At 71.5% G+C, this 56,384-nt stretch carries 56 protein-coding genes and 1 tRNA gene (2 of these 57 only partly in view); 36 read left to right on the top strand and 21 right to left on the bottom strand.

Annotation, left to right across the window (positions count from 1 at the left end; translation table 11 throughout):
- The 10 genes from F6W97_RS05075 to F6W97_RS05030 all read left to right on the top strand — a co-directional run.
- Positions 1-2,640 carry the 3' portion of a S8 family serine peptidase gene (locus tag F6W97_RS05075; RefSeq protein WP_155368969.1) on the top strand. It extends 1,125 nt beyond the left edge of the window, so only the last 2,640 of its 3,765 coding nucleotides appear in the window; its start codon lies off the left edge, out of view; its stop codon occupies positions 2,638-2,640.
- A 116-nt stretch (positions 2,641-2,756) separates the two neighbouring features.
- Positions 2,757-3,773, top strand: coding sequence for a helix-turn-helix domain-containing protein (locus F6W97_RS05070; protein ID WP_230686429.1), 1,017 nt, complete (start codon positions 2,757-2,759; stop codon positions 3,771-3,773).
- A gap of 1 nt (position 3,774) precedes the next feature.
- Positions 3,775-4,266, top strand: coding sequence for a hypothetical protein (locus tag F6W97_RS05065; protein ID WP_155368968.1), 492 nt, complete (start codon positions 3,775-3,777; stop codon positions 4,264-4,266).
- Positions 4,267-4,545: 279 nt separating this feature from the next.
- Positions 4,546-7,401, top strand: coding sequence for a type I DNA topoisomerase (topA, locus tag F6W97_RS05060; protein ID WP_155368967.1), 2,856 nt, complete (start codon positions 4,546-4,548; stop codon positions 7,399-7,401).
- A 106-nt stretch (positions 7,402-7,507) separates the two neighbouring features.
- Positions 7,508-8,137 (top strand): TetR/AcrR family transcriptional regulator, encoded by a 630-nt coding sequence (locus tag F6W97_RS05055; protein WP_196278984.1) that lies wholly within the window; start codon positions 7,508-7,510, stop codon positions 8,135-8,137.
- 372 nt (positions 8,138-8,509) lie between these two features.
- A complete protein-coding gene (gene tmk, locus F6W97_RS05050) occupies positions 8,510-10,597 on the top strand; it encodes a dTMP kinase (protein WP_230686428.1) in 2,088 nt (695 codons plus the stop codon).
- 88 nt (positions 10,598-10,685) lie between these two features.
- Positions 10,686-11,885 (top strand): DNA polymerase III subunit delta', encoded by a 1,200-nt coding sequence (locus tag F6W97_RS05045; protein ID WP_155368965.1) that lies wholly within the window; start codon positions 10,686-10,688, stop codon positions 11,883-11,885.
- Between the two features lie 194 nt (positions 11,886-12,079).
- A complete protein-coding gene (locus F6W97_RS05040; RefSeq protein ID WP_144123072.1) occupies positions 12,080-12,409 on the top strand; it encodes a YbaB/EbfC family nucleoid-associated protein in 330 nt (109 codons plus the stop codon).
- Positions 12,409-12,696, top strand: coding sequence for a hypothetical protein (locus F6W97_RS05035; protein WP_155368964.1), 288 nt, complete (start codon positions 12,409-12,411; stop codon positions 12,694-12,696). The genes F6W97_RS05040 and F6W97_RS05035 overlap by 1 nt, the downstream gene beginning before the upstream one ends.
- Positions 12,684-13,379 carry a hypothetical protein gene (locus tag F6W97_RS05030; RefSeq protein ID WP_155368963.1) on the top strand — a complete coding sequence of 232 codons (696 nt, stop codon included), beginning with the start codon at positions 12,684-12,686 and terminating at the stop codon, positions 13,377-13,379. Before F6W97_RS05035 ends, F6W97_RS05030 begins: the two co-directional genes overlap by 13 nt.
- Before the next feature lie 8 nt (positions 13,380-13,387).
- On the opposite strand, the gene F6W97_RS05025 is transcribed toward F6W97_RS05030, so the two are convergent.
- Entirely contained in the window at positions 13,388-14,935 is a 1,548-nt protein-coding gene (locus F6W97_RS05025; protein ID WP_155368962.1) for a hypothetical protein, read from the bottom strand.
- Positions 14,936-15,157: 222 nt separating this feature from the next.
- On the opposite strand from F6W97_RS05025, the gene F6W97_RS05020 reads away from it, so the two are divergent.
- A complete protein-coding gene (locus F6W97_RS05020; protein WP_155368961.1) occupies positions 15,158-16,012 on the top strand; it encodes a PSP1 domain-containing protein in 855 nt (284 codons plus the stop codon).
- Positions 16,013-16,028: 16 nt separating this feature from the next.
- Here the strand turns inward: F6W97_RS05020 and F6W97_RS05015 are convergent, their stop codons facing one another.
- Positions 16,029-16,841, bottom strand: coding sequence for a CPBP family intramembrane glutamic endopeptidase (locus F6W97_RS05015; protein WP_155368960.1), 813 nt, complete (start codon positions 16,839-16,841; stop codon positions 16,029-16,031).
- A gap of 125 nt (positions 16,842-16,966) precedes the next feature.
- Positions 16,967-17,569 (bottom strand): VOC family protein, encoded by a 603-nt coding sequence (locus F6W97_RS05010; RefSeq protein ID WP_155368959.1) that lies wholly within the window; start codon positions 17,567-17,569, stop codon positions 16,967-16,969.
- A 172-nt stretch (positions 17,570-17,741) separates the two neighbouring features.
- Here F6W97_RS05010 and F6W97_RS05005 point away from each other — a divergent pair, with 172 nt between their 5' ends.
- Positions 17,742-17,912 (top strand): hypothetical protein, encoded by a 171-nt coding sequence (locus F6W97_RS05005; RefSeq protein WP_155368958.1) that lies wholly within the window; start codon positions 17,742-17,744, stop codon positions 17,910-17,912.
- 38 nt (positions 17,913-17,950) lie between these two features.
- Positions 17,951-18,259 carry a hypothetical protein gene (locus tag F6W97_RS05000; RefSeq protein ID WP_230686427.1) on the top strand — a complete coding sequence of 103 codons (309 nt, stop codon included), beginning with the start codon at positions 17,951-17,953 and terminating at the stop codon, positions 18,257-18,259.
- Positions 18,260-18,336: 77 nt separating this feature from the next.
- Here the strand turns inward: F6W97_RS05000 and F6W97_RS04995 are convergent, their stop codons facing one another.
- Positions 18,337-20,103, bottom strand: a complete 1,767-nt coding sequence (locus F6W97_RS04995; protein WP_155368956.1) for a metallophosphoesterase — start codon at positions 20,101-20,103, stop codon at positions 18,337-18,339.
- 133 nt (positions 20,104-20,236) lie between these two features.
- Here F6W97_RS04995 and F6W97_RS04990 point away from each other — a divergent pair, with 133 nt between their 5' ends.
- Both F6W97_RS04990 and F6W97_RS04985 read left to right on the top strand, forming a co-directional pair.
- Entirely contained in the window at positions 20,237-20,530 is a 294-nt protein-coding gene (locus F6W97_RS04990) for a DUF2218 domain-containing protein (protein WP_155368955.1), read from the top strand.
- A 65-nt stretch (positions 20,531-20,595) separates the two neighbouring features.
- A tRNA-Thr gene (locus F6W97_RS04985) sits at positions 20,596-20,668 on the top strand.
- 62 nt (positions 20,669-20,730) lie between these two features.
- Here F6W97_RS04985 and F6W97_RS04980 read toward each other — a convergent pair.
- Positions 20,731-21,255 (bottom strand): DUF2510 domain-containing protein, encoded by a 525-nt coding sequence (locus tag F6W97_RS04980; RefSeq protein WP_155368954.1) that lies wholly within the window; start codon positions 21,253-21,255, stop codon positions 20,731-20,733.
- Positions 21,256-21,394: 139 nt separating this feature from the next.
- On the opposite strand from F6W97_RS04980, the gene F6W97_RS04975 reads away from it, so the two are divergent.
- Positions 21,395-21,688, top strand: a complete 294-nt coding sequence (locus F6W97_RS04975; RefSeq protein ID WP_230686426.1) for a CPCC family cysteine-rich protein — start codon at positions 21,395-21,397, stop codon at positions 21,686-21,688.
- A 62-nt stretch (positions 21,689-21,750) separates the two neighbouring features.
- Here the strand turns inward: F6W97_RS04975 and F6W97_RS41185 are convergent, their stop codons facing one another.
- The 5 genes from F6W97_RS41185 to F6W97_RS04950 all read right to left on the bottom strand — a co-directional run bounded on the left by F6W97_RS41185 (position 21,751) and on the right by F6W97_RS04950 (position 26,951).
- Entirely contained in the window at positions 21,751-22,578 is an 828-nt protein-coding gene (locus F6W97_RS41185) for an ALF repeat-containing protein (protein WP_155368953.1), read from the bottom strand.
- Between the two features lie 96 nt (positions 22,579-22,674).
- Entirely contained in the window at positions 22,675-23,913 is a 1,239-nt protein-coding gene (locus tag F6W97_RS04965) for a serine hydrolase domain-containing protein (protein ID WP_155368952.1), read from the bottom strand.
- A 115-nt stretch (positions 23,914-24,028) separates the two neighbouring features.
- Complete coding sequence (locus F6W97_RS04960; RefSeq protein WP_155368951.1) at positions 24,029-24,991, bottom strand: class I SAM-dependent methyltransferase; 963 nt, start codon at positions 24,989-24,991, stop codon at positions 24,029-24,031.
- 105 nt (positions 24,992-25,096) lie between these two features.
- On the bottom strand, positions 25,097-26,404 hold the full coding sequence (locus F6W97_RS04955; RefSeq protein ID WP_230686425.1) for an MFS transporter: 1,308 nt from the start codon (positions 26,402-26,404) through the stop codon (positions 25,097-25,099).
- Between the two features lie 49 nt (positions 26,405-26,453).
- Positions 26,454-26,951, bottom strand: coding sequence for an NUDIX domain-containing protein (locus F6W97_RS04950; protein WP_230686424.1), 498 nt, complete (start codon positions 26,949-26,951; stop codon positions 26,454-26,456).
- 64 nt (positions 26,952-27,015) lie between these two features.
- Here F6W97_RS04950 and ku point away from each other — a divergent pair, with 64 nt between their 5' ends.
- From ku to F6W97_RS04930, 4 genes are all read left to right on the top strand, one after another.
- Positions 27,016-28,047, top strand: coding sequence for a non-homologous end joining protein Ku (gene ku, locus F6W97_RS04945; RefSeq protein WP_155368950.1), 1,032 nt, complete (start codon positions 27,016-27,018; stop codon positions 28,045-28,047).
- Between the two features lie 47 nt (positions 28,048-28,094).
- The gene (locus F6W97_RS04940) at positions 28,095-28,913 is read left to right on the top strand and encodes an ATP dependent DNA ligase (RefSeq protein ID WP_155369528.1); all 819 of its coding nucleotides are present in this window, start codon (positions 28,095-28,097) and stop codon (positions 28,911-28,913) included.
- Positions 28,910-29,731 (top strand): non-homologous end-joining DNA ligase, encoded by an 822-nt coding sequence (ligD, locus tag F6W97_RS04935; protein ID WP_155368949.1) that lies wholly within the window; start codon positions 28,910-28,912, stop codon positions 29,729-29,731. Before F6W97_RS04940 ends, ligD begins: the two co-directional genes overlap by 4 nt.
- A gap of 155 nt (positions 29,732-29,886) precedes the next feature.
- Positions 29,887-30,600 carry a helix-turn-helix domain-containing protein gene (locus F6W97_RS04930; RefSeq protein WP_196278983.1) on the top strand — a complete coding sequence of 238 codons (714 nt, stop codon included), beginning with the start codon at positions 29,887-29,889 and terminating at the stop codon, positions 30,598-30,600.
- Here the strand turns inward: F6W97_RS04930 and F6W97_RS04925 are convergent.
- Entirely contained in the window at positions 30,578-32,248 is a 1,671-nt protein-coding gene (locus F6W97_RS04925; protein WP_155368947.1) for a DNA repair helicase XPB, read from the bottom strand. The genes F6W97_RS04930 and F6W97_RS04925 overlap by 23 nt on opposite strands.
- Positions 32,249-32,480: 232 nt before the next feature.
- On the opposite strand from F6W97_RS04925, the gene F6W97_RS04920 reads away from it, so the two are divergent.
- Positions 32,481-33,197: a L,D-transpeptidase family protein gene (locus F6W97_RS04920; RefSeq protein ID WP_230686423.1), complete on the top strand. Its 717-nt coding sequence runs from the start codon at positions 32,481-32,483 to the stop codon at positions 33,195-33,197.
- Between the two features lie 191 nt (positions 33,198-33,388).
- Here the strand turns inward: F6W97_RS04920 and F6W97_RS04915 are convergent, their stop codons facing one another.
- Both F6W97_RS04915 and F6W97_RS04910 read right to left on the bottom strand, forming a co-directional pair.
- Positions 33,389-33,634 (bottom strand): hypothetical protein, encoded by a 246-nt coding sequence (locus tag F6W97_RS04915; RefSeq protein WP_155368946.1) that lies wholly within the window; start codon positions 33,632-33,634, stop codon positions 33,389-33,391.
- A 114-nt stretch (positions 33,635-33,748) separates the two neighbouring features.
- A complete protein-coding gene (locus F6W97_RS04910) occupies positions 33,749-36,148 on the bottom strand; it encodes a helicase-associated domain-containing protein (RefSeq protein WP_155368945.1) in 2,400 nt (799 codons plus the stop codon).
- 191 nt (positions 36,149-36,339) lie between these two features.
- On the opposite strand from F6W97_RS04910, the gene F6W97_RS41180 reads away from it, so the two are divergent.
- Complete coding sequence (locus F6W97_RS41180) at positions 36,340-36,726, top strand: cold-shock protein (RefSeq protein WP_155368944.1); 387 nt, start codon at positions 36,340-36,342, stop codon at positions 36,724-36,726.
- A gap of 112 nt (positions 36,727-36,838) precedes the next feature.
- On the opposite strand, the gene F6W97_RS04900 is transcribed toward F6W97_RS41180, so the two are convergent.
- Together F6W97_RS04900 and F6W97_RS04895 are read right to left on the bottom strand one after the other, a co-directional pair.
- Entirely contained in the window at positions 36,839-37,642 is an 804-nt protein-coding gene (locus tag F6W97_RS04900; RefSeq protein WP_155368943.1) for a 1,4-dihydroxy-6-naphthoate synthase, read from the bottom strand.
- On the bottom strand, positions 37,639-37,869 hold the full coding sequence (locus F6W97_RS04895; protein ID WP_155368942.1) for a DUF2530 domain-containing protein: 231 nt from the start codon (positions 37,867-37,869) through the stop codon (positions 37,639-37,641). The genes F6W97_RS04900 and F6W97_RS04895 overlap by 4 nt, the downstream gene beginning before the upstream one ends.
- Positions 37,870-37,902: 33 nt before the next feature.
- Here F6W97_RS04895 and F6W97_RS04890 point away from each other — a divergent pair, with 33 nt between their 5' ends.
- Positions 37,903-38,721: a hypothetical protein gene (locus tag F6W97_RS04890; RefSeq protein WP_155368941.1), complete on the top strand. Its 819-nt coding sequence runs from the start codon at positions 37,903-37,905 to the stop codon at positions 38,719-38,721.
- On the top strand, positions 38,718-39,347 hold the full coding sequence (locus F6W97_RS04885; protein WP_155368940.1) for a futalosine hydrolase: 630 nt from the start codon (positions 38,718-38,720) through the stop codon (positions 39,345-39,347). Before F6W97_RS04890 ends, F6W97_RS04885 begins: the two co-directional genes overlap by 4 nt.
- A 197-nt stretch (positions 39,348-39,544) precedes the next feature.
- Here the strand turns inward: F6W97_RS04885 and F6W97_RS04880 are convergent, their stop codons facing one another.
- Positions 39,545-40,303 (bottom strand): DUF3027 domain-containing protein, encoded by a 759-nt coding sequence (locus F6W97_RS04880; RefSeq protein ID WP_155368939.1) that lies wholly within the window; start codon positions 40,301-40,303, stop codon positions 39,545-39,547.
- A 130-nt stretch (positions 40,304-40,433) separates the two neighbouring features.
- Here F6W97_RS04880 and F6W97_RS04875 point away from each other — a divergent pair, with 130 nt between their 5' ends.
- The 7 genes from F6W97_RS04875 (at position 40,434) to thpR (ending at position 46,207) form a co-directional block, all read left to right on the top strand.
- Positions 40,434-41,873 (top strand): NCS2 family permease, encoded by a 1,440-nt coding sequence (locus tag F6W97_RS04875; RefSeq protein ID WP_230686422.1) that lies wholly within the window; start codon positions 40,434-40,436, stop codon positions 41,871-41,873.
- Between the two features lie 67 nt (positions 41,874-41,940).
- Entirely contained in the window at positions 41,941-42,390 is a 450-nt protein-coding gene (locus F6W97_RS04870) for a MarR family winged helix-turn-helix transcriptional regulator (RefSeq protein WP_407924539.1), read from the top strand.
- Between the two features lie 109 nt (positions 42,391-42,499).
- Positions 42,500-43,795: an MFS transporter gene (locus F6W97_RS04865; protein WP_155368937.1), complete on the top strand. Its 1,296-nt coding sequence runs from the start codon at positions 42,500-42,502 to the stop codon at positions 43,793-43,795.
- Between the two features lie 13 nt (positions 43,796-43,808).
- Complete coding sequence (locus tag F6W97_RS04860; RefSeq protein ID WP_196278982.1) at positions 43,809-44,549, top strand: maleylpyruvate isomerase family mycothiol-dependent enzyme; 741 nt, start codon at positions 43,809-43,811, stop codon at positions 44,547-44,549.
- A gap of 42 nt (positions 44,550-44,591) precedes the next feature.
- Positions 44,592-45,044 carry an RDD family protein gene (locus F6W97_RS04855; RefSeq protein WP_155368935.1) on the top strand — a complete coding sequence of 151 codons (453 nt, stop codon included), beginning with the start codon at positions 44,592-44,594 and terminating at the stop codon, positions 45,042-45,044.
- A 111-nt stretch (positions 45,045-45,155) separates the two neighbouring features.
- Positions 45,156-45,665, top strand: a complete 510-nt coding sequence (locus F6W97_RS04850; RefSeq protein ID WP_155368934.1) for a hypothetical protein — start codon at positions 45,156-45,158, stop codon at positions 45,663-45,665.
- The gene (gene thpR, locus F6W97_RS04845) at positions 45,665-46,207 is read left to right on the top strand and encodes an RNA 2',3'-cyclic phosphodiesterase (protein WP_155368933.1); all 543 of its coding nucleotides are present in this window, start codon (positions 45,665-45,667) and stop codon (positions 46,205-46,207) included. The genes F6W97_RS04850 and thpR overlap by 1 nt, the downstream gene beginning before the upstream one ends.
- 155 nt (positions 46,208-46,362) lie before the next feature.
- On the opposite strand, the gene F6W97_RS04840 is transcribed toward thpR, so the two are convergent.
- The 5 genes from F6W97_RS04840 to F6W97_RS04820 all read right to left on the bottom strand — a co-directional run bounded on the left by F6W97_RS04840 (position 46,363) and on the right by F6W97_RS04820 (position 52,525).
- On the bottom strand, positions 46,363-47,349 hold the full coding sequence (locus F6W97_RS04840) for an aldo/keto reductase (protein WP_155368932.1): 987 nt from the start codon (positions 47,347-47,349) through the stop codon (positions 46,363-46,365).
- A gap of 52 nt (positions 47,350-47,401) precedes the next feature.
- Positions 47,402-48,421 (bottom strand): septation protein SepH, encoded by a 1,020-nt coding sequence (gene sepH, locus F6W97_RS04835; RefSeq protein ID WP_155368931.1) that lies wholly within the window; start codon positions 48,419-48,421, stop codon positions 47,402-47,404.
- 192 nt (positions 48,422-48,613) lie between these two features.
- The gene (locus tag F6W97_RS04830) at positions 48,614-49,837 is read right to left on the bottom strand and encodes an acyltransferase family protein (protein WP_196278981.1); all 1,224 of its coding nucleotides are present in this window, start codon (positions 49,835-49,837) and stop codon (positions 48,614-48,616) included.
- Between the two features lie 280 nt (positions 49,838-50,117).
- Entirely contained in the window at positions 50,118-51,242 is a 1,125-nt protein-coding gene (gene serC, locus F6W97_RS04825; RefSeq protein WP_155368929.1) for a phosphoserine transaminase, read from the bottom strand.
- A gap of 179 nt (positions 51,243-51,421) precedes the next feature.
- Positions 51,422-52,525, bottom strand: a complete 1,104-nt coding sequence (locus F6W97_RS04820) for a citrate synthase 2 (protein ID WP_155368928.1) — start codon at positions 52,523-52,525, stop codon at positions 51,422-51,424.
- A gap of 262 nt (positions 52,526-52,787) precedes the next feature.
- Here F6W97_RS04820 and pdxH point away from each other — a divergent pair, with 262 nt between their 5' ends.
- The 5 genes in view from pdxH to F6W97_RS04795 are tightly spaced (at most 54 nt apart) and all read left to right on the top strand, a layout consistent with a single transcriptional unit that may run on beyond the window.
- The gene (gene pdxH, locus F6W97_RS04815; protein ID WP_155369525.1) at positions 52,788-53,453 is read left to right on the top strand and encodes a pyridoxamine 5'-phosphate oxidase; all 666 of its coding nucleotides are present in this window, start codon (positions 52,788-52,790) and stop codon (positions 53,451-53,453) included.
- A 23-nt stretch (positions 53,454-53,476) separates the two neighbouring features.
- Entirely contained in the window at positions 53,477-54,400 is a 924-nt protein-coding gene (locus tag F6W97_RS04810) for an aldose 1-epimerase family protein (RefSeq protein WP_230686421.1), read from the top strand.
- 2 nt (positions 54,401-54,402) lie between these two features.
- Positions 54,403-55,062 carry a nitroreductase family protein gene (locus F6W97_RS04805; RefSeq protein ID WP_155368927.1) on the top strand — a complete coding sequence of 220 codons (660 nt, stop codon included), beginning with the start codon at positions 54,403-54,405 and terminating at the stop codon, positions 55,060-55,062.
- Positions 55,063-55,101: 39 nt separating this feature from the next.
- Positions 55,102-55,395, top strand: coding sequence for a type II toxin-antitoxin system VapB family antitoxin (locus F6W97_RS04800; RefSeq protein ID WP_144123035.1), 294 nt, complete (start codon positions 55,102-55,104; stop codon positions 55,393-55,395).
- Positions 55,396-55,449: 54 nt separating this feature from the next.
- Positions 55,450-56,384, top strand: partial view of an acyl-CoA dehydrogenase family protein gene (locus F6W97_RS04795; protein ID WP_155369523.1) — the 5' portion only. It continues 226 nt past the right edge of the window; the window shows 935 of its 1,161 coding nt (coding positions 1-935); it begins with the start codon at positions 55,450-55,452; its stop codon lies off the right edge, out of view.

Genomic DNA, 56,384 nt, shown 5'->3' with positions numbered 1-56,384 from the left:
GCCGCCGGCAACGCGGGCCCGGAGAGCATCTCCACCCCCGGCGCGGCCGCCTCGGCGCTGACCGTGGCCGCGACCGACAAGCAGGACAACCTCGCGTACTTCTCCAGCACCGGCCCGCTGGCGTACTCCGGCGGCATGAAGCCGGACATCGCGGCGCCCGGTGTGGACATCACCGCGGCCCGCTCGCAGCAGATGACCGACGGCGGCGAAGGCCTCTACCGCACCATCAGCGGCACCTCGATGGCCACCCCGCACGTCGCGGGTGCGGCGGCGATCCTGGCCCAGCAGCACCCCGACTGGACCGGCGCGATGCTCAAGGAACACCTGATGAGCAGCGCGAAGGGCCTGGCCGACAACTACTCGCCGTACGAGGTCGGCACCGGCCGCCTCGACGTGGCCACCGCTGTGAAGACCTCGGTCCGCGGCACCGGCTCGCTGTTCTTCGGCAACTACACCTGGCCGCACGACGCCAGTGATGTCGCGGTCACCAAGGACCTGGTCATCACCAACACCGGCGCCACGGACGTCACGCTGAACCTGGCGCTGACCAACGCGGGCGGCCCGTTCACCCTGGGCGCCACCTCGGTGACCGTCCCGGCGGGCGCGAAGGCGACCGTCCCGGTGACCGGTGACCCGCAGGCCGCGGCCGCGGGCCAGCGGCACGTGGGCTACGTGATCGGCACCGACGCGGCCACCGGCCAGCCGGTGACCCGCACCTCGGTCGCCCTGCTCAAGGAGGACGAGCGCTACGACCTCAACATCAAGCTGATCGGCCGTGACGGCAAGCCGGCCGCCGGCTACGTCGGCATCAACATGGCCGGCGACCAGTGGCCGTGGACGGTGTGGGTCGAGGGCTCGACCACCATGCGCATGCCGAAGGGCATCTACACCGTCACGGCGTACCTGGACGTCGCCGGCGAGAAGCCGGACCGCAACGGCCTGGCCACGCTGGTCGACCCGGAGACGGTGCTCGGCGACGGCCCCGCCGACGTCGTGCTGGACGCGAGCAAGGCGCGCCTGCTGCAGACCGAGGCCCCGCAGCGCACCGAGGACCGCCAGCGCAAGGTGGACTTCAACGTCCACTTCGCGGGCATGGACTCCTGGTACGACGTGCGCAGCGCATTCCAGATCCCGCCGATGTACGACGACCTCTACGTCTCGCCGACCGAGCCGATGACCAAGGGCGAGTTCATCCTGACCACCCGCTGGCGCAAGGGCGAGCCGACGTTCAGCCTGAGCGCTTTCGGCGGTCTGATCGACCTGCCCGCCGTCACGCAGGCGGGCTCGGTGCTCGACAGCGGCATCGACCGGCTGAAGGCCGTCTACGCCGGCAAGGGCTCCGCGGCCGACTTCAAGAAGGTCAACGCCAAGGGCAAGATCGCCGTGGTGCAGCGCAGCGACGAGGTCACCGCGGACGAGCGCGTCGCCAACGCGATCGCGGACGGCGCCAAGGCGGTGATCGTGGTCAACGACCGCCCCGGCACCCTGCTGGAGTACGTCGGCGAGGCCACGGTTCCGGTCGCCTCCGTGCACCGGGACATGGGCAAGTTGCTGGTCAGCATGGCGAAGCTGGGCTGGATCACCTTCACCGCCAAGCGGGTGGAGTTCACCCCGTTCGTCTACGACCTGACCCGCGACTACCCCGGCCAGGTGCCGAACAAGCCGCTGGTCTACAAGCCCGGTAAGGCCGACCTGGCGCGGATCGACGCCCGCTGGTACAACTCGGGCGAGCCGTCGCTGGGCTCCGGCTACCGGGGCGACCTGACCCTCAGCCCGACCCTCGGTTACCACGAGCGCGAGTGGCACCCGGGCACCCGGGTCGAGTGGGTCACGCCTGGCCAGGTCTGGGTCGAGTCGCACGCGCAGCACCGCGAGAGCGCCTACCCGTGGGAGCTGGTCTCCGGCGTCAACACCTACGCCAAGGGCACCACGACCCGCCTGGACTGGTTCGCCCCGGCGGTCCGTCCCGGCATGAGCGACTCCTTCGGCGTGCAGAACTCCCGCGCGCAGAACTACATGACCTGGAACGTGCAGGCATGGGCCTCGGCCAGCGACGTCCTGCGGCTGGGCGGCTACGTCGGGCAGTGGGGCGAGTTGCCGATGCACCTGCAGGTGTTCCAGGGCGACACGCTGATCCACGACAACCCGTACAGCGGGGACATGCAGTGGAAGGAGGTGCCGGCCGGCAACCTGCCGTACCGCGCCGTCCTCGACGCGGAGCGGCCGGGCGACCTGTTCCGGCTGTCGACCCGCACCCACAGCGAGTGGACGTTCATGTCGGACTACGTCGACTCGGACTACTTCGAGCCGTTCTCCGTGCTGAACCTGGACTACAAGCTGGAGACCGACCTGCACGGCGACGTGAAGGCCGGCGCCGTCCAGCAGATCGCGCTGTCGCCGGAGTCGATGGACCTCGGCACCGTGCCCGGCAAGGTCGTCAAGGCGACGCTCGACGTCTCCTACGACGACGGCAAGACCTGGCACAAGGTGTCCCTGAGCAAGGGTTCCGACGGCCTCTGGAAGGGCTCGTTCAAGGCCGCGAGCAAGGCCGGCGGGTTCATCTCGCTGCGGGCCAGCGCCGAGACCGACAGCGGTTTCAGCGTGAAGCACGAGATCATCCGGGCTTACGGCCTGCGATGAGCCACAGTGTCGGGCCCCGGGGAGGCTACTCCCCGGGGCCCTTCCCGTCACCGGGCCCGCCAACAGGGGCTATTCAAGATCTGCCGGTATGGCGCATACTCTCCCCGCCGCTGCTGATGGAGAGGGGCAGGTCGCCGATGCTGGGTGCGCTGGGACTCGAACCCGACGAGGAGTTCGTCTACCGCGCGCTGCTCGGCCGGCCCAGTGCCACCGCCATGCTGCTGGCCGACCTGCTGGACCGCCCCGAGCCCGAGGTGGACAAGATCCTTTCGCGCCTGGTGGAGTGCGGCCTGGCGATCCGCTTCGGCGGCGAGGCGTTCGCGGCAGCCCCGCCGGCGATGGCGCTGGGCGCGCTGATCACCGAGCGCCGCGACGGGCTGCGCATCGCCGAGCAGGCGCTGGTCAGCCTGGCCGAGGAGCACCGCGCGGCGGTCGCCGGGCGCAGCATCAGCGAGCTGATCGAGGTGGTCTCCGGCGTCGACGCGATCCGGCACCGGTTCCAGCAGGTGCAGCAGGCGGCCCGGCACGAGATCCGCAACTTCGTGACCTCGCCCTACATCGCCGTACCGCCGGGTTCGAACGCGCAGGAGGACGCCGCGTCGGCTCGCGGCGTGCGGTTCCGAGTGGTGCTGGAGCGGTCGGTGCTGACCGAGCCAGGCATCGTCGACGAGGTCGTCGACTCGCTGCAGCGCGGTGTGGAACTGCGGGTCGCCGACCGGCTCCCGATGAAGCTGATCCTCGCCGACGCCGACCTCGGGCTGGTGCCGGTCACCGCCCCGCTGTCGAGCCCGCCCGGCGGTGAACCGGGGGCGGTGCTGCTGCACCGCAGTGGTCTGCTGGCCGCGCTGGAGGCACTGTTCGAGACGGTGTGGCAGCGCGCCTACCCGCTGGAACTGTCCGGTTTCGGATCGGGGGGACTGCCGTATGTCGAGCTGGACACCGACGGGCCCACCGACCTCGACCGCCGTATCCTGTCGCTGCTGCTGTCCGGCCTCACCGACCAGGCGGTCGCGACGCAGCTCGACCTGTCCCTGCGTACGCTGCAGCGCCGGTTGCGCCACCTGATGGACCTGGCCGGCGTGGAGACCCGCATGCAACTGGGTTGGCACGCGGCCCGACATGAATGGGCCTGACATGAAGCGACCATTCCTGCCGCTGCTCGCCGTGGCGCTGCTGCTGACCTCGGCGGCCGGGTGCGGCGATGACGACGAGGCGATGCGGCTGCCGCCGGGCGGCGCGCTGACGGCCGACGCGGACCGGCTGGTCCGGCAGCTGATGGAGATCGACTTCAAGGACCGCACGACGACGGAACCGGTGACCGTGACGTGCAGCGTGCGCTCGTTCGGCGCGGCGCCCGAAGGTGCGAGCGATGTCGGGCAGCTCACCACGATCTGGGCGAAGACCGTCTGCGGCGCGCCCGGGCCGGACGGTCTGCTGAGCCTGTCCATGGTCCCGGTGAAGATCACGCTGGGCGCGCAGCCGGCCGTGTTCATCCCGCAGGACGGCGCGACAAACGCCGATGACCTGGAGAAACTCTTCCCTGACCTGGGAGTCGACGTGGCCGGGGAGTGGCCGGAGTTCCCGGAGATGCGGGCTGAGGCCGAGGCGCGCGCGAGCGGGCGCTGAACCCGGCGCACCCCGGTGAGACGGTTGCCACCCGGGAATCCCCCTTGTCCGTATTGTGGCGGGGAGTATGGTGTCTGCGGTCACAGGAATGTGCCCGTACGTCGATGGGGTGCGCAACCCCTGGCGCACACTGAGCGTTACCTTGGACATCCGCGGACCGTGTCGCTCCTGCGACGCACGCCGTGCACCGTCCGTGCGTAACCTCAGACCGAGCCACCTCAGACCGGCCGCCACCACTTGTGACGGCGCCAGCCACCCGGACCACTGCGGAGAAGAAACGTGCCGACAGCTTCCAGGAACCGTCTCGTCATCGTCGAGTCTCCGGCGAAGGCGAAGACGATCTCGGGGTACCTCGGCCCGGGTTACGTCGTCGAGGCGAGCCTCGGGCACATCCGCGACCTGCCAGCCGGCGCGAAGCAGATGCCGGACAAGTACAAGAAGGAACCGTGGGCCTACCTCGGCGTCGACGTCGACAACGGCTTCGCCCCGGTATATATCGTCAACCCGGACCGCGCGAAGCACGTCACCCGCCTCAAGGCCCTGATGAAGGATGCCGACGAGGTCTTCCTCGCCACAGATGAGGACCGCGAGGGCGAGGCCATCGCCTGGCACCTGGTCGAGACGCTGAAGCCCAAGGTGCCGGTCAAGCGGATGGTCTTCCACGAGATCACCAAGCCGGCCATCCAGGCCGCCGTCGCCAACCCGCGCGAGATCGACCGCGATCTCGTCGATGCGCAGGAGACCCGGCGCATCCTGGACCGGCTCTACGGCTACGACGTGTCCGCGGTGCTGTGGAAGAAGGTCCAGCGCGGCCTGTCCGCGGGCCGGGTGCAGTCGGTCGCCACCCGCATCGTGGTCGAGCGGGAGAAGCAGCGGATGGCGTTCCGCGCCGCCGACTACTGGGACATCACCGCCACCCTCGCCGTCGAGAAGGCGAGCGAGACCGGCCCGCGCACGTTCACCGCGACGCTGATCGCGCTGGACGGCGACCGCATCGCCACCGGCAAGGACTTCGAGCCGACCACCGGGCAGCTGCGTCCCGGCTCGGGCGTGGTGCAGCTCGACGGCGACGGCGCGCGCGGCCTGGCCGCCCGGCTCGACGACCGGCCGTTCACGGTCACCAAGGTCGAGGAGAAGCCGTACCGGCGCAAGCCGTACGCGCCGTTCATCACCTCGACCCTGCAGCAGGAGGCGGCCCGCAAGCTGCGCTTCTCCTCGGCGGCCACGATGCGCACCGCCCAGCGGCTGTACGAGAACGGCTACATCACCTATATGCGTACCGACTCGGTGAACCTCTCCGAGTCCGCGATCGCCGCCGCCCGCACCCAGATCGCCGAGCTGTACGGCTCCGGGGCTGTGCCGCCGCAGCCCCGCCGCTACACCGGCAAGGTGAAGAACGCGCAGGAGGCGCACGAGGCGATCCGCCCCGCGGGCGACACCTTCCGCACGCCCGGTTCGGTGCGCAGCGAGCTGTCCACCGAGGAGTACCGGCTCTACGAGCTGATCTGGCAGCGCACCATCGCCTCGCAGATGTCCGACGCGGTCGGCATGACGGTCAGCGTGCGCATCCGCGCCACCACGGCGCAGAACGAGGACGCAGACTTCGCGGCCAGCGGCCGGACCATCACCGACCCCGGCTTCCTGCGGGCGTACGTGGAGTCCTCCGACGACGAGTCCGCCGAGGCCGACGACGCCGAGCGCAAGCTGCCGGTGCTGGTCAAGGACCAGAAGCTGACCGAGGAGGGCCTGGAGGCGGTGGGTCACACCACCCAGCCGCCGTCCCGCTACACCGAGGCCTCGCTGGTCAAGGCGCTCGAAGAGCTCGGCATCGGCCGCCCGTCGACGTACTCGTCGATCATGCAGACGATCCAGGACCGCGGCTACGTCACCAAACGCGGCCAGGCGCTGATCCCGACCTTCGTCGCGTTCGCGGTGATCGGGCTGCTGGAGCAGCACTACCCGCGGCTGGTCGACTACGGCTTCACGGCCGCGATGGAGGACCAGCTCGACCAGATCGCGGGCGGCGACGCCACCGCGCTGGAGTTCCTGACCTCCTTCTACTTCGGCTCGCCGACCGCCGCCGAGGGCAGCGTGGCGCAGGCCGGCGGCCTGAAGAAGCTGGTCACCGAGCACCTCGGCGAGATCGACGCGCGCAGCATCAACTCGATCAAGCTGTTCACCGACGAGCAGGGCCGCGACGTCGTGGTCCGGGTCGGCAAGTTCGGCCCGTACCTGCAGCGCGGCCCGCTGGGTGGCGGCGCCGCCAAGCCGGTCACGCCCGCGGCCGAGGACGCCGAGCCGGACGCGGAGACCCCGTCCGACGGCGACCGGGCCTCGATCCCGGAGGGCCTGGCCCCCGACGAGCTGACCCCGGAGAAGGTCGACGAGCTGTTCCTGGGCGGCGGCGGCGAGCGCAAGCTCGGCGAGCACCCGGAGACCGGCGAGCCGGTGGTGCTCAAGTCCGGCCGGTACGGCCCGTACGTGTCCAGCGGCGAGACGAACTCGTCCCTGCTGAAGACGCACGTGCCCGACCAGCTCACGCTGGCCGACGCGCTGCGGCTGCTGTCGCTGCCGCGGCTGGTCGGCAAGGACGCCGAGGGCCAGGAGATCTTCGCCAAGAACGGGCGGTACGGTCCGTACATCGAGCGCGAGGGCGACTCCCGGTCGCTGGAGAACGAGGAGCAGCTCTTCACGGTCACCCTGGAGCAGGCGCTGACCCTGCTGGCCGCCCCCAAGCAGCGGGGCCGCCGGGCGGCGCAGCCCCCGCTGCGGGAGATGGGCGTCGACCCGCTCACCGACAAGCAGCTGGTCATCAAGGACGGCCGGTTCGGCCCGTACGTCACCGACGGCGAGTCCAACGCGTCGCTGCGGCGCGGGCAGACCCCGGAGAGCCTGACCATCGAGCAGGCCAGCGAGATGCTGTCGGAGAAGCGGGCCAAGGGTCCGGCTCCGAAGAAAACTCCGGCGAAGAAGGCGCCCGCGAAGAAGGCCACGGCGGCCAAGGCGACGAAGGCCACAAAGGCTGGAGCTGCGAAGAAGGCCACCACGGCCAAGGCCGCGACCGCCAAGAAGGCCGCCACGGGCGCTGCCAAGAGCGTGCCAAAGAAGGCTGCCGCGAAGAAGACAGCAAGCTGACCGCTTACCGACCCTGCCCAGGGTCGTTGACCCTGGGTAGGGTGTCGATGCGAGCGTGGCGACCGGTTCGGTTCCCGGAACGCGCGCCGCGGTGAGGAGCGGATCAGTGTCCACACCAGCTGTCAGTGCCGGGCCGTTGCGCCGGGTGCCGGTACAGGGGCGCAGTGTCGCGCGGGTGCAGCGCATGCTCGACGCGTGCGCTGAGTTGATCGACGAAGTCGGGTACGACGGGCTCAGCACGACGCTGCTCGCCGAGCGGGCCGGCGTCGCGATCGGGTCGGTCTACCAGTTCTTCCCGGACAAGCGGGCCATCGTGCAGGCGCTGACCCTGCGCAACGTCGAGGCGTACCTGGAGCGGCTGGCCGAGCGGATCCCCGCCGGCGAGCTCGCGCACTGGTGGGACGGCGTCGACGGGGCCATCGAGGAGTACATCGAGCTGCACCGCAGCGTGCCCGGCTTCCGTACGCTGCACTTCGGCGACGTGGTGGACGTGCACCTGATCGACCCGGAGCGCGACAACAACGCGGTCATCGCCGATCACCTCGCGGACCTGCTCATCCGCTTCCACAACGCGCCGGACGGGCGGGAGCTGCGCTTCGCGCTGACCGTCTCGGTCGAGGCCGCCGACGCGCTGATCAAGCTCGCGTTCCGCCGTCACCCGGACGGCGACGCCGCCGTGCTGGCAGAATCGAAGCGGCTGGTGCGCGGCTACCTGCAGACCTTCGCTCTTACCTAGGGCCTCGGCTCTGCGGCCTTGATCGGCGTCGTCCTACGCCTTCGCTCCGGACGACGCCGAGCGGCCGGCAACCGCCGATGCCGCGTACCACTCCCTCGTTTTTGTGGCAAGTCTTCAGGGTCGAACCAGGGTCGGCCCTCGCCGGGGCAGGACTAGAGTGAAGCCGCAGGACGCCCGGGCGCTATTGCCATGGCCGCACCCCGGCGAGCACGCTGGGGCCAGGACGGGCAGTGACGCGGGGAGGGTACGGCCATCAGCACGCCATCGCAGGGAGCGGACGCCGCGCCGTTCCTGGCCGCCCAGGCGGATCTGAGCGGCGGCGCCGAGCTGCGCGCGATCCTGCGCATCCGGCCGTTCCGCCGCCTGTGGCTGGTGCTCAGCGTGGCCTCGCTCGGCGACTGGCTGGGCCTGCTGGCCACGGCGACGTTCGCCTCGGCGCAGGTGTCCGGCAACGCCGCGAAGGGCCTGGCCTTCGGCTCGGTCATCGCGGTGCGCCTGCTGCCCGCGCTGGTGCTCGGTCCGCTGGCCGGCGTCATGGCCGACCGGTGGGACCGGCGCTACACGATGGTCATCTGTGACCTGCTGCGCTTCGTGTTGTTCGCCACGATCCCGACCGTCGCGCTGTACTCCTCCGACGCCAAGATCACCGTCGGCTGGGCGGCCGCCGCGACGTTCCTCATCGAGGCGATCACGCTGATCTGGATCCCGGCCAAGGACGCCGCGGTCCCGAACCTGATCCCGCGCGCCCGGCTGGAGGCCGCGAACCAGCTCACGCTGATCACGACGTACGGCATCACCCCGGTGCTCGCCGCCGCGGTGCTGGCCGGGCTGAACCAGCTCTACCAGTGGCTGGAGCGCTCCGGCGTCACCGTCGCGGCCTGGGCGGCCCCGTCGAGCCTCGCCCTGTACTTCCTCGCCTTCTCCCGCCTGGCCAGCGCCCTGGTCGTCTTCTACGGCATCCGCGAGATCTCCGGCCACAACGGCGGCGGCAAGCAGGAGACCAGCATGCTGCGCCAGTTCACCGACGGGTGGCGCTTCATCGGCAAGACGCCTATGGTGCGCGGCCTGGTGCTGGGCATTCTGGGAGCGTTCGCGGCCGGCGGCGTGGTCATCGGCACCGGCCAGTTCTTCGCCCTCTCGCTGGGCGGCGGCGACGCCACCTTCGCGATCCTGTTCGCAGCGATCTTCATCGGGCTGGGGCTGGGCATCGCCCTGGGTCCGCGCCTGATCGGCGGGCTGTCGCGGCGGCGCTGGTTCTGCCTGAGCATCATGCTGGCCGGCGTGTCCGTCGGGCTGCTGTCGCTGGCGCCGCACCTATCACTGGCCGTCGTCGGCGCGCTGCTGGTCGGCTCCGGCGCGGGCATGGCCTTCCTGTCCGGCACGACGCTGCTCGGCGGTGAGGTGGACGACGAGGTGCGCGGCCGGGTCTTCGCCGTGGTGCAGACCGGAACCCGGGTGGTGCTGATGCTGGCCATCGCGCTGTCCAGCGTGCTGGCCGGTGGCGGTGGCTCGCACGACGTGGGCAGCACCGGCGTGCCGATCTCCTCGACCCGGGTGCTGCTGGCGATCGCCGGGGTGCTGGGTGTCCTGGCCGGGTTCTGGGCCCTGCGCCAGATGGACGACAAGCCCGGGGTGCCGCTGCTGGCCGACCTGTTCAGCTCGATGCGCGGCCGCCCGCTCGGCATCGCCGAGTCGTCGGCGAAGACCGGTGTGTTCATCGTCTTCGAGGGTGGCGAGGGCGCGGGCAAGTCGACCCAGATCGCCCTGCTGGCACAGCACCTGCTGGCCGACGGCCGCTCCGTCGTGGTGACCCGTGAGCCCGGCGCGACCGAGATCGGCGCGCGTATCCGCAAGATGGTGCTGGACACCCAGACCAGCGCGTCCGGGCCGGTCGCCGCGAGCGCGCTGGCCCCGCGGGCCGAGGCGCTGCTCTACGCCGCCGACCGGGCCCATCACGTGTCGACCGTGGTGCGCCCAGCCCTGCGCAGCGGCGAGATCGTCATCTCCGACCGGTATGTGGACAGCTCCCTGGCCTACCAGGGGGCCGGCCGCACCCTGCCGGTCGACGAGATCTCCTGGTTGTCCGCGTGGGCCACCGGCGGTCTCAAGCCCGACCTCGTGGTGCTGCTCGACATCGACCCGCAGATCGGGCTGGCCCGGGTGGGCCGGCGCGGCGAGGCCGACCGGCTGGAGCAGGAGTCGATCGATTTCCACGAGCGGGTCCGGCACGGATACCTCGACCTGGCCGCCGCCGAACCGGCCCGCTACCTGGTGCTCGACGGCACCCGGGACGAGCCGGAGCTGGCCGCGGCGATCGCGCAGCGGGTCGCGAAGCTGCTGCCGCCACCGCCGGCCACCGCCGACGGGGCCGGCGGCGGCACCGTCGCCCGGGTGCCCGCGCCGGGTGAGCCGCACGCCGCCGACGGCACGCCCGCCGAGTTACGGGCCACCCGGGCGTGAGCCCGGGGCAGCGCGTGGACCGTGTCGGCGGGTCCCCGTACTGTCGGTGAGTGGGAACAGGCATGAGCGAGCGGGCGGGTGGCACAGCGTGACGGATGTCTTCGACCAGCTCGTCGGCCAGCCCGACGCTGCCGCGACGCTGCGGGCCGCCGCCTCGGCGGGTGGAGCCGTGCTGCGCGGCGAGGCCGTCGGGGCGGGCGCGATGACCCACGCCTGGCTGTTCACCGGCCCGCCCGGTTCCGGGCGTTCGGTCGCCGCCCGCGCGTTCGCCGCCGCGCTGCAGTGCACGGACCGGGCCGCGGGGCCCGGCTGCGGCCACTGCGCGGGATGCCACACGACGCTGAGCGGCACCCACCCCGACGTGCGGTTCGTGGTGCCCGACGGGCTGAGCATCCCGGTGGCGCTGATGCGCGAGCTGGTGCTGCGCTCGGCCACCACCCCCGCCAACGGCCGCTGGCAGGTGCTGCTCATCGAGGACGCCGACCGGCTCACCGAGGCCGCCGGAAACGCATTGCTCAAAGCGATCGAGGAGCCGCCGGAGCGGACGATCTTCCTGCTCTGCGCGCCCTCGGACCACCCCGACGACGTCTCCGTCACCATCCGGTCGCGCTGCCGGATCGTGCCGCTGCGCCAGCCGGCCGCGGACGCGGTCAGCGCGCTGCTGGTCGAGCGCGACGGCGTCGACCCGCGCACCGCGGCCTGGGTCGCCGCGGCAGCCCAGGGCCACGTCGGGCGCGCCCGGCGGCTCGCCGGGGACGCCCAGGCGCGCGACCGCCGGGCCGCGGTGCTGGCCGTGCCGCGCCAGCTGACCGGGGTCGGCGCCTGTTTCGACGCCGCGAGCGCGCTGATCGAGGCCGCCGAGGCCGAGGCTGCCGCTGCGGTCGCCGAGACCGACGCCACCGAGCGCGCGGCGCTGGAGATGGCACTGGGCGCGGGCGGCACCGGCAAGGGGGCCGCGGGCGCGGCCCGGGGCATCGCCGGGCAGCTGAAGGACCTGGAGAAGCGGCAGAAGTCGCGGGCGACCCGGGCCCAGCGCGACGCCCTCGACCGCGCCCTGCTGGACCTGGCCGGTTTCTACCGCGACGTGCTCAACGCCCGCTGGGGCGGCCCGGTGCCGCCTGTGCACGCCGACACCGCCGCGCTCGCCGAGGCCGCCGCCCAGCGCTGGACCGCCGAGAGCACCCTGCGCCGCCTCGAATCGATCCTCGCCTGCCGCGCCGCGATCGACGCCAACGTCAAACCCCGCATCGCCGTCGAAGCCATGATGCTCGAACTCTGGCGCGGCTGACCTTCTCTATTTCCGCGACTCTTGAAGAGTCGCGCCTTCAGGCGGTCCTGGTGAGGCCGACTCTTCAAGACTTGCCGCAGCGGTCGGGCGGGGCGGTGGGCTGTCCACAGGGGTTATCCACAGGGGTGTCGGGGGCGGGGGATCTACCGGTACCGTTCTGTCGGAACTGATGCCGTCCATTGAGGAGCCGCCGCATGCCCCGGGAGATCGACGACGCCTGGATCGAGGAGGCGATCGCGTCATACCGGCGGATCGAGGAGCGGCAGGCCAGCCTCGCCCGCGCCCTGGCCGAGCTGGAGGTGACCGTGCACGATCCGGACGATCTGGTCGAGGTCGTGGTGGGCGGCGACGGCGCGGTGCGCCGGGTGGTGGTGACCGGCTCGCTCGACGGGCTGACCGGCCCGCAGCTGTCGCGCGCCATCCAGCAGGCGATCACCGCGGCGCACGACGCGGCGGCGTGGGCCCGGCGCAAGGTGCACGAGGAGACGTTCGGCGACTTCACCGCACTCGGAGGTGCCCGGTGATGCACGAGTCCGTAAGCATGATCGACGCCCTGGTCGCCGAGTCGGTCGAGCTGCTCCGGGCAGTGGACCGGTCGACGCCCACCCCGTCCCGGCCCGAAGTGCCGGGGCGGATGGCGCAGCTGGCCGAGACGATGGCCGACTGGCAGCACACGACGTGGACCGGAAACCTGGACAGCGCGCGGCGTCTGGGCGACGAATTCGAAGACCTGGCCCGCGGTGTACGCGCCGCCGAGGCTGGCTATCGCATGGTGGACCGGGACCGGGGGGCGGTCGGATGGACGCGTTGACGCGGCTGCACCGCGGCACGACCGGGCTGCTCGCCCGGGTCGACGGTTGCCTGACCCGCTGGGGCGCGCCCGAGGGCCACCCGGTGTGGCCGTTGCTGCGCCGCACGGGCGCGCTGCCCGGCGACGCCGTGGCCGGGCTGGCCGGCTGGTCGGTGCAGCCGTGGCTGGAGCAGCGGGACTCGCTGCGCCTGCAGCTGGCCGAGGCGCAGGTGATCGGCGAGCGGCTCGCCCGGGTGCCGGCTTGGGACGGCCGGGCAGGTGACGCCTTCGCCGCGGCGCGGGACAGGGTGAGCCGGGAGTTCGGGCACTGGGCCGACCGCCTGCACGCCGAAGCCGTGTTCCACCAGGAGCTGGCCGCCACCCTCGGGGAGGGCAAGGCTCGTGTCGCGCGTGCGCTGGGCCGGGTCGCGGGCAGCGCCGAAGCGGTCGTCCTCCTCATCGGGGAGGGCCCGGTGCCCGGCGACACGGCTCCCGGCGGCGTCGCCGTAGGCGTGCCCGGCGCGGACCCGGTCGGTCAGGCCCGCGCCGCGGCGGCGATCGGCGAGGTGCTGCTCCGGGAGGTCGACGCCGCGTTGACCGCACTCGACGGGCTGCTGGCCCGCGGGCCGGAGCTGCCGCAGACGGAGAAGGTGGTGGCGGCGGACCTCACGTCCACCGCCACCACGTTGCGCGTCGAGCTCTAGATACGGCGTCAGCCCAGCAGGTCCTCCGGCCCGCCCGCGCTGCGGCGGCGGGTCAGCAGGAGCAGGAACCGGCCCGCCACGAACAGCAGGGTGCCGGTGCCTGCGATCAGGGCGATGCTCGTGCCCGTACGCGGCAGGGTGCAGCCGGGACCGCTGCAGTCGTCATCGTCGTCGGTGCCGGAAGCCGGCGAGGGGGATGCGCCGCCACCGCCGTTGCCGGGGCCGCCCGTGCTGGGCGAGGCCGACGGCCGCGCCGACGGGCTGGTGCTCGGCGCGGTCCGCGCCGGGGCGGTCGCGGATGCTTTCAGCAGGCCCACGCCCAGGTCGAGCACGGTGGCCGGCTTGCTGTCCGGGCGGCTCAGCGCCAGCACCTGGATGCGGATGCTCGCCGCCTGGGCGGTCGCGCCGCGGTCGCTGACCCGCTTCTCCAGCTCGCCGATGGAGATCTTCACGACGGCGAGCTCGCACAGCCCGGCGAGGTTGCCGCCGCTGCCGCTCAGCAGGCCGCCCAGGTCGGGCAGGCCGCCCAGCTCCGGCAGCGCGGGCAGGCCGGTGCCGCCGCCGCCCGAGCCGCCGAGGCCCTTGACGGTCTGCGTCAGGCTGCCCAGCGGCAGGCCGTCGAGCAGCCCGCCGAGCGGGTTCGCGCCCAGCAGGGGCAGGCCCTCGGCCTTGGCGCGCCGCTGCACGCTGCCGAGGTCCAGCGCGCCGAGCAGCCCGCCGGCCGACGGGGCCGGGACGGCGAACTCGATCTCACGGTGTACGCCGGAGAGGGTCTTGGTGCCGATGCCGGGCCCGGTGATCTTCAGGATCGGCGCGTCGTAGTCGACCACCGTGGTGGCCGCGCGGCCGGTGGCCAGCACGGTCAGCTTCGGCGGCTCCAGCACCTCGACGTCGATCGCGCCACCGAGCAGCTCCAGGTCGGTCAGGCCGATCTCGGCCTGCGCGCCGGAGGCGATGGTGCGGTCGTCCATCTTCACCGTGGCGGTGCGCGCCTCGCCGGAGGCGTTGTGGGTGGCCTTCACCAGTGCGCCCCGTGCGCCGGGCAGGATCGTCGCATCGACCAGGGCAGCGTCGGCCCAGCCCGCAGGGGCTTCGGTCTTGCCGCAGGCCATGCCGTCGGCCCAGCGCGCGTGCGCGGTGAGGTCACCGGAGCCGGCCTTGACCAGGCCGAGGTCCACCGAGAGCGCCCGGTTCGTCACGCCGTTGGCGTTCGTCGGCGGGGCCTGCTGGTAGACCCGCCCGTCCAGGGGACCGGTGGGCAGTTGGAGGCCGAGCAGCTTCGCGTCGGCGTACCGGGCCGCGGCGGAGCTGGTGACCCGGCTGGTCGCGGACATGCCGGCGTTGGCGGAGGCGACCGTCAGGTCGGCCACCGTGGGCAGTTTCAGCCCGAGCGGCCCGAGGTTCAGCACGCCCACCTTCAACAGGTCGGCCCCGGCGCGCGCGGCGTATCCGGCGGGCCGGTCGCACACCCCGGCCGTGGCGGGTGCGGACAGGATCGTCAGTGAGCTGAGCGAGACAAGGGCGACCGTGCTGGCTGCGGCGAGATGGCGGCGCATGCTTCCTCCGGGGCGGACGGGTGCGCGGGGGTGCGCACCTACGTCGTGGCCCAACGAAGGCTTGTGGGCAGGGTTACGGCAAACCCGGAGACCTATCCATAAGAGCTAACGACGAATCAACCGAAAAGGTACGCAACTAGATCTGTTCCTCCAGTCGCCTCCACGCCGATCCCGGCGGTCGCGGATCTCCGCGGATACACGAAACCGGGCTATCGTGTGCCGATGGGCATGCTCTGCGCGGTCACGTTCAACCGGTACGGGAAGCTTTACTACCTCGACCCCGGTGAGTTCCGGCCGCGCGTCGGCGACAAGGTGCTGGTCGCCACCGACGACGGCCCCGAGGTCGCCGACTGCGTGTGGGCCGCCGAGTGGAGCGAGGACGACACGTCCGGCTTCCCGAAGGTCATCGGCATCGCCGGCCCCGAGGACGTGGGCCGCGACGAGCTGATCCGCCAGCGCAAGGCCGAGGCCCGGGTCGCCTCGAACCGGCTCATCCGCGAGCACCAGCTGCCGATGAAGGTCATCGCGGTGGACCACGTGCCCGGCGGCCCCGCCGACGGCGACGACCCCGGCCCGAGCCCGCGCACCACCGTCTACTTCACCGCCCCGCACCGGGTCGACTTCCGCTCGCTCGTCCGCGACCTGGGCGCGACCCTGCGCTGCCGGGTGGAGCTGCGCCAGCTGTCGGCCCGCGACTCGGCGAAGGTGCAGGGCGGCATCGGCTCGTGCGGCCGCGACCTGTGCTGCTCGACGTTCCTCACCGAGTTCGAGCCGGTCAGCATCCGCATGGCCAAGGAGCAGGACCTGCCGCTCAACCCGATGCGTATCTCGGGGGCGTGTGGGCGGCTCATGTGCTGCCTCAAGTACGAACACCCCATGTACCAGGACTTCCACGGCAACGCGCCGGCCATCGGCGAGCAGGTCAGCACGCCGGAGGGCGACGGCCGCGTGGTCGGGCACTCGGTGCCCCGCGACGCGGTGGTGATCCGCCTGGCAGCGGACGGCTCCCGCACCGTGTGCCCGAAGGCGTCGGTGTGCGGGAGCCGCAAGTCGTACGAGGACCGCTACGCCGTCTGAGCCGGTCGGGCAGGTGTTACGGCGTGACGCCCAGGATGATGGCGATGGTGCCGATCGTGGCCATGAGCAGGCACGTGCCGGGGTGCATGCCGATCGAGATCCGGATGTCGTGCTTGCGCCAGACGAGCCAGACCGCCGGGAACAGGAAGATGACCTTCGACAGGACGGTCCACGGCGCCCAGAAGTGGTAGACCGAGAACAGGACCGTGTTGAGCACGGGCGCTCCCCTACGCAGGTGGGCGATGCGGGGCAGCAGGAAGCCGCGGAAGTAGTACTCCTCGATCAGGGGGAGCGTGAAACCGGTCAGCGGCAGGCAGATCAGCATCGTCACGACCAGCTGCGAGTGCGAGTACCCGTCGATGTAGGTGGTGGCGCTGCCGCCTGCGCCCTCGAACGGGATCCAGGTGAAAAAGTTGTCGAAGACGAAGTTGTCCAGCGGGACGAGCGCGAGCGACACCACCGTCATCCACACGATGAGGCCGGCGATCAGGGCGATGATCTTCCCGCGCCCGATGGGCCTGTCCCGGTAGTGCGCCACGCTGCGCAGCGTGTAGCGGCCGGTGCGGACGCGCCCCAGCCACAACAGGCCGAACATGAGCGGTGCCAGCACGATCACCAGCGCGATCGCCCAGGCGAGGAAGACGGGGTAGTCGATCGCCTTGACGAACGGCTCGGCGAGGAACAGGTAGGCCGCGACGATCAGAGCGCCAGGCACCAGGTGCAGCGCGATCGACAGACCGAGCGAGTGGCGGTCGGCGAGCAGGAGGTCGACCAGGCGGTTCGGGCGGCCGGTCGTCATGGCGGCGGGGCGGGTCAGCGTGTTCTCCATGCCGCAAAGACTCGCGCCGCCCGCTGCCACCGGCCTGACACGGCACTGACACGAGTCCTGACAGCCGGCCGGCCCCCGCACCGTCAGCACGAAGGCTTCGGATGCGGGAGCCGTGTATCAGCCGGTCACACGGCCTCCCACCGGAAGCCGTCGAGGTCGACGAAGCCTCCCGCGTCGCCGCCGACGGCGATGCGGTGCGAGCCGGAGCCCTCGGGTGACACGCCGGAGTCCTTGGCGGCGAACTTGCGGCTGTAGAGCGCCATCTTGATCGTCGAGGTGCCGAACTCGACGTACTTGCTGCCGAAGCTCTTGGTCACCGGCAGGCCGCGGTCGGCGTAGAACTGCTTGGTCGCCTTGACGTTGTCGACGCCGAGCAGCAGCACGACATCGTTGACCTGCCGCGTGGCGGGGCCGGAGTTCTTCTTCTCCGCCGACGCGAGCTTCCAGATGGTGCCGAACGGGTCCTGGATGGTGCCGCCGTAGCCCCAGAAGCTCTTGCTCGCCGGCTTGAGCGTCGTCGCTCCTGCGGCCAGGGCAGTGCCGAAGAAGCTGTCCACGTCGCACGGCTGGGGCACGACCAGCGAGATCGCGTAGCCGCGGAATCCGGCCGACGGTTCGTCGGCGGCCCGCACGCGGATGCGTTCGCCCAGCCCGAAGGCTGCGGTGTAGAACGAGTCGGCGGCAGCCGGGTCGGTGACTTCGAGGATGAGGTGGTCGATGGACGTCATGGCGTGCTCCTTCGGGAGGCTGTCGTAGCTCGCTGTGTCTGAGCACAGCTTCGCCTTCCGGGCCGCCCGCCCACATCCGTGGTGACCACGGAAGCCGCCACGGAGCCGTCACACCGAGACGCCCGCAGAGCCATGATCCGCTGGACAGAACTCAGGGGGTGGGGAGGCGCGGATGCTGGACGTGGCTCCCGCCGACCTGGCCATGGTCGGCGTCATACGCAAGGATCGTGAGTACGCGCTCCGCTACGCCGGTCAAGCGCTGGAGATCGCACGGGAGACCGGCTCCGGTCTGCTCTCGCGAAAACTGATGAACGTTCAAGCCGAGATGCTGGGGGCACAGTGACCGGTGGGGAGATCTTCCGTGAGGCGTGGATCGCTGGCGTGCGCAAGCACTTCCCCGGTGAGCCCAAGCCGTCCTACATCGCGCCGTGGGACGACACCCCTGACTGGGAACGTGCCAGCGCCGGTGCCGTCTACGAGCAGGTGGCCCTCCTGATTCGTCAGGGCGGCACCGACAAGCTCTCGCGCGAGCAGAAGGGCCGCTTCGTGGCCCTGTGCTGGATTGCCCAGATCTACCGGCACATCCCCGACCCCAAGCCCGCATACGTCGCCGATTGGGAGCAGCTGCCGGATTGGCAGCGGGAGACGGACTCGGACATCTTCGTCCACATCGCCGCCGCCGTGGGGTGAAGCGGCCATGACCACTACGGCTCCCGCACCGTCTGCCGAAGGCGTCGGTGCGGGAGCCGTGAGGCGTACGAGAACCGCTAAGCCGTGTGGCTCGGGTCTGGCGCGTCGGAGGGCAGCACGGCGGGCGGGGCGGCGTGCTGCTTGGCCGGGCCGAGGGTGATGACCTCATCGACCAGGCGCGGCTTCAGCGCCGTGGCCGGGCGGAACCACGCGCCGGCGGGCTGCGGCACCCACTTCTTCGAGATCTTGTCGACGCCGACCACGTAGATGCTCAGCGTGCCGTCGGGGGCGAAGCGCATCCGCAGGAAGCTCTTGAAGTCCTCGATGCCCTGGCCGGCGTACAGCTCGTTGACGTTCACCTTGAACGAGGCCGCGATCAGCAGGTACAGCGACACCAGTAGCGCCGCCGCGACCCCGGCCGGGGTCAGGTAGATCACCACCGCCAGGGCCGCCTGCACCGCGGGCTTGTAGTTGTCGAACGGCAGCAGCCGCCACAGGGTCAGTCCCACCACGCCCAGCGCGATGTGCGCGCAGCCGTGTAGGGCGCCCAGCACCACCGGGGTTATCTTCGCCGCCGCCTCGGTCAGGCCGACCGAGAAGAAGACGCAGGCGAACATCACCAGCGCGGTCATCATGAAGATCGGCACGGTGAGGATGCGGCCCGCGGCGTTGTTCAGCGACAGCATCAGCATCGTGTGCATGATGCCGAGCATCGTGGCGAAGCCCGGGTTGCGCCACGGCAGCCGGGCGAAGACGCCGCCGCCCAGCCAGCGCGAGCGCAGCTTCGTCGGGTACGTCTTCTGCAGCTTGTACGGCATACCGGTGCTCTGCCGGCGCATCTGCGAGTGCTTGGGCGGCACGGTGATGGCCTCGGGCAGGTGGTTGGTCGCCGCCATGTAGGCCCCGCCGCCGCCGCAGGTGATGAGCTGCTGGCCGCTGTCGGTCTGCGCGTACCGCGCGTAGTGGTGCAGGTCGCCGCTGACCATCAGGGCCACGCTCGCGCCGGTCGGGTCGATCACCGTACGCAGGAAGTAGTCGATGGTGTCGTAGTAGAGCGGGTGCTCCTCGGACTGCACCCAGGCCGGCTGCGGGGTGACCAGGATGATCCGGTCGCCCTCCTCGATGTTGGCGGCCACGCCCTTGAAGTACTCCAGCTGCGGGTCGTCCATGTAGGCCGCGCCCTGGGCGTCCAGCGCCAGCAGCCACCAGCGGTGCGGCAGCTGCAGCGCGAAGTACGACCGCGTCTGCTTGGTGCGCCAGCCGCCGATGCGCGAACCGTCGCGCCGCGCGAACAGGCGCAGGAACGCGGTCAGGCCGTCGTACCAGTCGTGGTTGCCGGGCAGCGCGTACAGCGTCGGCCCGTTCTCGGCCGGGACTTGCGGCATCGCCGCGCGGAAGGGGCCTTCGAACCGGTCCTCGTACGCCTTGCCGCTGGCCGTCGGGTACACCGAGTCGCCGCCGAGCACCAGCACCCGGCCGCGCGGCAGCCGCTCGCCGGTCGCCTCGATCTCCTCCTGCGCCAGCAGGTAGGCCATCGAATAGGTGGCGTTGAACCCGTCACCGAGGTCGGCGATGTAGTCCAGCCACAGCTCCTCGTCGTTGACGTGCTCGTCGTGGACCTTGGTGGGGAAGGCGTTCTGCAGCTCGCGCTTGTCCAGATAGGCGCCGAACTGTGCGGCGAACGCGACGCGTACGCCCGTGGCGGCGAGCTGCAGCGGGCTCAGCCAGGCCACCGGAGGTTGGGGGGTGAATCCGAGCTGCGCGGGCTCGAGTTTGCTCGGACGGTGCGTCCGGCCCGACACCGGCGTCGGGTCTGAGGGACTGCGCGGAGGGATCACGGTCACAGCAGCGCAGCCTAGTCCGCAGTGGAACAGGTCGCACCGGCCCGATCGGGCAATCCGCACCGGCTGCCGCCAACCGGACACCTGCCGTGGTCCTCATGTGGGCGACCAGCGAAAGTTAGGTTAACCTAACTCTATGATGATCGTTGAGGGGAACGCCCCCACCACGCGCGCCGCCCGCTACCTCAAGCAGGTGCTGACCCACTTCAGCCACAAGATCGAGGTGGAGCTGGCCGAGGAGCACGGCAGCGCCCGGTTCGAGGCCGGCCGGGCCGAGCTGACCGCCACCGCCGATGCCCTCGTGGTCCGGATCGAGGCCGAGGACGCCGAGCGGGCCGCCACCGTCCAGCGCGTGATCGTCAGCCACGCCGAGCGGTTCGGCGAGAAGGACGGGCTCAAGTTCGGGCAGTTCACGCCCGTCGCCGCGTGAAAATGTGACCCACCGCCTACCCGTTGGCCGGGGGGCTGTCTGATCGCGTATAGTGATGCGACGTTGCCGCCTTAGCTCAGTCGGTAGAGCGTGTTACTCGTAATAACAAGGTCAACGGTTCGATTCCGTTAGGCGGCTCTGCAACGAAACCGCCCCCCACCTGTGTGGGGGGCGGTTTTTTCATGTCTGGGGCCGGACCGTCAGTCGCGGCGGGCCGGGACGAGGAGCAGCTTGCGCGGCTCCGCCGGATGCGGCGCCTGCCGCCAGTCCGCCGCGTGCTCCGTGCGGGGCAGCCAGTCGGCGAACGGCAGGTAGGAGTAGCGCCAGAGCACTCGGCACGCCCACCACAGGCCGTACCCCGGAACGAGCAGGAACAGCACATCCCTGCCGCGATAGCCGACCTGTGGGGCCACCCAGCCCAGTGGCACAGCGAGCAGCGATATCGCCAGCCACCGCGTCACGTGGGGCGCGTTGGTCGCGGGTAGCAGGCCGAGTGCCACCTCTGCGACCAGCCCCGCCCCCAGCAGTGCCGGCACGACCAGGGTTAGGGCCCGCATCATCCGCGTCCACCCGGCGCGCGGTGTGCCGGTGGCGACCCGGTCGGCCGCGGCGGGCGGCGGTGCGGAGTCCGACGGCGCGGCATGATCCGCCCAGCGCTCCCCGGTCCAGTAGCGGACGTGGTCATCGGCGCTGGGATACCAGCCGGCGGGCGGCGCGAGCGACACTGACTCTCCAGGTCATCGGGGCCGCAGCGTATCAACGGGCGGCTCAGCGCGTACAGGAAGCCGGCCTGGGCGGTGCAGGGGTTCGTCCGGCCCGCCTGCTGGGTCCTTCCTGGGGCTGTCACGTGCGAGGATCTGCGGCGTGGATCTGCCGACCTTCAGCGTTCGGGCATCTGGCGACGGCCCTTATGGGTGTCCGTGCTGTGGCTACCTGACCCTGGAGTGGCGCGGCTACCACCAGATCTGCCACGTGTGTTTCTGGCAGGACGACGGACAGGACGACCACGACGCCGACGAGGAGTACGGCGGCGCGAACGGCAGGCTGAGCCTCACCGAGGCACGGCGGAACTTCGCGAGGTGGGGAGCCTGCGAGGCGAGTGCCGTCGGCCGTGTGCGAGCGCCCAGGGATGACGAGCACCCGCTGTCTCGTCGGTGAAGTTCTCCTTCGCCGCCGGGCACGACGAGGGGCCAGGGTGACCCGGGCCCCTCGCTGATCGGCTATGCCCGAACGCGTCGGGCGATCACGACTCCGGCCGCGCCGCAGGCGATCAGGGACATGCCCACGATCAGCAGTGCCATGGTGTTCGGGCCGGTGACGGGCAGCGCGGGTCCGCCTGTCGTCGTGGGCGTGGGCGTCGAGGACGGCGTCGGCGTCGCCTTGGGCGTCGGCGTCGCCGACGGCGATGGGCTGGCGGCCGCCTGGTCCTTGTCGTGGGCGGCGCGCCAGCCGCTGCACAGGAAGACGCGCAGGTCCTCGAACGTGCCGTCCAGCGCGGCCGTCGCGGCCTTCACCACCTCGGGGCCGCCGGTGCGCTTGGCCTCGGTGGCGAGGTCGCGGTAGTCCTGCGTACGTGCCGTGTGCTGGCCCTCGTTGAGGAAGGCGAGCGCGTTGTCGGTGGTGGCGGCGTCGAGCACCTTGCCCGCGGCCTCCTTGACGTGGGCACCGCCGACGTGCATGACCTGGTTCACCAGGACCCGCATGTCGGTGTCCCACACGATCCGGGCCCGGGACTTGAGGAATTCGCGGGTGTCCTTCTCCGCTCCCTCATACTTGCCGTCCAGCGCCTCCTGCGCCCGCTGGGGGACCTGGATGTAGATGCCCTTGGTCTGGGCGAGGATCTGGTTCACCCGGACCCGCACATCGGTGTCGGTCATGGCGTCGACGTCGACGTCGAGCAGCGGCCGCAGGTCCGGGTACGTCACCGGCTGGCCGAGCCGGCAGGCCTGGTCAAGGCCGATCTGTGCGGGCTCGCTGGCGGTTGCCGGGACCGCCGGTGCCAGCCAGGCCAGGGCTATGGCGATTGCGGCCAGTGTCTTCCATCGCATTTCTTGCCTCCCCGTGATCAACCAAAGGGAGTCAAGGTAATGCAGTCGGTCCTCATTGGGCAATCGGGTTGGCGGTCGATGATCACAACCTCGTGGTCATCGGCTGGGCGACGGCGAAACGGGCGCCGGGATCCCGTACAGCGCCTGCATGATCGCCATGGCCATCGCGTTGGCGGGCTGCTTGCCGTCCGGGGCCGCGAACAGTGAGGTCAGCACGATGACGGTGTCCTTGCGTACGGGGTCGTGCGCCATGAACGAGTTGTAGCCCGGGATCTGGCCGTCGTGGCCGTACAGCGGTCCGAACCGGACGATCGCCAGCCCGTAGCCGACCTCGAACGGGGCCGGGGTCTGGATGGGCTGGATGCTGTCCAGCCGTGTCTGCTGCATCTTCGGGTCGAGCAGCCCGCCGCCGACCAGCGCGGTGGCGTACTTCGTCAGGTCGGCGGCCGTGGAGATCGCGCCGCCCGCCGCCCAGGCCCACGACGGGTTGCTGACGGTGACGTCCCTGGGCAGCAGGGTGCCCGCGGCGGCGGCCGACTGCTCGGCGGCGGGCAGTGCGGCGTCGTTGAGCGTGCTCACGTTGGTGCCGAACATGTAGCCCTGTGGGTGGGGAGCGGGGATGCCGGAGTCCGTGGCCGGAGGCAGGAGCGTCTCGCCGAGCCCGAGCGGGCCGAAGATCCGCTGCTGGAACGCCTCCTGCAGGGTCTGCGCCGTGAGCTGCTCGGCGATGAGGCCGGCCAGGATCAGGTTGGTGTTCGAGTAGTGGAAGCCGGCCCCCGGGGCGAAGTACGGCGGCTTGGCGAACGCGATGGCCAGCAGCTCGTCGGGCTTCCACACCCGGGTGGGGTCGTTGTCGAGCTGGGCGTTGAACTGCTCGTCCTCGGAGTAGTTGTAGAGCCCGCTGCGCATGTCCAGCAACTGGGTGATCGTGATGTTGTCGCCGTCGGGCACGTCGGGGCGGTACTTCGACACCGGGTCGGCCAGGCCGAGCTTGCCTTCCTGTGCCAGTTGCAGCAGCACCGTGCCGGTCATGGTCTTGGTGTTGGAGCCGATCCGGAAGCGGTCGCCGACGGTCACCGGCCCGCCGCCCTCGACCGTGCGGGTGCCGTACGCCTTGGTCCAGTCGCCCTTCTCCGGCGACGTGATCATAACGACCGCGCCGGGGACGCTCATGTTCTTCATGATGGTCTGGAGCGTGGTGTCGAGCGCGGCGGTGTAGGCCGGGGCCGCCGGCGCGGGCGTCTGCCAGGTCTCTGGTTGACCGAACGTGTTGGCGCAGGCCCCGGTGGCGGCGACCAGTGACAGCCCTAGCCCGATCACGCCGAACCGTCGCATATCGTTCGCACCCCCGTGCCTGTCGCCATACGGCTTGTCAGGGCCGAAAGCCCCGTTTCCTCTCATCGAGTACAGCAGATGACAGATCGGCAGGTGAGGTTTCCTCGGGATGTGCTCACTGGGGCGGGACGAAGTCCCAGAATGCCCCGCGGCGGTGGTACGTGTGGTCGCAGCGGGTGCAGGTAGCGGTCTCCGGCGTCCAGTTCAGGCGGGTCACGCACACCGGGCAGACCATGCGCCGGGCCAGGCCCGCCAGCTCGGCGGGCAGGTCCACGGTGTGCCCGCCCGGCCGGTCGTACGCCGGCTGTGCCGGGTCGTGGCGGCGGGCGACGACGAACTGGCTCGGGCCCCACCAGCCCTTGCCCCAGGTCTGCGCGAACACCTCCATGCCGTGCACGAGCGGGCGGGCCAGCCGGTTGGCGCGCGGGGCGACCTTCTCCCACTGCCGGAAGTTGTTGACGCTCGCGCCCAGCGAGGTACGCCAGCCGAGGTCGCCGAGCCGCTCGCGGACCGCGCCCAGCTGGAAGTTCCAGAACTGCTCCTCGACGCCCATGGCCACCGGGTGCGGGCTGCGCACCTCGCGCAGCTGCCCGCAGCGCAGGCCCCGGGCCAGGCCCAGCACGTGATGCTTGATCGGCACGTCGACCAGCCAGCGGCCGCCGACGGTGCGGCTCATCTCGGTCAGGCCACGGTTCAGCTCGGACAGGTGGTGCAGGACCCGGACCACCATGCCCGCGTCGAACGCGAAGTCCCGGAACGGGATGCGGTAGAGGTCGGCGCGGACCAGGTGCAGCTTGCCGGCGGCGACCTCGGCGGCGTGGCGCTCGCCGGCGTTGCGCAGGTTGGTCGCCGAATAGTCCATGATCACCGCGTGTTCGGCGCGGGCCAGGTAGTGCCCCGCGTTGCGGCCGAACGCCCCGCCGAAGTCGGCGAACCAGGTGGCCCGGCCCAGCTTCGGGACCAGTCGCCGGAGCACCCGCTGCTCGGCCCATAGCTCGTAGTCGCGGCCCGACCAGTATTCGCGGTAGTCGTAGCCGTTTGCGTCGTAGTCGATGACGTCGATGGCTGTGGTCTGCATGGCGACTGCTCCGTTCCGCCCGGCGAATTGCCCCAATCAGAGGCTAAGCCACCACTTGGAACAAAAATGCCTGAATAGGCAGAAACCTTCCGCCGCCCGGATCGTTCACGCCGCAGTCGGGGCGTCGGCGGGGCGCAGAGCGGCGAGTTCGGCGGCGCGGGCGGCCTCTTCGGCCTGCTTGCGGGCCAGACCTTCGCGGCCGTCGTACTTGAGGAAGGCGGGCAGAGCCGCGGCGAGCGCGCCGGTGCCGGCGACGCAGAGCACGCCGCCCCAGACGACCGCGCCGCTGTAACCCCACCAGCGGGCGCTCAGCCCGGCCCGGGTCTGGCCCAGCATCGGGCCGGTCAGGTAGGACAGCATCTCGATGCCGGCCAGCCGGCCGCGCAGATGGTCGGGGATGGTCTGGTTCCAGATCACGCCCCGGAACAGGCCGGAGATCATGTCCGATGCTCCCGCGACGACCAGCCCGAGCAGCGCCAGCCAGAGCGACCCGGCCAGGCCGAACAGCACGATGCCCAGGCCCCACGCGCCCGCGGCCAGCAGCACCGCCAGGCCGTGCCGGTGCACCCGGACGGTCCAGCCCGAGGTGACCGTGACCAGCAGGGAGCCGGTGGCCAGCGCGGCGTAGAAGAGGCCGAGCACCGAAGCCCCGCCGTACTTGTCGGCCACCCATGGGTAGAGGGCCACCGGGAACGCGAAGAACATCGCGTTGATGTCGACCAGGTAGGTGCCGATCAGCTCGGGGCGGCTGCGGGCGTACCGGATGCCCTCGACCACCGAGCGCAGCGACGGCCGCTCGGCCGCCTCCGGTGGGGCGACAGCGCGCACCAGCCCGAAGCAGACCAGCGCGACGGCGTAGGTGGCCAGGTCGAACCCGAACACCCAGGCCACGTCCAGATTGGCGATCATGAGACCGGCCAGCGTCGGGCCGGCGATCTGGGCGATCTGCCAGCGCAGCGAGTTGAGCGCGCCGACCGCGGCCATCTGCTCGGCGGGCGCGAGCCGCGGCATCATCGCGTCCATCGCCGGGCGGTGCACGCCGTCGACCGCGGCGGACAGCCCGGCGATGACGAACAGCACCCACACCTGGGGGCTGCCCACCAGGGCGTTGAGCAGGAGCAGGCCGGTCAGGGCGGCCAGCCCCGCCTCGGCCCAGAAGACGAGCTTGCGCCGGTCCAGGTAGTCGGCCAGCGCGCCGCCCACGAACGCCATGAACAGCAGCGGGACCAGCTCGACCACGCCCAGCAGGCCGACCACCAGCGGGTCGCCGGTCATCTGCTTGAGCTGGAACGGGATGGTCACATAAGTGATCATCGAGCCGAAGCTGCTGACCCCGGCCGCGGTGTACACCAGCCGGAAGTCGCGCAGGCGCAGCGGGGACACGTCCAGCGCGAAGCGCCTCTTGCTCGTCACGTGCGCCGATACTGCCTGGTGAGCCGGGTTGCGGCAAGCCGATAAACGCTCAGTCGGAGTAGATCTGGCCGGTCTCCTCGAAGCGGGCCAGGTGGTCCAGCGTCCAGCGGACCGCACCCGAGGTCGGCTCCGGCAGGTCGTCGGGGGAGAACCAGCCCGCGTCGGCGGCCTCGTCCGGGTCCGGGGTCAACTCACCGGAGACGTCGGTCAGCAGGTACGACCCGGAGATGTGCTGGTACGTGTCACCGAAAATGTTCGTGAAGGTGTACTGCGGCCCGGAGAGGAAGGCGAACAGCGTCGCCTGCCCGGCCTTCAGCCCGGTCTCCTCGAACGTCTCCCGGATCGCGCAGTCGCGCATCGACTCGCCGAGCTCCATGGCCCCGGCGGGAAAGGCCCAGTACCCGTTGTCGGTGCGTTTGATCAGCAGGACCCGGCCCTGGTCATCGCGGATGACACCGCGCGCCCCCAGGAAGAAGAGCGTCGCGTCGCCCATGGCCGCGCGCATCCTGCCGTGGTACGAGTTCACCCAGCCGTCCTCAGCACCCATGCGCGCCAGCCTAGATCCCCGGGACTTCCCGCGGTACACGGCGTCATACGGGCATACTTCCCATATGAGGGCGATCTGGAAGGGCGCCGTCTCGTTCGGCCTGGTCTCCATCTCGGTGAAGCTCTACTCCGCCACGGAGGAGAAGGACATCCGATTCCACCAGGTGCACCGCGCCGACGGCGGACGGATCAAGTACCAGCGTGTCTGCGCGATCGACGGCGAGCAGGTCAGTTATGACCAGATCGCCAAGGGGTACGACGTGGGCGGCGGCGAGATCGTGGTGCTCACCGACGATGACTTCAAGAATCTGCCGCTGACCAGCTCCCGCGCCATCGAGGTGCTGGAGTTCGTGCCCAACGAGCAGATCGACCCGATCCTCTACGACAAGGCCTACTTCCTCGAACCCGACGGCGCCGCCGGCGTGAAGCCGTACCTGCTGCTGCGCGAGGCGCTGGAGAACGTGGACCGGGTCGCGGTGGTGAAGGTGGCGCTGCGCCAGCGGGAGACCCTGGCGACGGTACGCGTGCACGAGGGTGTGCTGGTGCTCAACACGATGCTGTGGCCGGACGAGGTGCGCGAGGCCGCGTTCGACTTCCTCGACGACGACGTGAAGCTGCGCCCGCAGGAGGTCAAGATGGCCGCCTCGCTGGTCGACTCGATGTCGGGCGACTTCCGCCCGGAGGAGTTCACCGACTCGTACCGCGAGGCGCTGCAGCAGGTCATCGACGTGAAGATCGGCAAGAAGGACACCGTGGTGCAGCCGACCACCGAGGAGCCGATCGCGCCCACGATCGACCTGATGGCGGCGCTGCGCCAGTCGGTGGAGCGGGCCCGTGCGGCCCGCGGCGGAGCTGCCGAGCCGGAGGAGAAGCGCACCGGCCACGCCACCGTCACCCCGATCAAGAAGGCGGCCAAGGCCGAGCCGGAACCGGCGGCCCCGAAGAAGGCGACGAGCCGCAAGGCGGAGCCCGCGAAGGCCGCGTCCACGCGCGCCGCGTCCGCCAAGGCGGGGTCGGGCGACGACGGGGCGAAGAAGTCCACCGCGAAGAAGACGGCGGCCAAGAAGGCGCCGGCGAAGAAGGCCAAGGCAGCTTGATCCGCGTCACGCCCGGCGGCGCTGTCGGCCGGGCCGCCATCGCGCCGATGCTGGCGACGGCCGGCCCGCTGCCGAGCGGACCCCTGTGGGCGTACGAGGTGAAGTGGGACGGTTACCGGGCCGTCTACGCCGACGGGCGGTTCCTGGGCCGGTCCGGGCGGCAGCTGTCCGGTCCCGCGCTGCCGCCGGTCCCCGAGGTGCTCGACGGCGAACTGGTCGCCTTCGACTCGGCCGGGCTGCCCAGCTTCCACGCCATGCAGCAGGGTGCCGCCCCGGTGTACGTCGCCTTCGACGTGATCCGCCCCGAGCTGACCTACGACCAGCGCCGCGAGGTGCTGGACGGGCTGCTTTTATCTGGGGTCTCCCCGTCGGCGACGGTCTCGCCGAGTTTCGACGACGGCCCGGCCACCGTTGCCGCGGCCCGTGAACTGGGCCTGGAAGGGGTCATGGCCAAGCGCCGGGCCTCGCGCTACCAGCCCGGGGTGCGCTCACCCGATTGGATCAAGTGGAAGTTCGTCAGCACCGGCGACTTCGTGATCGGCGGCTGGCGCACCGGGGCCCGGCCGCTGGGCGCGCTGCTCATCGGCACCCCGCAGCCCGACGGCACGCTGCGCTACCGGGGCCGGGTAGGCGGCGGGCTCACCGTGCGCACCGAGCGCGCGCTGCTGCCCGTACTGCGTGAACTGGCCCGCCCGTCGTCGCCGTTCGACGGCCCGGCCGAACCCGCCACCTGGGTGGAACCGCTGCTGGTGGTCGAGGTCCGCTACAGCGAGATCACCCCCGACGGCCGCCTCCGGTTCCCGATCTTCCTGCGGCTGCGCCCCGACAAGCTGCCCGGAGACTGCCTCGGCGAGGACTGCGGATGAAGGTCAGCGTCGACTCCCGGGAACTGGTCCTGTCCAACCTCGACAAGCCGCTCTACCCCGACGGCACCACCAAGGCCGAGGTGATCGACTACTACCACCGGATCGCCCCGGTGATGCTGCCGCACCTGGCCGACCGGGCGCTGACCCGCATCCGCTTCCCCGACGGCGCGGACCGGCCCGGGTTCTTCGAGAAGAACGCCCCGCCGAAGAAGCCCGCCTGGGTTCCCGTCTCCCCCGACGGCCTGATCATCTGCCAGGAACCGGCCACCCTGGTCTGGCTGGCCAACCTCGCCGCGCTGGAGATGCACACCCACCAGTGGCAGGTCGACGCTCCCGGCCCCGACCGCGTGGTCTTCGACCTCGACCCCGGCCCGCCCGCGGGCCTGGACGAGTGCCGCGCCGTCGCGCTGGCCCTGCGCGACCGCCTTTCCGCGGACGGCCGCGAGGCCTACCCGAAGACGTCGGGCCGCAAGGGCATGCAGGTCAGCAGTACCTTCGCGGGCACCTTCGACGAGGTCATGACCTATGCCCGGGACATCGCGGCCGAGTTCGCCGCAGCCGCCAAGGACATGGTCACCGATCAGATGGCCAAGGAGCTGCGACCCGGCAAGGTCTTCATCGACTGGAGCCAGAACAACCAGGCCAAGACGACGGTATGCGTGTACTCGCTGCGCGCCGGTCCCACGCCCACCGTCTCGACCCCCCTGACCTGGGACGAAGTCGCAACCGGCGCCTTCACCGCGGCAGACTTCGGCCCGGTGGAGGTCCTCGACCGCGTGGCTCGGTTAGGCGACCTCCACGCTGGTCTGCTGCACTGACCTACGGTCCGGGAGACACATGTTGCTGCGAAGCCCACAACTTCTGGGTTGTATCCACAACCCAGAAGTTGTGGCCCACGGTCGACATGTACTGCCCCGGCAGGGTTATCCACAGCCCCTACCGCCATGCGCGGGTATGGGTGACGATCGCCGCTGTGGACGAGGGAGAGGCGATGCTGGCGCGGCGGCTCGGATCACTGCTGCGTACGGAGCGGGAACGGCGGGGAATCAGCCAGGAGGCCTTCGCGGCCGGCGCGGGCGTCGCGCAGCAGCAGCTGTCGCGATTCGAACGGGGCGCCCGGCCGATCACCTCGACGCTCGCGGACCGGATGTTCGGCGTGCTCGGGCTCCAGCTCCGGGTGGACGTGGAGGCGTCAGGCGGCCACCGGGACGCCGCGATCGAGGGCGTGCGGGCCGAGCTGGTCGAGCGGCAGCGCGGGGTCTTCGCCGACCTGCAGTTGTTCGCGCTGCGCGCGCCGCGGTTCGGCTACGTGATCGACGGCGCAGCGGCCGCGCTGCTGCAAGGCGTGCCGGTTCCGGCCCCGCGGATCGATCTGCTGGTGGCCGAGGGTGAGCTCGATGCCCTGGCGGAGTGGGTGCAGTTCTCCTCGGCACGGCGCTACGACGAGAAGCGGCGTGACTTCCTGCGCTACGACACCGATCCGCGGGATCCGGGGCCGCGGTGGTGGCGAACCGCCCACGCCGAGGTGAAGGTGCGGTTGGTCGCGACGTTGCCGCCGCCGGTGCTCGTCACGGTCACCGTTGGCGGTGACGGCGAGGAGCACCGGGCGGCGGTGCGCGCGCTGCCGGCGGTCGAGGGCGACTTTCCGGAGGTGGCGCGGGTGCTCAGGCGCCTGCGGGACCGCTGAGCACGTCGTCGGCGTCGACGATGGTGTACGCGTAGCCCTGCTCGGCGAGGAAGCGCTGGCGGTGCGCGGCGTACTCGGTGTCGATGGTGTCGCGGGAGACGACCGTGTAGAAGTGCGCCTGGCGGCCGTCGCCCTTGGGCCGCAGCACCCGGCCCAGGCGCTGCGCCTCCTCCTGGCGCGAGCCGAACGTGCCCGACACCTGCACCGCCACCGCCGCCTCGGGCAGGTCGATGGAGAAGTTGCCGACCTTGGACAGGATGAGGGTGCGCACCGAGCCGTCGCGGAACGCGTCGAACAGCCGCTCGCGCTCCTTGTTCGTTGTGCCGCCCTGCACGACCGGCGCGGACACCCCCTTCTCCTCCAGATAGCGGCCGATCTCGTGGAGCTGCTCCAGGTAGGCCCCGATGATCAGGACCTGCTCGTCGGAGTGCCGCTCGATCAGCGCCTCGATCACCGGCAGCTTCGCCTTCGCGGTGGCCGCGAACTTGTACTTCTCCTCCGGCTCGATCGCGGCGTAGGACAGCCGGTCGGCGTCGGACAGGGTGACCCGGACCTCGGTGCAGTCGGCGGGGGCGATCCAGCCCTGGGCTTCGATGTCCTTCCACGGCGCGTCGTACCGCTTGGGGCCGATCAGGCTGAACACGTCGCCCTCCTTGCCGTCCTCGCGGACCAGGGTGGCGGTCAGGCCCAGGCGGCGGCGCGCCTGGAGGTCGGCGGTGAAACGGAACATCGGGGCGGGCAGCAGGTGCACCTCGTCGTAGACGATCAGGCCCCAGTCGCGCGCGTCGAACACGTTGAGGTGCGGGAACGTGCCGTTGCGGCGGGTCGTGAGCACCTGGTACGTGGCGATGGTGACCGGGCGGATCTCCTTGCGCTCGCCCGAGTACTCGCCGATCTCGTCCTCGGTGAGGGTGGTCCGGGCCAGCAGCTCGCGCCGCCACTGGCGGCCCGCGACCGTGTTGGTGACCAGGATCAGTGTGGTCGCGCTGACGTCGGCCATCGCGGCCGCGCCGACCAGGGTCTTGCCCGCGCCGCAGGGCAGCACCACCACGCCCGAGCCGCCCGCCTGGAAGTGCTCCACCGCCTCGCGCTGGTAGGACCGCAGCTGCCAGCCGTCCTGGCGCAGCGCGATCGGGTGCGCCTCGCCGTCGACGTAGCCGGCGAGGTCCTCGGCGGGCCAGCCGAGCTTCAGCAGGACCTGCTTGAGGTGGCCGCGCTCGGACCCGTGCACGGCGATGGTGTCCGGGTCGAGCTGCGCGCCGAGCATCCCGGCGACCTTCTTCGACTTCGCCACCTCGACCAGCACCGCCCGGTCCAGCCCGCGCAGCACCAGCCCGTGCGCGGGGTCGTTGAGCAGCTGCAGCCGGCCGTAGCGGTCCATCGTCTCGGCCACGTCGACCAGCAGCGAGTGCGGCACCGGGTAGCGGGAGAAGCGCAGCAGCGCGTCCACCACGCTCTCGGCGTCGTGCCCGGCAGCCCGGGCGTTCCACAGTCCGAGCGGCGTCAGCCGGTAGGTGTGCATGTGCTCGGGCGAGCGCTCCAGCTCGGCGAACGGGGCGATGGCCATCCGGCACGCGGTCGCCTCGGGGTGGTCGACCTCGAGCAGCAGGGTCTTGTCGGACTGGACGATCAGCGGGCCGTTCGTCATGCTCACCTCGCGCTGGGGAACTGAGGGTCAACAGTCCAGTCTCCCACGCTCTGACCGAACGGCTGGCAACCCTGCGTCCAGCAGGAGCGTCTATAGTCCCGACACCGGAGGACACCGAACCTGGGGAGGCCTGGTGCGCCGTTTACTCGTGGGCCTGTTGGCTGTCACGACTCTGGCCCTCGCGGCCGCCTGCGACCCGAAGGACTCGACTGCCGGGGGGCAGCCTGACTTCGTGGCCGCACCGACCGATCAGCCCATCCCGGCGCCGGCGTCCAGCGCCCCGGCTCCGAGCGTGGCGCCGTCGCCCAGCGTGGCGCCCTCGCCGACGAAGAAGCCGACGAGCAGCCCGACACCGGCGGGTTGCCCGCAGGGGGAGTACCAGAAGGCCGTCGAGCAGGCGTTGGTCACGCTCGGCGGGTACGGCAAGCTGACGGTGGACGGCAAGCAGTCCGCCACGGACTGCACCGCGATCAAGAAGTTCCAGAAGCGCTTCGACATCCGGCCGGCCAGCGGCAAGGCGGGTCCGCTGACCCGCTCCGTGGCACAGCGCCTGATCAACTCGAAGCCGAGCAGGTGCGGGGCCGGCAGCGCGCTCACCGCGTGCATCGACCTGACCAACCAGACCACCTGGATCATGAGCGGTGGCAAGGTCGTCTACGGCCCGACGGTGACCCGGACGGGCATGGCCGGCTTCACCACCCCCACCGGCTCGTACACGATCCACGATCGGCAGACGAAGAACTGGTCGACCGACTGGGACGTGTGGCTGCCGCTGTGGCAGCGGATCGTGGAGGGAAAGGGTTTCCACACCACCACGACCTACATCCACAACACCAGCATCGGTTCGCACGGATGTGTCAACCTGCTGCCGGCCGACTCGCAGAAGTACTGGAACACGCTCAAGAGCGGCACCGCGGTCAAGATCTTCGGCCGCCGTCCGGGAACCTGAGCGACGCTCCTCCATACGGTTGATGACGCTCAGTCTTTCGGACTAAAACGATGCAGGGCCGCAACCGCTTACCCCCCGGGGCGCGTAATCCGATTGCCGTGCGCGTTCGGGGCGCCAAACGGGGGCGAGCGCAACGTCGGATGGGCCGTGGTGGTTAGGGGCAGCCACGGCCCATCACCCGGTTTCAGGGGTCACCTGCGGTTGCGGTAGGTCGCCCCGGCCACCGACAGCACCAGCAGCAGGAAGATGCCGCTGCCGATCGATTCCCCGGCCGCGTCCACCACGTTGCGGCGCAGGCCCAGCCAGGCGTAGAAGAACCAGGCCACCAGCCCGCCACCGACTCCGCCGGCGATCATGACCATGTTGCGCGAGGGCCCTCGCGCCGGGGGGTGTACCGGTTCGATCTGCTCGGTCGCCGTCTCCTGGTCAGTCGTCATCGCATCCCTCATCCCCTCCCGGTTCCAGCGTGCCATCCGCTGCCCGATTGCGGCTGAAATGCCAGGCATTAGGGGGATCTCCGGAGTGGCAGAGCCGGGCCATGCCCGAACCGGTCAGTCGGCAGGGGCGGCCGCGGTGATCCGGTGCAGGGCGAAGGTGTGCAGGGTCTCCGTGCGGTCGTCCTCGGCCCGCAGGTAGCCCGCCCCGATGGAGACCGGCCGGACCAGCCGCGAGGCGTTGGCCCCGTGCGCATCCACGTACCCCACCCAGACCTTGGCCTTGTCGCGGACCGCCTGCTGCAGCACCGCCAGCGCATGGCTATGCGCCTGCACCGCGGTCAGGCTGGACATCGGCTGCCCGGCGGCGGCCCGCACCTCGGCGGGCGCGCGGCGGGCGGCACGGGCGCGGGCGTCCCCGCGGCGGATCTCCTCGACGATGCCGAGCAGCCGCGGCGCGGTGAGCCCGGGGGCGTCGAGGGCGTCGGGCGACGGCTCCAGCGCGGGCCGGGCCGCGGCCCGGCGCACCTTCGGCCGGGTCAGCACCGCCGCGCCGGTGGCGTCCTCGGGCACCGGCGAGTATCCGGCGTCGCGCAGCGACGTCAGCAGCCGGGCCGAGCTGAACGGGGTCACCAGCACCGTCGGCGCGAGCCGGCGCAGCTGCAGCCCGGACAGCCTGCGGTCGGCCAGTGCCGCCGAGATCAGGCCCTCGTCGTCGCTGCGCAGGTAGCTGGTCGCGGTGCCGGTGCGCAGCCCGCCGTGCGTCCGCGACACGTCGTCCACCAGGTATGTCAGCGCCTGCGGCACCGAGGTCCGGGACCGGCGGCCGAACAGCGAGTGCAGGTCCGGCCCGGCGTACCCGGCGTCCAGCGCCCGGCGCAGGCTCGCCGCGGTGACCCGGTAGACGCTGGCCCCGCCGCCGGACTCGTGCTCGGCGACCAGGTCCAGTTCGGCGGCGAGCGCGGGTTCCGGGGGCCCGGGGACCACCACGGTCAGGTCCGCCTGGATCAGCACGTGATCCACCGGCGGTGGCAGCAGCTTGGCCAGCGCGACGGTCACCGGAGTCTCCTCCGGGGGCAGCTCGCCCTCCGGCCGTCGCCCCAGCGGATCGTCGTCGTCGCCGACCGCCACCGCCTGCTCGACCAGCAGCCGGCCGTATCCGGTCAGCGCGCCCAGCGCGGTGACACCCAGGTCGGCGGCCTCGGCCAGCGCCTCGCGATGCAGGTCCTCCCGCCCCCGCAGCCGCCGCGGCGCCTGCCAGCGCAGCCATTCCAGCAGCTCGTCGGCGTCCGGGCCGGTTCCCGGCAGCAGCTCGCCGAGCGCCGCCAGCACAGCCCGCCGGACCGCCGGGGTGCCGGCCCGTTCCAGCTGCGGTGACAGCACGGTCAGCGGCCGGTCCTTCAGATCGCGCTGCCCGGCCAGCCCCGGCTGGCGCGGCATGGCCAGCCACGCGCCGGCCAGCAGCGTCCAGCGCTGGGCCAGCGGGGCCGTCCGCCACTGGTCGTATCCGGCCGCGGGCAGGAACGCCAGCTCCGAGCCGAGTTCCAGCTCGCCGATCAGCCCGGCCGCGGCAGCGGTCTCCAGCAGCAGCCCGGCCAGCGGCTCGGCGATCCCGGCGGCCTTGGCCAGGCGGCGCAGCGGCAGCACGCCGATGCCGCCGGCACGCAGCACCGCGGCGGGCTCGTCGCTCAGCGCCTCCAACAGGTCTTCGGTATGCCGCACCACGGTCATCGCCTGGCCCGCGCCGGCCCGGTCCACCGTGGTCACCGCACGCGGCGCGGCGCTGACGGTGGGCGGCAGCGGATGCAGCGGTCCCAGCGGACCCGCGTCCCGGCGCAGCAGCAGGCCCAGTTCGCGGGGCAGCTCGACGGACCCCTCGGTGGTCTCCACCAGCAGGTGGTGTTCGAGCAGCCAGGCCACCGGCTCGGTGCGGTTGGTGGTGGTGCCCACGGGCGGGCCCTCGGCCAGCCGGTCCAGCACAGCCCGGGCGGCGGGCGGCGCGGCCAGCAGCGTGCGGCGCAGCCGGGCCGGATCGGCGACCAGCGCGACCACCGCGCCCTGGAGGTCGGCGGCGATGTCCAGCTCGGCCGCGGGACGGCCGAGCCCGGCCAGGTACGGCGAGCAGACCTCGTCGACGGTGGGCACCAGCCGCAGCGTGTCCGGATCGCCGGGGCCCGCCGGGTACAGCAGGGCCCTGGCCCGCAGCCGCTCGATCGCCTCGGTGACCCGCGCGGGCTCCGGCCCGCCGGCCGGCGCGCAGGCCATGGCCACGATCGCGGAGGTCGAGGTGGTGCCGTCCGATGGGGACCGGGTGAACCGGGCCGCGTCGAGCACCTCCAGCGTGAACCGGTCGAGCGTGTCGAGCGCACGCGCCACCGACACCCGGGTCTGGGCCCGCGCTGCCAGCACCGTCAGGTCGGTGGGCACGGGGGTGATCAGGTCGGGGCGCAGGCGCAGCAGCGCGCCGAGGGCGTCGTCGGACAGCGCGCGCAGGTGGTCGGACAGCTCGGTGCTCATCGTGCCTCCACGCTATCGGGTCCGCGGTGCGCGCGCGGCAGTCGTAAGGACGGGACGGTGACGCGGAAGCGGGGATTCCAGTTGGGCCCCCGGATCACGATCGCTAGCCTTGTCTGCGGGCCACCACCGGCGTGGCCGACCGGACGTGCCGGGCGCAGTGCGCCCGCGGGGAAAGAAGCAGGTGTGCAGCAGTGCCTACGGGTCGCGTGAAGTGGTACGACACGGAGAAGGGATTCGGCTTCCTGACCCGTGACGAGGGCGGCGACGTCTTCGTGCACAAGGCCGCGCTGCCCCAGGGCGTGGAGGATCTCAAACCCGGCCAGAAGGTCGAGTTCGGGGTCGCCGCGGGCCGTAAGGGCGACCAGGCGTTGCAGGTCAAGCTGATCGACGCGCCGCCCTCGCTGCAGGAGCTGCGCCGCCGTCCCGCCGACGAGCTGAACACCCTGATCGAGGACATGATCAAGGTCCTGGAGTCGAAGATCCTGCCCGACCTCAAACGCGGCCGCTTCCCCGAGAAGAAGACCGCCCAGGCCCTCGCCCAAGCCCTCCACACCATCGCCCGCGACCTCGAGGTCTGACAGCTCCTCGATCCGCAACTCTTAAAGACTCGCGCCCTCAGGATGTGCCTGAGGGCGCGAGTCTTTAAGAGTTGCGCCAGGTTGTTGGCCAGGTCGTTGGCCGGGCGGCGGGTCAGAGGGTGACCGGCGGGACCAGGCCGGCGGCGGCGGCGCGGTGGAGGAGGGCGCGGGCGGCGGCGTGGCCGTCGGGGCCGAGATCCTCGGTGAAGTCGTTGACGTACAGCTTGATGTGCTGGTCGACGACGTCGGGCTCCATCTCCTGGGCGTGCGCCAGCACGTACGCGCGGCTGGCCTCGGGGTCGGCCCAGGCGGCCCGGACGGAGGCCCGGATCCAGTCGGTGGCGGCCGCGGCGTCGACGGAACCCCGCTTGGCCAGGATCGCGCCGAGCGGGATGGGCAGGCCGGTGTCGGCCTCCCACCACTCGCCGAGGTCGACCAGGCTCGTCAGCCCGTACCGCTGGTAGGTGAACCGGGCCTCGTGGATGACCAGCCCGGCGTCGTAGCGACCGGCCGCGACCCCCGGCATGATCTCGTGGAACGGCACCACCTCGATGCGGCCCGGGACCTGCCCCGACTGCTCCGCCCACAGCCGGAACAGCAGGTACGCCGTGGTGCGGTCGCCGGGCACGGCCACCGTCGCGCCGGTGATGTCGGCGCGGCCAGCGGTCAGCAGGAGCGGGCCGCAACCGCGTCCCAGCGCGCCGCCGCAGGGCAGCAGCTCGTACTGATCGAGCAGCCACGGCAGCGCCGCGTAGCTGACCTTGACCAGGTCGAAGCGGCCGTCGAGGGCGGCGGTGTTGGTGACGTCCACGTCGGCGAAGGTGACGTCCAGCTCCGGCGCGCCGGGCACCAGGCCGTGCACGAGCGCGTGGAAGACGAACGTGTCGTTCGGGCACGGCGAGAAGGCGATCCTCATGAGCGGCGCGCCTTCCGGTGCCGGTCATGCACGATCATGGTGGCCAGTCCGGGCAGGCCCCAGACGACACCGGCGACGCAGATCCACAGCCAGCTGGAGTGACCGTTGGCCGACAGCCAGTCGCGGAAGAACAACAACACGAGCCCGACCAGCGCGAACACGGCCATGCCGCCAAGGGCGAACGGGACGGTCGGGGGGTCCAGCGGTTTGGGTGGTTCCAAGGGCACGCCAACAGCGTACGCGCTGGCAGGATAGGCACCATGTCCCTGCTGCGCGCGCTCCAGACGTTCGCGGACGTCGTGGTCCGGATGATCCGGATGCTCATCGCCACGGTGAGTAGATCAGTGGTCGGTATCCGCTGGCTGTCCCGCACCGCCCTGCGGATACGGGTACAGGGCTCGGGCGGCGTCACCGGCGTCGCCCGCCTGTACGACCTGCACGCCGTGGTGGTGGCCGCCGACCTGTCCCTGCTCGCGGGCCTGATCTGGGCGGTCGGCGCGCCCGGTCGGCTGGAGCTGACCCTGGCGTTCGGGGTGGGGGTGTTGGTCGCCGTGCCCGCCGCGCTGCTGGTCGCGGGCGCGCCCGCGACGGGCCGGGCGCTGATCGGCCTGTCGCTGGTGGGCCGCGCCGTCGCGACGCTGCTCGCCGCGCAGTGGCTGTCCGACGGCCCGTACCTGCTGCTGGCGCTGGTCGCGCTGATCCTGCCGCAATGGGCGGTGCACCTGGTCCTGCTGCGCCGGCTGCTGCCGCCTGGTGCGCACGTGTTCGGCGCGCTTTGGGGAGCCGTGCAGTACGCCTCCATCGCCGGGCTGGTCGCCGGGCTGACCGGCCTGGTCATCGGGGCCTTCGTCGCGGGCTGGCCGCTGTGGGTGGCCGCGCTCTGCCTGTCCGTCGGCGCGCTGCTGGCGCTGCGCCTGCCCGCGCCGGGCGGCCCCGCCCCCGGCCCGGTCAAGCCGGTGCCACCGGCGCCGTCGACGAAGCGGCTGCCCCAGCAGGAGCAGCGAACCATCCCCGACGGCTTCCACGTGTACCGTCCGTCGTCGCTGGACCCGTCCGCCGATGAGGGGAAGAAGAAGTGACGTTGCTGGTCGTGACGGCGGTCGCCGCCGAGGCCGAGGCGCTGGCCCGCGGGCTGCCGTCCGGGGCGGACGTGGCCGTGGCCCCGGTCGGGGTCGGCCCGGCCGCCGCCGCCGCGGGCACGGCCCGGCTGCTCGCACTGGCCGGGGACCGGTATCGGGCGGTGGTGTCGGCGGGCATCGGCGGCGGCATCGGCCTGGACCCGGGCGCGACGGCGCTGGCCACCCGCTCCGTCGCCGCGGACCTGGGCGCGGACTCCCCGCAGGGCTTCCTGAGCCTGGACGAGCTGGGTTTCGGCAGCGCCACCGCCGAGGTGGACGCCGCGCTGCTGGCCGCCCTGCGCGCGGCGCTGCCGGCCGCGGCCGCCGGTGAGGTGCTCACCGTCTCCACCGTCACCGGCACCGCTGAGGGCACCGCCGAGCTGCTGCGCCGGCACCCGGCCGCGGTCGCCGAGGCGATGGAGGGCTACGGCGTGGCCTGCGCCGCCCAGGGCGCGAACCTGCCCTTCGCCGAACTCCGCACGATCTCGAACGTCGTCGGCCCCCGCGACCGCGCCGCCTGGCGCATCGGCGACGCCTTCGCCGCCCTCACCACCGCAGGCGCGGCCCTGGCCACACTCCGCCCCTGACCCGCACGCCTCCACCCGCACGCCTCCACCCGCACGCCTCCACCCGCACGCCCCGGCCCGCACGCCGACGTGCCCGGCGCCGGCCGGGCGCCGCGGGCGGGACGGCAGTTTCGGGGAAACTGCGGCTACCGAGACGCCGATGGCTGCAGTTTCAGGGAAACTGCAGCCATCGGAAGCCGGACGTGCGGCGGTGAGCCCTACTCCACGTCCTCGACGTCGCCGTCGTCGTAGATGGTGGGTGGGGCGGGGATGACGGTCTCGTCGATGAGGACTTCGGAGTGGCCGCCGCAGCCGTGGTCCAGGGAGACGATGCGGCCGTCGTCGGGGGCGTACACGTTGGCGCAGGCGCCGAACATGCGGCCCAGCGAGCCGCCCAGTTTCACGTAGAACGCGCAGGACACGCAGCGTGCCGTGCGCGGCGCGGCCAGCGAGATCGGGGCGTCGGGGCCGTTCTCGCCGTCGTACCAGCGCTGGGCGGCCTCCTCGCGGCCGAGCGGGGACAGCACGCGCGGGCGGCCCAGGCCGAGCTCCCAGGCGACCTCGTCGACCTCGGGGTCGCCGCCGAGCATGTAGCCGGGGGTGAGCCGGTCGTCGTCCTCGGGCGTGGGCAGCAGATCGCCGACGCCCAGGTCACCGGGGTGCAGGCGCTCGTGCCAGGGCACCCAGCCGGGGGCGAGCAGCGCGTCGCCGCCGGGCAACAGCACCGTCTCGCAGACGGTGACGTGCTTGCTGCGCGGGGCGCGGGTCACCGTGACGGCCCACTGCCAGCCTCGGTAGCCCGGCAGGTCGCAGGCGAAGTAGTGGGTGACCACACGGTCGCCTTCGGCGACCACGTTCAGATGCTCGCCGATGTGCCCGGCTTCCTCGGTGATCGCGGCACGTGCGATGTCCACGGCCTCGGCGCAGGCTTGATCGACTTTCGGGGCGCGGGTGGCGGTCCTGGTCACATTCGCCATTCTTCCTCATCGCTGATTTGGAGTTTCGGTGACCCGGCAGCCCAGGCCGAGGGCGTACGCATGGGGTCGTTGCCGGACGATCTCCGTGGGTCGGTACACAATCGGCCTTCGATCTGGAACGATGCGCCCCATGAGCACAGCTGGTCCTGGTGTGGTCGGCGGGGTCGACCGCTACTTCGAGATCTCCGCCCGCGGGTCGACGATGTCCCGCGAAGTGCGTGGTGGCCTGGCCACTTTCTTCACGATGGCCTACATCGTGGTGCTGAATCCCCTCATCCTCGGCGGCGGCAAGGACATCGACGGGGTGTCGCTTCCGCTGGCGGCGGTGGCGGCGGCCACGGCGCTGATGGCGGGTCTGCTGACGATCCTGATGGGTGTCGTCGGCCGGTTCCCCCTGGCGCTGGCGGCGGGCCTCGGCGTCAACGCCCTCGTGGCGTACGAGATCGCGCCGCTGATGACCTGGGCCGATGCGATGGGTCTGGTGGTCATCGAAGGTGTGATCATCGCGATCCTGGTGCTGACGAACCTGCGGGTGGCGGTGTTCCACAGCGTGCCGATGCAGCTGAAGACGGCCATCGGCGTCGGCATCGGTCTGTTCCTGACCATCATCGGCTTCGTCGACGCGGGCTTCGTACGCTCGACCGGGCAGGGTTCGCCGCCGATCGGCCTGGGCATCGGCGGCAAGATCGTGACCTGGCCGGGTCTGGTCTTCGTGATCGGCCTGCTGGTGACGATCGTGCTGGTAGCCCGCAAGGTCAAGGGCGCCATCCTGATCGGCATCGTCGGCTCCACCATCCTGGCGATCATCGTCGAGGCGATCGCTCAGGTCGGCCCGATGGGCGGCCCGGCCGGCACCCCGGCGGGCTGGGCGCTGAACGTGCCGGTGGTGCCGGACAAGTGGATCGGCGTGCCGGACCTGTCGCTGCTCGGCAACTTCAACGTGCTGGGCGGATGGAAGACGGCCGGCCCGGTCATCTGCGCGATGTTCGTGTTCACGCTGCTGCTGACCGACTTCTTCGACACGATGGGCACCATGGTCGCCGTCGCCCAGGAGGGCGGCATGCTGACCGAGGACGGCATGGTCCCGCGTACCAAGGAGATCCTGCTGGTCGACTCGATCGCGGCGGCGGCGGGCGGCGCGGCGAGCACGTCGAGCAACACGTCGTACATCGAGAGCGCGGCGGGTGTCGCCGAGGGTGCCCGGACCGGTTTCGCCAACCTCGTCACCGGTGGCCTGTTCCTGCTGGCGATGTTCCTGGCGCCGCTGGTCACGGTGGTGCCGTTCGAGGCGGCCTCGGTGGCGCTGGTGGTCGTCGGCTTCCTGATGATGACCGCGGTGCGCAACATCGACTGGACCGACTACGAGATCGGCATCCCGGCGTTCCTCACCATCGTGATCATGCCGTTCACCTACTCGATCTCGAACGGCATCGGCGCCGGCGTGATCACGTATGTCCTGATCAAGGCGAGTAAGGGCAAGCTTCGCGACGTTCACCCGTTGCTGTGGATCGTGGCGCTGCTCTTCGTGCTCTATTTCGCCGTGGGCGCGCTGGAGAAGCTGGTTTTCTGAGAGCGTGACCGCTCTCACCTCGGTAAAAGGATATCGTTAGCCAGGCTTATTAGCTAAGCTAATAAGTGTGACGGAGCAGGTGGTGATGGTGACGCAAGCTTCTCCCGAGGAGCTGACCGAGCGGCTCCGCGACGCCATCACCCGGCTCAACCGTCGGCTGCGCCAGGAGCGCCCGGTCGGCGATCTCACCGTGACCCAGCTGTCGGCCCTCACCAGCCTGCGGATCGGCGGCGCGCTCACCCCGCGCGAGCTGTCCGAGGCGGAGCGGGTGCAACCGCCCACGATGACCAAGATCGTGGCGAAGCTGGAAGAACGCGGTCTGATCAGCCGGACCCCGCACCCCACCGACGGGCGGCAGGTTCTGCTGTCGCCCAGCGAGCAGGGGCTCGCGGTGCTGGAGGACTACCAGCGGGTACGCGACGAATGGCTGGCCGGCAAACTGGCGGGTTTCACCGCCCAGGAACGCGACACGGTGGCCCGTGCCGCAGCACTGCTGGAGCGGCTCGCGCGCGATTGATCGCGGGACATCTCGCGATCAGGGCAAGCGGAGGCCTGATCCGTCCGATCCGACCGGGACACCCCGGCCGGTGAGCGGCGGCAAGGCTATCCGAGGAGGCGCACTCCGCGTGCGGGCAAGACTGAGCACCACCTTCCGTTCCCTGACGGTTCGCAACTACCGGCTCTTCGCAGGCGGTCAGCTGATCAAGCTGATCGGCGTGTGGATGATGTACGTCGCCCAGGACTGGCTGGTCCTGGAGCTGAGCAACGACTCCCCGACCGCGCTGGGACTGGTCACCGCACTGCAGTTCGTGCCCGTCATGCTGCTCACCCTGTACGCGGGCACCCTGGCCGACCGCTTCGACAAGCGCACCCTGCTGATGGTCTCCAACGGCGCGTGGGCCGTGCTGGCCATCATGCAGGCGGTGCTGATCGCCACCGGGGTCATCGAGCTGTGGCACATCATGATCTTCGCGGGCCTGCTCGGCGTGGCCCAGGCCATCGAGACGCCGGTGCGCCAGGCGTTCGTGTCGGAGCTGGTCGGCAAGCCGCTGCTGCCCAACGCCCTGTCGCTGTCCGCCGCCACCTTCCAGACCGCCCGCATCACCGGCCCGGCGGTGGCCGGCGTCGCCATCGCCTGGCTGGGCACCGGCCCGGTCTTCCTGGTCAGCACCGTGATGGCGATCGCGCCGGTGCTCATGCAGGCCCGGATGATCCCGAGCGAGCTGCACCGCCCCGAGCTGCTGCCCCGCGACGAGCGCGCCGAGGCCAAGGTCGTCGACGGGCTGCGCTACGTGCGCACCCGGCACGACCTGCTGCTGCCGATGGTCATGATGTTCGTGATCGCCATGTTCGGCTACAACTTCCAGCTCACCCTCGCCCTGCTGGCCAAGACGGTGTTCGCCACCGGCGCCGCCACCTTCGGCCTGTTCAACACGGCGCTGGCGGTCGGCTCGCTGGCCGGCGCGCTGGCGGGCACCGCCCGCAAGGGCAGGCCCTCGGTGTACCTGCTGCTGGCCGCCGCGGTCGCGTTCGGCCTGCTGGCCATCGCGGTCGGGTTCGCGCCCACCAAATGGCTGGTGCTGCTGCTGCTGGTGCCGACCGGGTTCAGCACGGTCTTCCTGGGCCAGGCCGCGAACCAGCGGGTGCAGCTCGGCGTCGACGGCGCGTTCCGGGGCCGGGTGATGGCGCTGTACGTGCTGATCTTCCTGGGCACCGCGCCCATCGGCTCGATGGTCATCAGCTGGATCGCGGAGAACTTCGGCGCGGCGGCCAGCATCTGGCTCGGCGGCGTGGTCTCGCTGCTCGCGGCGCTGGCCGCGCTCGTCTGGCAGCTGCGGCATGCCGGGGACCGGCTGGCCTTCCAGGCCCGGCCCATGCCGCGGGTGCGGGTCGTACACGCGGAGAGTGTCGTTGCCGCGTGATGGAATGCGGCCCATGGACTTCCACGCCGCACTCGAGACGGATTTCGCCCGGCTGGTCGAGGTCAGCTCCGGCAACCTCGACCGGCCGGTGCCGAGCTGCCCCGGCTGGACGGTCGACGACCTGGACCGCCACGTCGCCGGGGTCTATCTGCACAAGGTCGCCTGCATCCGGGACGGGGCGGAACCGAAGGACTGGCCGCCGCCGCAGCTCGCCGCGGAGGAGCCGCAGGCCCTGCTGCGCCGGGCATACCGGGAGCTGACCGGGGAGCTGGCCGCACGGGCCGACGAGGAACCGGCCGGCAACTGGTACGAGCCCGACCCCACGGTCGGCTTCTGGCGTCGCCGGATGGCCCAGGAGACGGTGATCCACCGCATCGACGCCGAGCTCGCGGCCGGGGTCCCGTCCGTGGACGTGCCGGATGACCTTGCCCTCGACGGCATCGACGAGGTGCTGCGCATCTTCCTGGAGTACAGCGTTACCGCCTGGCACAAGTACTTCGTCGAGGGCCTGGCCGGCACCGACGGCCGAGCGGTCGCGCTGGCCGCGGGCGGGCGGCGCTGGCTGGTCGCGATCGGACCGGACACCCTCACCGTCACCGAAGGCGACGCACCGGCCGCCGCCAAGCTCACCGGTACCCCGGATGCGCTGCTGCGCTGGCTCTGGCGCCGCGCCGACGATGCCACGGTGACCGCCACCGGGGACCCCGCCCTGGTCGCGAAACTACGCGAGCTGCTGGGCACCGCAACCCAGTAGCCCTCGCCTGTCCCGCCCGCCCCTCACCCCCGGAGCCCCCGTATGACCCACGCATCCTGGATCAGGCGCGTCGGCGCGGCGCTGATCGACCTGCTGGTCGCCGCTGCGTTCGTCGTCGCCGCACAGGTGCTGGACGGTCCTGACGTCGTGGTGCCCTCACTCGATCCCCGGACCGGGCAGGTCCTGCCGGGCGCGCCGAGCGGTGGCGGCGTGGTCTACTGGAGCGTGCTGCTGCTCGGGTTGGCGGTCGTCGGCTACAACCGCTGGGTCCAGGCCGGGGACACCGGACGGAGCTGGGGACGCCGGCTGCTGGCCATCAGGCTCGTCGGCGACGCCACCGGCACTCCGGTCGGCGCGGCCCGGGCGTTGCTGCGCGATCTGGCCCACCTCGTCGATGCCCTCATCTGCTACCTGGGCTTCCTCTTCCCGCTGTGGGACGCCAAGCGGCAGACGCTGGCCGACAAGCTGTGCCGGACCGTCGTTGTCGACGGCTGACCTGGTAGATCACGTGACGGTGACGGCAATCGACTGGCGGTGAAAGGACTGATGGGCATAGTGTCGTTTGATGTGGCGACCGACAGCGCTCTTCCGCTCACTCTCGGAGTGATGGCCCTGGTCGGTATGCCTGCCGCCATCGCCGCCGCGATCTGCGCGGATGACGTCGTCACGCAGATGCGCACCCGGGCCGAGCAGGTCCGCGATTCCTGGCACGAGCAGCGCACCCTGGACCGGCTGGAGCGTGCCTTCGACCCGGCCCCGCCCGCCGGCCCGCCCTGGGTCGCCGCGGCCCGGGTGGCCACGGTCGCCATCGGGTCCGCCCGCGAGTCCATGGTCCAGTTCGCTGCCGAGCGCCTCAGCGCGGTCGGCCTGGCGCCCGCCTGGCTGCCGCAGCCCGCATCGGCCGGGCCGCCGCTGGTGCCGTTCGAGGAGATCGTCGACCGGCTGCGTGAGCTGCCCCGTGACGACGCCGGTTACGACCAGGCGCTGCGCGACGCCTGCCAGTGCCTCGGCATAGCCGAGCACCTGACCGAGGTCGACGGACTCGACCTGCAGATCGAACGGGTACGCGTCGAGGGCGCGCTCATCGACGCGGGAGTGGTCCTCGCGGAGGGCTGATGCGCCTGTTCGTCGCCGTCTTCCCGCCACCTGAGGCGGTGGACCACCTGGCCGCCGTGGTGGAGTCCCTCGCCGTCGGCCGGGCCCGTGCGCGGGTCACCCCCACCGAACGGTGGCATCTGACGCTGGCGTTCCTGGGCGAGGTGCCCGACGAGTCGGCCGGCCCCGCCGCACTGGCCGTGTCCGCGGTGGAGGGCCCGGTGGGCGACCTGCGGATCCGCGGCGGCGGAAAGTTCGGCCACGGGCGTTCGACGCTGCTGTGGGCGGGCGTCGACGGCGACGTCGACGGTCTCACCAGGGTGGGCCGCGCGGTACGCCGCGAGCTGCGGGCGCGCCGCCTGCACCCCGACGACAAACGCTTCGCCCCGCACCTCACCATCGCCCGGCCCGGCGACCGGATCGGCCACCCCGACCTCACCGCCGACCTGACCGCCCTGCGCGACTACACCGGCCCGACCTGGCCGGTGACGGAACTGGTCCTGGTCCACAGCGAACTCGGCCCACACCCGTCGTACACACCACTCGCCCACCACCCGCTCTGACCCGCCCCGCCCCCGCTTCCGCGCCGCCCCGCTTCCGCGCCGCGCCGCGTTGCGTTGCGCGTGGAAGATCGCTGTTTCGTGTCAGAAAGTGCGGCCAGACCTCACTTTCTGACACGAAACAGCGATCTTCGCCCGCCGGAGGGGCGGGCCGGGGGTTACCAGGCCCAGGCTTCGGGGCCGGGACCGCCCTTGCCGATGGGCGGGAAGAGGTCGTCGAGGCGGGTGAGGGTGTCCTCGTCCAGGGTGAGGGTGAGGGCGCCGAGGGTCTTGTCGAGCTGCTCGGCGGTACGCGGCCCGATGATCGGGGCGGTCACGCCGGGGCGCGACAGCAGCCAGGCCAGCGCGACGTCAGCGGGATCGGCGTCGAGCGACTCGCAGAGCTTCTCGTACGCCTCGATGGTGCCGCGGTGCTCGGCGAGGGTGTCGGTGGCGCGGCCCTCGCCGGACCGTGCCGCCGTGCCGTCTTTGATCTTGCGGAGTGCCCCGCTGAGCAGCCCGCCGTGCAGCGGCGACCAGGGGATGATGCCCACGCCGTACTGCTGGGCGGCCGGGATCACCTCCAGCTCGACGTGGCGCGTCATCAGGTTGTAGATGCACTGCTCGGAGACCAGTCCGAGGAAGTGGCGGCTGCGGGCGGCCTCCTGCGCGGCCGCGATGTGCCATCCGGCGAAGTTGGACGAGCCGACGTAGAGCACCTTGCCCGCGGCGACGAGGGTCTCCATCGCCTGCCAGATCTCGTCCCACGGCGTCTTACGGTCCACGTGGTGCATCTGGTACAGGTCGATGTGGTCGGTCTGCAGGCGGCGCAGCGACGCGTCGGCGGCCTTGACGATGTGCCGGGCGGACAGGCCCTGCTCGTTGGGCCACTCACCCATCTTGCCGTAGACCTTCGTGGCCAGCACGACCTTGTCGCGCCGCCCGCCGCCCTGGGCGAACCAGTTGCCGATGATCTGCTCGGTGACGCCCTCGCCGAGCTTCCAGCCGTACACGTCGGCGGTGTCGAAGAAGTTGATCCCGTGGTCGAGGGCGCGGTCCATGATGGCGTGGCTGTCCGGTTCGGACGTCTTGGGGCCGAAGTTCATCGTTCCCAGACAGAACCTGCTGACGGTCAGGCCGGTGCGGCCCACAGTGGTGAACTCCATGAGTACCCACCCTATCCCCGCCGGAACGTGCCCGGCGGGGCGAAAGGGACGGTCAGTTCTCCCGGGCCGCCGGGGCGCCGCCGAAGAGCACGTCGTCCCAGCTGGGCAGGCGCTTACGCGGCTTGTCACCGGGGCCGGTCGCGGTGTTGTTGTCGACCGGCTGGCGGCGCGGGCGCAGCACGGCCAGCGACGGCACGGCCGGCACCTCCTTGGGCGCGTCCGCGTCCTCGTCGAAGGCGCTGCTGTCGCGGCCACCGGCCAGCACGGCGCTGGCCGGGCGCTGGCGCGGCGCGTCGGAGGGCACGTCGAGGCCGCGGCCGGGGCCGCTGCCCAGGGGCCGGTCCATCGCGGCGACCAGCGCGTCGCGACCGGCCCGGATCGGGTCGCGGCCGGGGCGGCGCGTGGTGTCGGTCGCCGCGGGCAGGCCGTGGCCGCTGCGGCTGGGCGCGTTGGTCTGGCCCGCGGTCGGGTCCTGGCCCAGGATCTGGGTCGGCCGCTCGGCGCACAGGTACTGCGCCATGTCGTCGTAGGGCGACACGGACTGCCGGTTGCGGTCGAGCTCCCAGATCGCCTGCGCGGTGGCCTTGCCCGACGGCCAGGTGGCGACGATGCGCCAGGTGCCGTCGTCGCGCCGGTAGGCGTCCCAGGAGATCTTCTCGGTGTCGATGCCGTGCTGGGCCAGCCGGCCGTCGACGACGTCGGCGAGGGTCGCGCCCTTGTCCGAGCTCTTCAGCCGGGTGCGGCGCGCGTGCTGGGCCAGCATGGCCCGCTCCTGCAGCACCGGGCCGGCGTAGCGCAGCACGCGGTCCACCGGCACGCCCGCGATGCGGGCCACGTCCTCGGCGCTCTCGCCGGAGCGGATGCGCGACTGGATGTCCCGGGGGGACAGCACGGTGGCGGCGTCGAACGGCGACGCGGTGATGGTCATCGTGTGCGCGCCGGAGCCGCGGTCGGGATGCGTCGCCGAGGCGACGCGGTCGTCGATGGGCAGCGCCAGCAGACGACCGACCTCGTCCGCGAGCACGAGCGCCTGGCCGTCTTCGGAGAGAGCGACGAACCGTACGGGTCGCATCGTCAGCCTCCGTCCCTGTGCCGGTCCATGCCGTGGCTGCCGGGGGGAGTTCCCGGCCACGGTATGACGTTCCCAAGAGAACACCGTACGCGGTGAAGGCACACCCGCGCACCCGCCACGCCGAGTCTGACGACACGCTCACATTCGCGTGCGGACATGTCCGGCGTGTCCACGGTGGCCGGTGGGGCGGATTCAGCCCCTGCGTACCGCGGCGAGCGAGGTGGTCAGGCCGCGCTTGAGGCGGCCGCCGAGCGGGCGTTCCACATAGCGGTGGACGAGCCAGGAGACGCCGAGCATCAGCGCCACGATCCCGGCCAGCAGCAGCCAGTGCGGCACCCGGTCGCGCAGCGCCACGATCAGCGTCTGCCCGATGGCCTGGTGGATCAGGTACAGCGGATATGTCAGCGCGCCCGCCACGGTCAGCCAGCGCCAGCCGACCTGCTGGAACGCGCCGAGCGCGATCGCGCTGAGCAGTGCGAAGCAGCCGGTGACCAGGGCCGCCACACTCCACCAGCTGAGGTGGAAGTTCTCCACCGCCGGGTAGCCCTGCAACCGGTACAGCGCGATCAGCCAGTTGACGCCGACCAGCCCCCACAGCAGCAGGTTCGCGCCGAACCGGTGGATCAGGAACAGCGCCACGCCCGCGACGAAGTACGGCGCGAACTCCGGCACGATCATGTTGTCGATCCAGCGCTGGTCCCAGGTGGTGGAGAAGGCGGCGACCAGGGTCCACACGGTGCAGAAGTAGACGACCCGGCGGCAGGTCACGCCCAGCCAGACTACGATCGCGAAGAGCAGGTAGAAGCGCAGTTCCGCGCCGAGCGACCAGTACGACCAGTCCTGGTCGGTGACGCCCAGCCCGCTCTGCAGCATGGTCAGGTTGACCAGCGACTCGGGTGCGGGCAGCGGCCCGCGCAGGGTGGGCCAGGCGGCCAGCACGGCGGTGGTCAGCACGACGCCGACCCAGTACGCCGGGAACAGCCGGACCGCCCGGGACACCGCGAAATCGCCGAGGCTGCGGCCCCAGCTGCTCAGGCAGATGACGAAGCCGCTGATGAGGAAGAACAGGTTCACGCCGAGCCAGCCGATGGAGGCGACTGCGGCCAGCGGCCCGAACAGCGAGCCGGGGTCGACGCCCCACGGGCCGCGTACCAGGTGGTGGGCGACCACCAGCAGCGCCGCGGCCAGCCGCAGCCCGTCCAGGACCAGCAGCCGCGGCGCGGTAGGCCGGGCGGCGGGTGCGCCGCCGGGATCGGCCGCGGGATCGGTCGCGGGCGGGACGTCCGGGTGGGCCGCGGGAGCCGGCGCGACCGGGGTGGCCGGGCGGCCGGCGGTCGGCGCGTGTGCCGGCGGGCTCTGCGGTGCCGCGACCAGGGAGTGCGCGGTGACCGGCGGCGCCACGGGGATGGCCTTCATGACTTTCAAGACACGGGGACCCCCTGCCGGAGTTGAGACGTCCGGCGTCTTTTTTCCGATCGGTTCCGTCTGCGTCGTCACCAGTGGGACCCCTCGCGCTGGTCGGGTGGGCTCGCTTTGTGGCATCTGCCCAGCCGTGCCGCCGGCTACACCCGCGGAAGGGGCGAGCCTATCCAAGACTCCCGCTAATACCCCCAAATGCCGCAATCATTCACCGGTACGCGGACAAAAATGCGGCGGAGCCCTTCGGGCCCCGCCGCATCACGTGCGCGAAACGGTCTTACAGCTGCTCGATCACGTAGTCGATGCTCGCGGTCAGCGCCTGCACGTCCGACGGCTCGATGGCCGGGTAGAGCGCGACGCGCAGCTGGTTGCGGCCCAGCTTGCGGTACGGCTCGGTGTCGACCACGCCGTTGGCGCGCAGCGTCTTGGCGATCGCGGCGGCGTCGATGCCGTCGTTGAAGTCGATCGTGGCGACCACATTGGAGCGCAGCCCCGGGTCGGTCACGAACGGCGTCGCGACCGGCGACTTCTCCGCCCAGCGGTACAGGATCTCGGCGCTCTCCGCGGTGCGCTGCGCCGCCCAGGACAGGCCGCCTTGCGCGTTCATCCAGTCCGTCTGCTCGGCGGCCAGGAAGATGGTGGCCAGGGCGGGGGTGTTCAGGGTCTGCTCCAGCCGCGAGTTCTCGATCGCGGTGACCAGGTCCAGGAACGCCGGGATGTACCGGCCGCCGGCCTTGATCTCCTCGGCGCGCGCGATGGCCGCCGGGGAGAGGATCGCGATCCACAGGCCGCCGTCCGAGGCGAAGCACTTCTGCGGCGCGAAGTAGTAGACGTCGCTCTGGGTCAGGTCCACGTCCAGGCCGCCCGCGGCCGAGGTGGCGTCGTGCAGGATCAGCGCGCCCGGGTCGGCCCCGGCCACCCGCTGCACCGGCACCGCGACACCGGTCGAGGTCTCGTTCTGGGTGATGCCGTAGGCGTCCACGCCCTCCTCGGCGACCAGGAAGGCCGCGCTGCCCGGCTCGCCCTTGTGCACCGTCGGCGCGCCCAGGAACGGGGCGTCCTTGACGGCCTTGGCGAACTTCGCGCCGAACTCGCCGAACGTGGCGAACTGCGCCCGGTCCTTGATCAGGGAGAAGGCGGCGACCTCCCAGAACGCGGTGGTGCCACCGTTACCGATGACCACCTCGTAGCCCTCGGGCAGGCCGAAGAAGTCGGCCAGCCCCTGCCGGAAGCGGGCGACCTGGTTCTTCACCGTCTTCTGCCGGTGCGACGTGCCGAGGAAGGAACTGGAAACCGCGCTGAGCGCCTCCACCGCCTGGGGCCGTACCTTGGACGGGCCGCAGCAGAACCGGCCGTCGACAGGCAGGAGCTCGGCAGGGATGGTGATCGGCGTCTCGGCCATGACATCAGTCCTTCAGGCGTGTCAGATCGTGCGAGAAAGCATCGGCGACGCTGCCAATGCCGCATTCTCCCACGTCAACGACCCACCCCAGGCCGCCGTCCCACCCTTTCCCCCGTGATGGTCCTCACGCGGCGAAGGGCGCCCGTGTGAGCGGACGCCCTTCGTGATGCGCGGACGGATCAGTGGTGGGTGATCGCGTTCCAGCCCTCGACCTGCTGGGCCTTGCGGGTGCCGGGGCCGACGTACGTCGCCGACGGGCGGACCAGCCGGCTCAGCTTCTTCTGCTCCAGGATGTGCGCGGACCAGCCGGCCACCCGGGCGCAGGTGAACATCGAGGTGAACATGTGCGCGGGCACCTCGGCGAAGTCGAGCACGACCGCGGACCAGAACTCGACGTTGGTCTCCAGCACCCGGTCGGGGCGGCGGGCGCGCAGCTCGGCCAGCGCGGCCTTCTCCAGCGCCTCGGCCACCTCGTAGCGGGCCGCCCCCAGCTCCTTGGCGGTGCGGCGCAGCACGCGGGCGCGCGGGTCCTCGGCCCGGTAGACCCGGTGGCCGAAGCCCATCAGCCGCTCGCCGCGGTCCAGCACGCCCTTGACGTAGCCCTCGGCGTCGCCGGAGCGCTCCACGCCCTCGATCATGTGCAGCACCCGCGAGGGCGCGCCGCCGTGCAGCGGGCCGGACAGCGCGCCGATGCCGGAGGAGATGCACGCCGCGGCGTCGGCGCCGGTGGAGGCGACGACCCGGGTGGTGAAGGTGGAGGCGTTCATGCCGTGCTCGGCGGCGGAGATGAAGTACGCGTCGACGGCCTTGACGTGCCGTGGGTCGGGCTCACCGCGCCAGCGCTTCATGAAGCGCTCAACGATGGTCTGCGCCTTGTCGATCTCCTTCTGCGGCACGGCCGGCAGGCCCAGGCCGCGGGCCGACTGCGCGACGAAGGACAGCGCGGTCACCGACACCCGGGCGAGGTCCTCGCGGGCCTGCTCGTCGGAGATGTCGAGCAGCTGGCCCAGGCCCCAGTACGGGGCGAGCATGGCCACCGCGGACTGCACGTCGACGCGGATGTCACCGGAGTGCACGGGCACCGGGAACGGCTCGGCGGGCGGCAGGCCCGGGCCGAACTTGCCGTCCACCAGCAGCGCCCAGACGTTGCCGAAGGAGACCTGGCCGATCAGATCCTCGATGTCGACGCCCCGGTAACGGAGCGCGCCGCCCTCCTTGTCGGGCTCGGCGATCTCGGTCTCGAAGGCGATCACGCCCTCCAGGCCCGGCTTGAAGTCGGACATGTCGTTCTCCCGGTTCTCGGACCTGAGGTTAGGTTCAGTTCGAGCAACATCTTGCCCCGCGGGTAACCGTTTGGCGACCCGCCCCGCACGTGCCCGAAGCGACATCTTCGGCCTGCGGGGGCCTTGTCAACGGGATTTCCACCGGCGGCGAGCTGGCACGACATGATTTCCGCTGCTGATACGCAGTGCGACAGGATGACTACGTGACTTGGAGCACACCGTGAACACCGGCCCCTCCGCCGCGCCGCACGACCTGGCCCGCATGCGCCGTGAATACGAGCCCGCCGCGGGGCCCCGCCCGGCCGTGCGCGAGGAGCCCCTCGTCGAGGAGCATCTCGCCGCGGACTGGCCGACCCAGTTCGGCCGCTGGTTCGCCGAGGCGGTCGCCGCGCAGCTGCCGGAGCCCAACGCGATGATCGTCGCCACGGCCGACGCCGACGGGCGGCCGAGCAGCCGGACCGTGCTGCTCAAAGGCTATGACGAGCGCGGTTTCGTGTTCTTCACCAACTACGCCTCGCGCAAGGGTCGCGAGGCGCTGGCGAACCCGTACGCCAGCCTGCTCTTCCCGTGGTTCGCGATGGGCCGCCAGGTGGTGGTCTGCGGCCGGATCGCCCCGGTGGACCGGCACGTGAGCGAGGAGTACTTCCGCCTGCGCCCGCGCGGGGCGCAGCTGGGCGCGTGGGCCAGCGCGCAGTCGTCGGTGCTGCCCGACCGGCACGTGCTGGACGACGCGTACGCCGCCGCGGAGCAGTCGTTCCCGGCCGAGGTGGAGGTGCCGCTGCCCGAGCACTGGGGCGGGCTGCGGGTGGAGCCGGAGACCGTCGAGTTCTGGCAGGGTAGGCGCAGCCGGCTGCACGATCGGCTTCGTTTCCGCAGGGACACGAACGACGGCGCGGACAGGTGGATCGTGGAGCGCCTCGCGCCTTAGAAAGCAATGTAGGGTGCGGGATCGTGACCAACTTTCGGCCGTCCGGCACCCAATGGACGCTCAGCCACGGTGACCAGACCGCTACCGTCGTCGAGGTCGGCGGCGGTCTGCGCAGCTACACCGTGGGCGGCACGGAGATCCTCGACGGGTACGCCGAGGGCGAGCTCTGCCCGGCCGGCTCCGGCCAGCTGCTGATGCCCTGGCCGAACCGGATCCGCGACGGCCACTACCGCCACGCCGGCGTGGCGTACCAGCTCCCGCTGAGCGAGCCGGCGCTGCACAACGCCATCCACGGCCTGGTCCGCTGGCTGCCCTGGCGGCTCGCGCAGCAGGAGGACGGCCTGCTCGCGGTGGAATGCGGGCTGGAGCCGCAGATCGGCTACCCGTGGCGGCTGGCGCTGCGCGTGGAGTACCGGCTGGGCGAGGACGGGCTGGCCGTGACACACCACGTGGCCAACCGCTCCGACACCGCTGCGCCGTTCGGTGTCGGCACCCACCCCTACCTGCGCATCCCCGGTGTCCCCGTGGATGAGCTGACGCTCACCGTGCCCGCGCGCACCCGGCTGCTGGTCGACGGCCGCATGCTGCCGATCGGCGCGGCCAAGGTGGCCGGCGGCGAATTCGACTTCACCGAGCCCAAGCGCATCGGCACGCTGGAGCTGGACACCGCGTTCGGCGACCTGGTGCGCGGCGACGAAGGCGGCTCGACGGTCAGCATCAGCGCGCCGGACGGGCGGGCTGTGCACGTCTGGGCCGACCGCAACTTCCACTGGTGGCAGCTGTTCACCGCGCACACGCTGGCCGGTGAGCGGCACCGCCGCGCGGTCGCGATCGAGCCGATGACCTGCCCGCCGGACGCCATGCGCTCCGGCCGCGACCTCATCGAGCTGGAGCCGGACCGGACCTGGCAGGGCACCTGGGGGATCCGCGCGGACCTCGGGGCCTGAGCGTGGAGTTCGCCGACGTCGTCCGCCGACGCCGGATGGTGCGCAACTACGACCCGGACCGGCCGGTGCCGGACGAGGTCGTGCGGCGGTTGCTGAGCCATGCCACCAGGGCGCCCTCGGCCGGGTTCGCCCAGGGCTGGGCGTTCCTCGTGCTGGAGACGGCGGCCGAGCGGGCGCGGTTCTGGACCGCCGCGGCCCCGCAGGCCGGCGGCCGGTCGCGGTGGCTGGCCGGTATGCGCACCGCGCCGCTGATCATCGTGCCGTTGTCGGACAAGTCGGCGTACCTGGACCGGTACGCCGAGCCGGACAAGGGCTGGACGGACCGGGACGAGTCGCGCTGGGCGGTGCCGTACTGGCATGTCGACACCGGCATGGCGGCGCTGCTGATGCTGCTCACCGCGGTGGACGAGGGCCTGGGCGCGTGTTTCTTCGGCATCCCGCCGCAGCGGCTCGACGCGTTCCGGGAGGCGTTCGCGGTGCCGGCGGCGTACGCCCCGGTCGGGGCCGTGAGTGTGGGCTACCGGGCGGCCGACCACCGGTCGGCATCACTCGCCCGGGGCCGCAGGTCACTCGACGAGGTGGTCCACCGCGGGAGCTGGGGAGCGACCGTGGAAGCGGCACGGGTGTCGGCGGGTGCGCGCAACGTCGCCGACGGCGGTTAGGCTGAGCGCACTCGGTTTCGGCAGGGGAGGGCAGGGCGCGTGATTTTCAAGGCGGTACGCGACGGGCAGCCGTACCCGGAGCACGGGTACACCCTCAAGCAGTGGGCCGAGATCCCGCCGGAGCGGGTGTCGCTCAACCAGCTCATCACCATCAAACTGGAGATGGCGCTGGACCGGGTGCTGGCCGACGACTCCACGTTCTACGGCGACCTTTTCCCGCACGTGGTGCAGTGGAAGGGTGAGCTCTACCTGGAGGACGGGCTGCACCGGGCGCTGCGGGCGGCGCTGCAGCAGCGGCACCAGATCCACGTCCGCATCCTGGTCCTCAGCTGAGTCCCGCTTCACCACCGGCTTAGCCGCCGTTAAGGTGACCCCGTGACGACTCCGGTGCTCCCCCTCGATCTCCTCGACCTGGACTCGCTGCTCACCGACGAGGAGCTGCAGATCCGCGCCGTCGTCCGGCGCCTGGTCGACGACAAGGTACGCCCGCACGTGGCCGGCTGGTATGAGACCGGGCACGCCCCGGTGCGCGAGCTGGCCCGCGACTTCGGCGCGCTCGGCCTGCTCGGGATGCACCTTTCGGGCTACGGCTGCGCCGGGTCGTCGGCGGTCGCGTACGGGCTGGCCTGCCTGGAGCTGGAGGCGGCCGACTCGGGGGTGCGCTCGCTGGTGAGCGTGCAGGGTTCGCTGGCCATGTTCGCGATCTGGAAGTACGGCTCCGAGGAGCAGAAGCAGCGCTGGCTGCCCGGTATGGCCAAGGGCGAGCTGATCGGCTGTTTCGGCCTGACCGAGCCCGACCACGGCTCCGACCCGGCGAACATGTCCACCCGGGCCCGGCGCGACGGCGACGGCTGGGTGCTGCACGGCGGCAAGATGTGGATCACCAATGCGCCGGTGGCCGACGTCGCCGTCATCTGGGCCCGCACCGACGAGGGCGTACGCGGCTTCGCGGTGCCGATGGACACGCCGGGCGTGACCGCCAAGGAGATCACCGGCAAGCTCTCGCTGCGGGCCAGCGCCACCGGGGAGATCGTGCTGGACGAGGTGCGCCTGCCCGCCGACGCGATGCTGCCCGACGCGGCCGGTCTGAAGGCCCCGCTGAGCTGCCTCACCGAGGCCCGCTACGGCATCGTCTGGGGCGCGCTGGGGGCGGCCCGCGACTGCCTGCACACGGCGATCGAGTACGCCACCACCCGCACCCAGTTCGGCAAGCCGATCGCGGGCTTCCAGCTCACCCAGGCCAAGCTCGCCGACATGGCCCTCGAACTGCAGAAGGGCTTCCTGCTGGCGCTGCACCTGGGCCGGGTCGCCGACCGCGGCGG

The organism is Catellatospora vulcania, assembly GCF_009720385.1.
Classification (GTDB): Bacteria; Actinomycetota; Actinomycetes; order Mycobacteriales; family Micromonosporaceae; genus Catellatospora; species Catellatospora vulcania.
Note: the sequence above shows the minus strand (reverse complement) of the source record. Positions and strands in the feature narration are given on the sequence as shown.

Coding starts and splice junctions, on each gene's coding strand:
- F6W97_RS04950 (WP_230686424.1), bottom strand. CDS start 26,951: ATGGGTGCTGAGGACGGCTGGGTGAACTCGTACCACGGCAGGATGCGC.
- F6W97_RS05065 (WP_155368968.1), top strand. CDS start 3,775: ATGAAGCGACCATTCCTGCCGCTGCTCGCCGTGGCGCTGCTGCTGACC.
- F6W97_RS04840 (WP_155368932.1), bottom strand. CDS start 47,349: ATGGAGTTCACCACTGTGGGCCGCACCGGCCTGACCGTCAGCAGGTTC.
- F6W97_RS05035 (WP_155368964.1), top strand. CDS start 12,409: ATGCACGAGTCCGTAAGCATGATCGACGCCCTGGTCGCCGAGTCGGTC.
- F6W97_RS04820 (WP_155368928.1), bottom strand. CDS start 52,525: ATGTCCGACTTCAAGCCGGGCCTGGAGGGCGTGATCGCCTTCGAGACC.
- F6W97_RS05020 (WP_155368961.1), top strand. CDS start 15,158: ATGGGCATGCTCTGCGCGGTCACGTTCAACCGGTACGGGAAGCTTTAC.
- F6W97_RS04910 (WP_155368945.1), bottom strand. CDS start 36,148: ATGAGCACCGAGCTGTCCGACCACCTGCGCGCGCTGTCCGACGACGCC.
- ligD (WP_155368949.1), top strand. CDS start 28,910: ATGAAGGTCAGCGTCGACTCCCGGGAACTGGTCCTGTCCAACCTCGAC.
- pdxH (WP_155369525.1), top strand. CDS start 52,788: ATGCGCCGTGAATACGAGCCCGCCGCGGGGCCCCGCCCGGCCGTGCGC.
- F6W97_RS05025 (WP_155368962.1), bottom strand. CDS start 14,935: ATGCGCCGCCATCTCGCCGCAGCCAGCACGGTCGCCCTTGTCTCGCTC.
- F6W97_RS04900 (WP_155368943.1), bottom strand. CDS start 37,642: ATGAGGATCGCCTTCTCGCCGTGCCCGAACGACACGTTCGTCTTCCAC.
- F6W97_RS05040 (WP_144123072.1), top strand. CDS start 12,080: ATGCCCCGGGAGATCGACGACGCCTGGATCGAGGAGGCGATCGCGTCA.
- F6W97_RS04925 (WP_155368947.1), bottom strand. CDS start 32,248: ATGACGAACGGCCCGCTGATCGTCCAGTCCGACAAGACCCTGCTGCTC.
- F6W97_RS04850 (WP_155368934.1), top strand. CDS start 45,156: ATGGCCCTGGTCGGTATGCCTGCCGCCATCGCCGCCGCGATCTGCGCG.
- sepH (WP_155368931.1), bottom strand. CDS start 48,421: ATGCGACCCGTACGGTTCGTCGCTCTCTCCGAAGACGGCCAGGCGCTC.
- F6W97_RS41185 (WP_155368953.1), bottom strand. CDS start 22,578: ATGCGATGGAAGACACTGGCCGCAATCGCCATAGCCCTGGCCTGGCTG.
- F6W97_RS04875 (WP_230686422.1), top strand. CDS start 40,434: ATGAGCACAGCTGGTCCTGGTGTGGTCGGCGGGGTCGACCGCTACTTC.
- F6W97_RS05030 (WP_155368963.1), top strand. CDS start 12,684: ATGGACGCGTTGACGCGGCTGCACCGCGGCACGACCGGGCTGCTCGCC.
- serC (WP_155368929.1), bottom strand. CDS start 51,242: ATGGCCGAGACGCCGATCACCATCCCTGCCGAGCTCCTGCCTGTCGAC.
- F6W97_RS04915 (WP_155368946.1), bottom strand. CDS start 33,634: ATGACGACTGACCAGGAGACGGCGACCGAGCAGATCGAACCGGTACAC.
- F6W97_RS04855 (WP_155368935.1), top strand. CDS start 44,592: ATGACCCACGCATCCTGGATCAGGCGCGTCGGCGCGGCGCTGATCGAC.
- F6W97_RS05015 (WP_155368960.1), bottom strand. CDS start 16,841: ATGGAGAACACGCTGACCCGCCCCGCCGCCATGACGACCGGCCGCCCG.
- F6W97_RS04830 (WP_196278981.1), bottom strand. CDS start 49,837: ATGAAGGCCATCCCCGTGGCGCCGCCGGTCACCGCGCACTCCCTGGTC.
- F6W97_RS04990 (WP_155368955.1), top strand. CDS start 20,237: ATGATGATCGTTGAGGGGAACGCCCCCACCACGCGCGCCGCCCGCTAC.
- F6W97_RS05010 (WP_155368959.1), bottom strand. CDS start 17,569: ATGACGTCCATCGACCACCTCATCCTCGAAGTCACCGACCCGGCTGCC.
- F6W97_RS05005 (WP_155368958.1), top strand. CDS start 17,742: ATGCTGGACGTGGCTCCCGCCGACCTGGCCATGGTCGGCGTCATACGC.
- thpR (WP_155368933.1), top strand. CDS start 45,665: ATGCGCCTGTTCGTCGCCGTCTTCCCGCCACCTGAGGCGGTGGACCAC.
- ku (WP_155368950.1), top strand. CDS start 27,016: ATGAGGGCGATCTGGAAGGGCGCCGTCTCGTTCGGCCTGGTCTCCATC.
- F6W97_RS04960 (WP_155368951.1), bottom strand. CDS start 24,991: ATGCAGACCACAGCCATCGACGTCATCGACTACGACGCAAACGGCTAC.
- F6W97_RS04880 (WP_155368939.1), bottom strand. CDS start 40,303: ATGGCGAATGTGACCAGGACCGCCACCCGCGCCCCGAAAGTCGATCAA.
- F6W97_RS04890 (WP_155368941.1), top strand. CDS start 37,903: ATGTCCCTGCTGCGCGCGCTCCAGACGTTCGCGGACGTCGTGGTCCGG.
- F6W97_RS05070 (WP_230686429.1), top strand. CDS start 2,757: ATGGAGAGGGGCAGGTCGCCGATGCTGGGTGCGCTGGGACTCGAACCC.
- F6W97_RS04965 (WP_155368952.1), bottom strand. CDS start 23,913: ATGCGACGGTTCGGCGTGATCGGGCTAGGGCTGTCACTGGTCGCCGCC.
- F6W97_RS04940 (WP_155369528.1), top strand. CDS start 28,095: ATGCTGGCGACGGCCGGCCCGCTGCCGAGCGGACCCCTGTGGGCGTAC.
- F6W97_RS04860 (WP_196278982.1), top strand. CDS start 43,809: ATGGACTTCCACGCCGCACTCGAGACGGATTTCGCCCGGCTGGTCGAG.